52 protein-coding genes, 2 pseudogenes and 1 riboswitch (1 of these 55 only partly in view) are annotated in these 55743 nt (G+C 75.3%); of the genes and pseudogenes, 28 read left to right on the top strand and 26 right to left on the bottom strand.

Annotated features, from left to right (window positions below):
- The 4 genes from ACFV3R_RS16725 to ACFV3R_RS16710 form a co-directional block, all read left to right on the top strand.
- A protein-coding gene (locus tag ACFV3R_RS16725) for a cytochrome c oxidase assembly protein (protein WP_385582424.1) crosses the window boundary here: on the top strand, positions 1–565 show its 3' portion. It extends 404 nt beyond the left edge of the window; only the last 565 of its 969 coding nucleotides appear in the window; its start codon lies beyond the left edge, outside the window; its stop codon occupies positions 563–565.
- A gap of 155 nt (positions 566–720) precedes the next feature.
- Positions 721–882, top strand: coding sequence for a hypothetical protein (locus ACFV3R_RS16720; protein ID WP_385582422.1), 162 nt, complete (start codon positions 721–723; stop codon positions 880–882).
- A gap of 143 nt (positions 883–1025) precedes the next feature.
- Entirely contained in the window at positions 1026–1739 is a 714-nt protein-coding gene (locus ACFV3R_RS16715; RefSeq protein WP_385582419.1) for a lysophospholipid acyltransferase family protein, read from the top strand.
- Positions 1740–1836: 97 nt separating this feature from the next.
- Positions 1837–2886, top strand: coding sequence for an NAD-dependent epimerase/dehydratase family protein (locus ACFV3R_RS16710; RefSeq protein WP_385582417.1), 1050 nt, complete (start codon positions 1837–1839; stop codon positions 2884–2886).
- A gap of 327 nt (positions 2887–3213) precedes the next feature.
- On the opposite strand, the gene ACFV3R_RS16705 is transcribed toward ACFV3R_RS16710, so the two are convergent.
- Positions 3214–3522: a type II toxin-antitoxin system Phd/YefM family antitoxin gene (locus ACFV3R_RS16705; RefSeq protein WP_385582414.1), complete on the bottom strand. Its 309-nt coding sequence runs from the start codon at positions 3520–3522 to the stop codon at positions 3214–3216.
- Positions 3523–3580: 58 nt separating this feature from the next.
- On the opposite strand from ACFV3R_RS16705, the gene ACFV3R_RS16700 reads away from it, so the two are divergent.
- The 3 genes from ACFV3R_RS16700 to ACFV3R_RS16690 all read left to right on the top strand — a co-directional run bounded on the left by ACFV3R_RS16700 (position 3581) and on the right by ACFV3R_RS16690 (position 5682).
- Positions 3581–4225, top strand: a complete 645-nt coding sequence (locus tag ACFV3R_RS16700; protein WP_385582412.1) for an ATP-dependent Clp protease proteolytic subunit — start codon at positions 3581–3583, stop codon at positions 4223–4225.
- The gene (locus ACFV3R_RS16695) at positions 4222–4545 is read left to right on the top strand and encodes a hypothetical protein (RefSeq protein WP_385582408.1); all 324 of its coding nucleotides are present in this window, start codon (positions 4222–4224) and stop codon (positions 4543–4545) included. Before ACFV3R_RS16700 ends, ACFV3R_RS16695 begins: the two co-directional genes overlap by 4 nt.
- 438 nt (positions 4546–4983) lie before the next feature.
- Positions 4984–5166: riboswitch (cyclic di-AMP (ydaO/yuaA leader) on the top strand.
- A gap of 3 nt (positions 5167–5169) precedes the next feature.
- Positions 5170–5682, top strand: a complete 513-nt coding sequence (locus ACFV3R_RS16690) for a C40 family peptidase (RefSeq protein ID WP_385582404.1) — start codon at positions 5170–5172, stop codon at positions 5680–5682.
- 333 nt (positions 5683–6015) lie between these two features.
- On the opposite strand, the gene ACFV3R_RS16685 is transcribed toward ACFV3R_RS16690, so the two are convergent.
- Both ACFV3R_RS16685 and ACFV3R_RS16680 read right to left on the bottom strand, forming a co-directional pair.
- Positions 6016–7347 (bottom strand): MFS transporter, encoded by a 1332-nt coding sequence (locus tag ACFV3R_RS16685; RefSeq protein ID WP_385582401.1) that lies wholly within the window; start codon positions 7345–7347, stop codon positions 6016–6018.
- A 490-nt stretch (positions 7348–7837) separates the two neighbouring features.
- Positions 7838–8254 (bottom strand): annotated as a pseudogene (locus tag ACFV3R_RS16680) (GNAT family N-acetyltransferase); the annotation flags it as partial.
- Positions 8255–8448: 194 nt separating this feature from the next.
- Here ACFV3R_RS16680 and ACFV3R_RS16675 point away from each other — a divergent pair.
- The 5 genes from ACFV3R_RS16675 (at position 8449) to mug (ending at position 13812) form a co-directional block, all read left to right on the top strand.
- The gene (locus tag ACFV3R_RS16675) at positions 8449–9858 is read left to right on the top strand and encodes a hemolysin family protein (protein WP_385582398.1); all 1410 of its coding nucleotides are present in this window, start codon (positions 8449–8451) and stop codon (positions 9856–9858) included.
- Positions 9855–10877: a hemolysin family protein gene (locus tag ACFV3R_RS16670; RefSeq protein ID WP_385582395.1), complete on the top strand. Its 1023-nt coding sequence runs from the start codon at positions 9855–9857 to the stop codon at positions 10875–10877. Before ACFV3R_RS16675 ends, ACFV3R_RS16670 begins: the two co-directional genes overlap by 4 nt.
- 51 nt (positions 10878–10928) lie before the next feature.
- Entirely contained in the window at positions 10929–11738 is an 810-nt protein-coding gene (locus ACFV3R_RS16665; protein ID WP_385582393.1) for an SGNH/GDSL hydrolase family protein, read from the top strand.
- A gap of 63 nt (positions 11739–11801) precedes the next feature.
- The gene (gene purB / locus ACFV3R_RS16660) at positions 11802–13235 is read left to right on the top strand and encodes an adenylosuccinate lyase (protein ID WP_385582390.1); all 1434 of its coding nucleotides are present in this window, start codon (positions 11802–11804) and stop codon (positions 13233–13235) included.
- A gap of 13 nt (positions 13236–13248) precedes the next feature.
- A complete protein-coding gene (gene mug, locus ACFV3R_RS16655) occupies positions 13249–13812 on the top strand; it encodes a G/U mismatch-specific DNA glycosylase (protein WP_385582387.1) in 564 nt (187 codons plus the stop codon).
- A 127-nt stretch (positions 13813–13939) separates the two neighbouring features.
- On the opposite strand, the gene ACFV3R_RS16650 is transcribed toward mug, so the two are convergent.
- Positions 13940–15301 (bottom strand): hypothetical protein, encoded by a 1362-nt coding sequence (locus ACFV3R_RS16650; RefSeq protein WP_385582856.1) that lies wholly within the window; start codon positions 15299–15301, stop codon positions 13940–13942.
- Between the two features lie 219 nt (positions 15302–15520).
- Positions 15521–16066 carry a hypothetical protein gene (locus tag ACFV3R_RS16645; RefSeq protein ID WP_385582384.1) on the bottom strand — a complete coding sequence of 182 codons (546 nt, stop codon included), beginning with the start codon at positions 16064–16066 and terminating at the stop codon, positions 15521–15523.
- 393 nt (positions 16067–16459) lie between these two features.
- On the opposite strand from ACFV3R_RS16645, the gene ACFV3R_RS16640 reads away from it, so the two are divergent.
- On the top strand, positions 16460–17617 hold the full coding sequence (locus tag ACFV3R_RS16640; RefSeq protein WP_385582381.1) for an ROK family protein: 1158 nt from the start codon (positions 16460–16462) through the stop codon (positions 17615–17617).
- Between the two features lie 76 nt (positions 17618–17693).
- On the opposite strand, the gene ACFV3R_RS16635 is transcribed toward ACFV3R_RS16640, so the two are convergent.
- The 3 genes from ACFV3R_RS16635 to ACFV3R_RS16625 all read right to left on the bottom strand — a co-directional run bounded on the left by ACFV3R_RS16635 (position 17694) and on the right by ACFV3R_RS16625 (position 20177).
- Complete coding sequence (locus tag ACFV3R_RS16635) at positions 17694–18611, bottom strand: aminoglycoside phosphotransferase family protein (RefSeq protein ID WP_385582378.1); 918 nt, start codon at positions 18609–18611, stop codon at positions 17694–17696.
- 169 nt (positions 18612–18780) lie between these two features.
- Complete coding sequence (locus ACFV3R_RS16630) at positions 18781–19245, bottom strand: hypothetical protein (protein ID WP_385582376.1); 465 nt, start codon at positions 19243–19245, stop codon at positions 18781–18783.
- A gap of 191 nt (positions 19246–19436) precedes the next feature.
- A complete protein-coding gene (locus tag ACFV3R_RS16625) occupies positions 19437–20177 on the bottom strand; it encodes a GntR family transcriptional regulator (protein WP_385582371.1) in 741 nt (246 codons plus the stop codon).
- A gap of 242 nt (positions 20178–20419) precedes the next feature.
- On the opposite strand from ACFV3R_RS16625, the gene ACFV3R_RS16620 reads away from it, so the two are divergent.
- The 4 genes from ACFV3R_RS16620 to ACFV3R_RS16605 all read left to right on the top strand — a co-directional run bounded on the left by ACFV3R_RS16620 (position 20420) and on the right by ACFV3R_RS16605 (position 26192).
- Complete coding sequence (locus ACFV3R_RS16620; RefSeq protein WP_385582368.1) at positions 20420–21082, top strand: aspartate/glutamate racemase family protein; 663 nt, start codon at positions 20420–20422, stop codon at positions 21080–21082.
- Between the two features lie 144 nt (positions 21083–21226).
- The gene (locus tag ACFV3R_RS16615) at positions 21227–22807 is read left to right on the top strand and encodes an alkaline phosphatase D family protein (RefSeq protein WP_385582365.1); all 1581 of its coding nucleotides are present in this window, start codon (positions 21227–21229) and stop codon (positions 22805–22807) included.
- A 168-nt stretch (positions 22808–22975) separates the two neighbouring features.
- Positions 22976–24373 carry a GNAT family N-acetyltransferase gene (locus tag ACFV3R_RS16610; RefSeq protein ID WP_385582362.1) on the top strand — a complete coding sequence of 466 codons (1398 nt, stop codon included), beginning with the start codon at positions 22976–22978 and terminating at the stop codon, positions 24371–24373.
- A gap of 85 nt (positions 24374–24458) precedes the next feature.
- Positions 24459–26192 carry a DUF885 domain-containing protein gene (locus ACFV3R_RS16605; RefSeq protein WP_385582360.1) on the top strand — a complete coding sequence of 578 codons (1734 nt, stop codon included), beginning with the start codon at positions 24459–24461 and terminating at the stop codon, positions 26190–26192.
- A 201-nt stretch (positions 26193–26393) separates the two neighbouring features.
- On the opposite strand, the gene ACFV3R_RS16600 is transcribed toward ACFV3R_RS16605, so the two are convergent.
- The 3 genes from ACFV3R_RS16600 to ACFV3R_RS16590 form a co-directional block, all read right to left on the bottom strand.
- Positions 26394–26870 (bottom strand): DUF5709 domain-containing protein, encoded by a 477-nt coding sequence (locus ACFV3R_RS16600; RefSeq protein WP_385582853.1) that lies wholly within the window; start codon positions 26868–26870, stop codon positions 26394–26396.
- Between the two features lie 148 nt (positions 26871–27018).
- Entirely contained in the window at positions 27019–30165 is a 3147-nt protein-coding gene (locus ACFV3R_RS16595) for an AAA family ATPase (protein ID WP_385582357.1), read from the bottom strand.
- Positions 30162–31325 (bottom strand): exonuclease SbcCD subunit D, encoded by a 1164-nt coding sequence (locus ACFV3R_RS16590; RefSeq protein ID WP_385582355.1) that lies wholly within the window; start codon positions 31323–31325, stop codon positions 30162–30164. Before ACFV3R_RS16590 ends, ACFV3R_RS16595 begins: the two co-directional genes overlap by 4 nt.
- Positions 31326–31679: 354 nt before the next feature.
- On the opposite strand from ACFV3R_RS16590, the gene ACFV3R_RS16585 reads away from it, so the two are divergent.
- Positions 31680–32540, top strand: a complete 861-nt coding sequence (locus tag ACFV3R_RS16585; RefSeq protein WP_385582352.1) for a universal stress protein — start codon at positions 31680–31682, stop codon at positions 32538–32540.
- A 25-nt stretch (positions 32541–32565) separates the two neighbouring features.
- Here ACFV3R_RS16585 and ACFV3R_RS16580 read toward each other — a convergent pair whose 3' ends face one another.
- From ACFV3R_RS16580 to ACFV3R_RS16540, 9 genes are all read right to left on the bottom strand, one after another.
- Positions 32566–33156, bottom strand: coding sequence for a TetR/AcrR family transcriptional regulator (locus ACFV3R_RS16580; RefSeq protein WP_385582349.1), 591 nt, complete (start codon positions 33154–33156; stop codon positions 32566–32568).
- Positions 33157–33281: 125 nt separating this feature from the next.
- Positions 33282–34463 carry an acyl-CoA dehydrogenase family protein gene (locus ACFV3R_RS16575; protein WP_385582347.1) on the bottom strand — a complete coding sequence of 394 codons (1182 nt, stop codon included), beginning with the start codon at positions 34461–34463 and terminating at the stop codon, positions 33282–33284.
- A 3-nt stretch (positions 34464–34466) separates the two neighbouring features.
- Positions 34467–35729 (bottom strand): CaiB/BaiF CoA transferase family protein, encoded by a 1263-nt coding sequence (locus tag ACFV3R_RS16570; RefSeq protein WP_385582344.1) that lies wholly within the window; start codon positions 35727–35729, stop codon positions 34467–34469.
- Entirely contained in the window at positions 35722–37380 is a 1659-nt protein-coding gene (locus ACFV3R_RS16565; RefSeq protein ID WP_385582341.1) for an acyl-CoA dehydrogenase family protein, read from the bottom strand. The genes ACFV3R_RS16570 and ACFV3R_RS16565 overlap by 8 nt, the downstream gene beginning before the upstream one ends.
- A gap of 87 nt (positions 37381–37467) precedes the next feature.
- Complete coding sequence (locus ACFV3R_RS16560) at positions 37468–38814, bottom strand: MFS transporter (RefSeq protein WP_385582338.1); 1347 nt, start codon at positions 38812–38814, stop codon at positions 37468–37470.
- Between the two features lie 268 nt (positions 38815–39082).
- Entirely contained in the window at positions 39083–39997 is a 915-nt protein-coding gene (locus ACFV3R_RS16555) for a LysR family transcriptional regulator (RefSeq protein ID WP_385582335.1), read from the bottom strand.
- Positions 39998–40115: 118 nt separating this feature from the next.
- Positions 40116–41033, bottom strand: coding sequence for an alpha/beta hydrolase (locus ACFV3R_RS16550; protein ID WP_385582333.1), 918 nt, complete (start codon positions 41031–41033; stop codon positions 40116–40118).
- 313 nt (positions 41034–41346) lie between these two features.
- A complete protein-coding gene (locus tag ACFV3R_RS16545) occupies positions 41347–42828 on the bottom strand; it encodes a PH domain-containing protein (protein WP_385582330.1) in 1482 nt (493 codons plus the stop codon).
- On the bottom strand, positions 42825–43346 hold the full coding sequence (locus tag ACFV3R_RS16540; protein WP_385582327.1) for a PH domain-containing protein: 522 nt from the start codon (positions 43344–43346) through the stop codon (positions 42825–42827). The genes ACFV3R_RS16545 and ACFV3R_RS16540 overlap by 4 nt, the downstream gene beginning before the upstream one ends.
- A 115-nt stretch (positions 43347–43461) precedes the next feature.
- Between ACFV3R_RS16540 and ACFV3R_RS16535 the strand changes: the two genes are divergently transcribed.
- On the top strand, positions 43462–44118 hold the full coding sequence (locus ACFV3R_RS16535; RefSeq protein WP_385582324.1) for a TetR/AcrR family transcriptional regulator: 657 nt from the start codon (positions 43462–43464) through the stop codon (positions 44116–44118).
- Positions 44119–44168: 50 nt separating this feature from the next.
- Here ACFV3R_RS16535 and ACFV3R_RS16530 read toward each other — a convergent pair whose 3' ends face one another.
- A complete protein-coding gene (locus ACFV3R_RS16530) occupies positions 44169–44795 on the bottom strand; it encodes a YigZ family protein (protein ID WP_385582321.1) in 627 nt (208 codons plus the stop codon).
- Between the two features lie 148 nt (positions 44796–44943).
- Here ACFV3R_RS16530 and ACFV3R_RS16525 point away from each other — a divergent pair, with 148 nt between their 5' ends.
- Both ACFV3R_RS16525 and ACFV3R_RS16520 read left to right on the top strand, forming a co-directional pair.
- Entirely contained in the window at positions 44944–45408 is a 465-nt protein-coding gene (locus ACFV3R_RS16525) for a CoA-binding protein (protein WP_385582318.1), read from the top strand.
- Positions 45409–45418: 10 nt separating this feature from the next.
- Positions 45419–45922, top strand: a complete 504-nt coding sequence (locus ACFV3R_RS16520) for a GNAT family N-acetyltransferase (RefSeq protein WP_385582315.1) — start codon at positions 45419–45421, stop codon at positions 45920–45922.
- Between the two features lie 39 nt (positions 45923–45961).
- Here the strand turns inward: ACFV3R_RS16520 and ACFV3R_RS16515 are convergent, their stop codons facing one another.
- Positions 45962–46525, bottom strand: a complete 564-nt coding sequence (locus ACFV3R_RS16515) for a YbaK/EbsC family protein (protein WP_385582312.1) — start codon at positions 46523–46525, stop codon at positions 45962–45964.
- Positions 46526–46573: 48 nt separating this feature from the next.
- On the opposite strand from ACFV3R_RS16515, the pseudogene ACFV3R_RS16510 reads away from it, so the two are divergent.
- A pseudogene (locus ACFV3R_RS16510) lies at positions 46574–46903 on the top strand (EamA family transporter); the annotation flags it as partial.
- On the opposite strand, the gene ACFV3R_RS16505 reads toward ACFV3R_RS16510, so the two are convergent.
- From ACFV3R_RS16505 to ACFV3R_RS16495, 3 genes are all read right to left on the bottom strand, one after another.
- The gene (locus ACFV3R_RS16505) at positions 46862–47680 is read right to left on the bottom strand and encodes an acyltransferase (RefSeq protein WP_385582309.1); all 819 of its coding nucleotides are present in this window, start codon (positions 47678–47680) and stop codon (positions 46862–46864) included. The pseudogene ACFV3R_RS16510 and the gene ACFV3R_RS16505 overlap by 42 nt on opposite strands.
- 120 nt (positions 47681–47800) lie before the next feature.
- On the bottom strand, positions 47801–48472 hold the full coding sequence (locus ACFV3R_RS16500) for a DedA family protein (protein WP_385582305.1): 672 nt from the start codon (positions 48470–48472) through the stop codon (positions 47801–47803).
- 195 nt (positions 48473–48667) lie between these two features.
- Positions 48668–49126, bottom strand: a complete 459-nt coding sequence (locus ACFV3R_RS16495; RefSeq protein WP_385582302.1) for a DUF4442 domain-containing protein — start codon at positions 49124–49126, stop codon at positions 48668–48670.
- 142 nt (positions 49127–49268) lie between these two features.
- On the opposite strand from ACFV3R_RS16495, the gene ACFV3R_RS16490 reads away from it, so the two are divergent.
- Entirely contained in the window at positions 49269–50630 is a 1362-nt protein-coding gene (locus tag ACFV3R_RS16490) for an MFS transporter (protein ID WP_385582299.1), read from the top strand.
- A 69-nt stretch (positions 50631–50699) separates the two neighbouring features.
- On the opposite strand, the gene ACFV3R_RS16485 is transcribed toward ACFV3R_RS16490, so the two are convergent.
- Positions 50700–51641: a spermidine synthase gene (locus ACFV3R_RS16485; RefSeq protein ID WP_385582296.1), complete on the bottom strand. Its 942-nt coding sequence runs from the start codon at positions 51639–51641 to the stop codon at positions 50700–50702.
- A gap of 128 nt (positions 51642–51769) precedes the next feature.
- Here ACFV3R_RS16485 and ACFV3R_RS16480 point away from each other — a divergent pair, with 128 nt between their 5' ends.
- The 5 genes from ACFV3R_RS16480 (at position 51770) to ACFV3R_RS16460 (ending at position 55652) form a co-directional block, all read left to right on the top strand.
- Complete coding sequence (locus ACFV3R_RS16480; RefSeq protein WP_385582293.1) at positions 51770–52573, top strand: TVP38/TMEM64 family protein; 804 nt, start codon at positions 51770–51772, stop codon at positions 52571–52573.
- A gap of 329 nt (positions 52574–52902) precedes the next feature.
- Complete coding sequence (locus ACFV3R_RS16475) at positions 52903–53091, top strand: hypothetical protein (protein ID WP_385582290.1); 189 nt, start codon at positions 52903–52905, stop codon at positions 53089–53091.
- A gap of 106 nt (positions 53092–53197) precedes the next feature.
- Positions 53198–53431, top strand: coding sequence for a DUF2277 domain-containing protein (locus ACFV3R_RS16470; RefSeq protein ID WP_385582287.1), 234 nt, complete (start codon positions 53198–53200; stop codon positions 53429–53431).
- A gap of 124 nt (positions 53432–53555) precedes the next feature.
- Complete coding sequence (locus tag ACFV3R_RS16465; RefSeq protein ID WP_385582284.1) at positions 53556–54512, top strand: LLM class F420-dependent oxidoreductase; 957 nt, start codon at positions 53556–53558, stop codon at positions 54510–54512.
- Positions 54513–54638: 126 nt separating this feature from the next.
- Complete coding sequence (locus ACFV3R_RS16460; protein ID WP_385582281.1) at positions 54639–55652, top strand: SDR family NAD(P)-dependent oxidoreductase; 1014 nt, start codon at positions 54639–54641, stop codon at positions 55650–55652.
- Positions 55653–55743 lie beyond the last annotated feature (91 nt).

Raw genomic sequence — 55743 nt, 5'->3', positions numbered from 1 at the left:
CCTGGTGGCGCTGCTCAACAGCCGCTACCTGCGGATCGTGACCCACCCGGCGTTCACCATCCCGCTGTTCATCGCCAGCCTCTACGGCCTGTACTTCACGCCGCTGTTCGACTTCCTGATGCGCTCGCACGTCGGGCACATCGCGATGATGGTGCACTTCCTGATCGTCGGCCTGGCGTTCTTCTACCCGATCATGGGCGTGGACCCGGGGCCGCACCGCCCCGGCTTCGTGATGCGGATGCTGGAGCTCTTCGCCGGCATGCCCTTCCACGCCTTCTTCGGCGTGGCGCTGATGATGGCGACGCACCCGATGGTCACGACCTTCCTGCACCCGCCGGCCTCCCTGGGCATCGACGCGGTGACCGACCAGTCCGTCTCCGGCGGCATCGCCTGGGCGTTCAGCGAGGTCCCCTCGGTGCTGGTGCTGCTGGCGCTGGTCTTCCAGTGGTACAAGTCCGAGGAGCGCCAGTCCCAGCGCCGGGACCGCGCCGCGGACCGCAACGGCGACCGGGAGCTGGCCGACTACAACGCCTACCTGGCGTCGTTGCAGGCCCGCAGTCGCTGAGGACCGCCGGCCGGCAGCACGCTGCGCGGGCGGGCCGCAGTGAGAACCGCAGACCGGTGGCGACGAGAGCCGCGGCCGGGGACCATGTCCCTGGGGCCGCGGCTCTCGTCGCAAGCGGCGGCGGGTAACGCGACTCCTGGGCAGGAGGTGGCGGGATGTCGGGCTCCACCAGGGCGATGGCGGTACTCACCACGGGCGGGCTGGTCGCCGCGTCGGCCTACTCGGTGGCCTTGGGCGGCGACGGCTGGCTGTGGTTCGCCTGGGTCGTGACGGCACTGACCACGCTGGGCGTGGCGGTCTCCTCCCGGGGCACCTGAGGCGGGCCACTCGCGGGGGCGGCCGGCCGGGGGGGGCGACGGCGTCGCCGGTCACACCCGCTGCGCACCTGCCCTGCCCCCGCCTCTGCCAGGCGGCAACGACGACGCGCAGGCGGGCGCCGCGCGGAAACGAGGGGAACCCGGTGCTCTACCAGGTGTTGAAGTACGTCTTCATGGGGCCGCTGCTGCGGCTGATCTTCCGGCCCCGGGTGGAGGGGCTGGAGCACGTTCCCGAGGAGGGGGCCGCGATCATCGCGAGCAACCACCTCTCGTTCGCGGACCACTTCGTGATGCCCGCGATGGTGCCGCGCCGCGTGACGTTCCTGGCGAAGGCCGAGTACTTCACGGGACGCGGGATCAAGGGGCTGCTGACTGCGGCGTTCTTCCGGGGCGTCGGGCAGATCCCGGTGGACCGTTCCGGGGGCGCGGCAGCGCAGGCGGCGTTGCGGGCCGGGCTCGGGGTGCTGAGATCGGGCCGGCTGCTGGGCATCTACCCGGAGGGCACCCGCTCCCACGACGGCCGCCTGTACAAGGGGCGTACCGGGGTTGCGGCGATGGCCCTCGAGGCCGGTGTGCCGGTGGTGCCGTGCGCGATGATCGGCACCTTCGAGGCACAGCCGACGGGGCGGCGGCTGCCGCGGGCCATGCGGATCACCATCCGGTTCGGGGAGCCGATGGACTTCTCCCGGTTCGCCTCCCTCGCCGACGACCGCACCGCCCTGCGTGCGGTGACGGACTCGGTGATGGACGCGGTGCGCCGGCTCTCCGGCCAGGAGTACGTGGACGTGTACGCCTCCGAGGCGAAGGCGGCCCGCGCCGGTTCCCCGCGTGGGCGCGGCCCCGCTCGCCGGGGGTAGCGCCGGCCCGGGGGCCTCCCGCCGCCGTCGCCGTCCGTGTTGTGCCGACGGCGAACGGGACTGGGCCGGCCGGAACTTGGCGGCCTAGCGTGCGCACATGAGTTCACGCATCGCAGTGGTGGTAGGAGCGACAGGGCAGATAGGCCGGGCGACGGTGAGGACGCTGGTCGCGGACGGCTGGCGGGTACGGGCCGTCTCCCGGCGGGGGGCGGATCTCAGCGAGTGGCCGGAGGCCGTCGAGCCGCTGTCGGCGGACCGGGAGGACGACGCGGGACTGGCGGCCGCGGTCGGTGACGGCTGCGAGGTCCTGGTGGACTGCGTGGCCTACGGGGAGTCGCACGCACGCCAGTTGGCGGCTCTCGCCGACCGGATCGGTTCGGCCGTGGTGATCTCCAGCGCCGCGGTGTACGAGGACGAGCAGGGCCGCGGCTTCATGACCCAGGACCAGCCGGACGGCGCCCCGCAGTACCCCGTCCCGTTGCCCGAGAGCCACCGCACGGTCGCCCCGGGAGACGGCGACTACGCCAGGAAGAAGGTCGCGCTGGAGCAACTGCTGCTGGCCGAGGGGGAACGGCTGCCGGTGACGCTGTTGCGGGCCGGGGCGGTGCACGGCCCGCACAGCCCGTACCCGCGCGAACTCTACTTCGTCAAGCGGGTGTTGGACGGGCGCCGGGTGCGCCTGCTGGCGTGGGGCGGGGACAGCCGCTTCCACCCCGTGCACGTGGACAACCTCGCGGAGCTGGTGCGGCTGGCCGCAGCCCGTCCGGGGTCGCGGGTGCTCAACGCGGGGGACCCGCAGGTGCCCACGGTCGCGGAGATCAGCGCGGCGGTGGACGCGGCGATGGGTGCGCCCGCCTCGGAGATCGTGGCGGTGCCCGAGCCGGGGGCGGCGGGCGGCGTCGGGCTGACGCCCTGGTCCCTCCCCACCCCTCTCGTGCTCGACATGGGGGCGGCCGAGCGGGAACTCGGCTACCGCCCGGTGACGGGGTACGCCGAGTCGCTGCCGGCCACCGTGGAGTACGTGCGTGAGCGGCTGGCCCACGGCACCTGGCAGGACGTCTTCCCGCTCGCCGCGCGGGCGCACGCCGGCGAGCCGGTGTTCGACTACGAGGCGGAGGACCGCTGGCTCGCCGCACACCGCGGCTGAGACAGGCAGGCCGGCCGCCGGTCCGGCGTCCGCGCGGACGCGGGGTGGTACCGGATGCCGGTATCCGGCCGGGCGCCGGTGCCGGCATCCGTGCCCGTGTCGGGCGCGGGCGGTCGGCACCGGCCGGCCATGGGGGCGCGGTCCGAGGGACGGGCCGGCCCGGGGGAAGAGGACATCAGGCGACCGAGGAGGCCCGGCCCCGGTCGCCCGGGGCAGTAGGTGGGGGTGGGGGTGGGGAGGCGACGGGTCCGCCGGGGCCGTGTCCCTCGGCCGACGGCGCCTCGGCCCGGCGCGCCGTCCCTGCCCCTCGGTCCACGGCGTCCCGGGTCAGCGGGGACCGCGTTCCTCGGCGGACGCCCCCTCTCCGTGCTGGGCGACGATGCCGAAGGACCGGCGTTCGCCGGTAGCGGAGTCCAGCGGTCGCAGCACGGAGACGGTACTGACCACCTCGGCCGGCTCCGGTACCGCCTCCTGTGCTGACGCGGCCTCAAGTCGCTCCAGGTCAGCGGCGGTCACCAGTGCGACGAGCGGCTTGCCGTGGCGGGTGACGACGACCCGCTCGCCGCCGTACACGACGCGGTTGATCAGATCCGCCAACTCCGCCCGGGCTTGCGTCACCGGAATCTCGTAGGTCATGCTCCCCATTCTAAGGAGATGTACGTCCTGTACATTTCTTGCAGAACGAGGAGCTGTCATGCGTGCCACGTACCAGCCCACCGCCCGACACGTGTTGCCGGAGTTCACCGAACGCACCCGCCACGGGCTGCGCACCCTCGACCCCTACGCCCGGCTCCTGGAGGACCGGATCGTCTTTCTGGGGACTCCCCTGGACGCCACGGCGGCCACCGATGTCGTGGCCCAGCTCCTCCACCTCGAGTACGCCGACCCCGACCGCGAGATCGCGCTGTACGTCAACTCCCCCGGCGGCCCCTTCACCGCGCTGACCGCCGTCTACGACACACTGCGCCACCTCTCCTGCGACGTGGCGACCGTCTGCCTGGGGCAGGCCGCGTCGACCGCCGCCGTACTGCTGGCAGCGGGCACGCCGGGCAGGCGCATGACCCTGCCGGGCGCCCGGGTGCTCCTGCGTCAGCCGTCGTCGGCCGAGCCGGCGCAGGGCCAGATCACCGACCTGGTGCTGCACGCCGAAGAAGTGCTGCGCGAGCGCGCGGCACTGGAGGAGATGCTGGCCCGTCACACCGGCCGTCCGCAGGAGGAGATCAGCCGCGACATCGACCGTGACCGCGTCCTCGACGCGCCGTCAGCCCTCACCTACGGCCTGGTCGACCACCTGACCAAGAGCCGGAAGGGGAAGACGCCTTCGGAGGGGCGCGGATGATGCCGCACCTCCCGCCACTGCCGGCCCTGACCCGCTCCGAGGGCGCGCTGGTGGACGGCTACCTGGCGGCCCTCGATCTCCTCGGCCGCATCAACCCCGCCCGCGGGCACCACACCTACAGCGCGCTGTGCGCGGCCCAGGCACTGGTCTCCCGGGCCCGCGAGCTGCGCGAGGCCCTGACGGTGATGCACGAACGCGGCGAGAGCGAGCTGCACGCGAGGACACTCGGGCGGGCCCTGCGTGTCCTGGACGGCGAGCGGCGAGCGGCCCTGGTCGGCCTGCCCGTTCCTGACCACCCGTCCGACCCGTTCGGGGGCTGACGGCTGACGCCCCGTCCGCACCGGAGCCCCTCCGCCGTGCGCGGCTCCGGTGCCGGTGTGCGCCGGGGAGGTTGACGCCACGTCACGGGCGGCGGTGTCGCCCGGGCCCGCGAGGGGCCTGCCGCCTGCCCGGACCTTCACCCGTGCGGTGGGCGCGCGACCGCGCCCGTGCGGGCGCCCCTCCCCCCGACGGCCCACCGCCGCCGACGAATCTGAGCCGCACCGGGCTTGCGGCCGGCACCCGCGTGTCTCCCGGCCGACACTTCGTCACCGCAGGTCACGCGGGGGCCTGCCGGAGGGGCCCAGCAGGACACGCCCCCGTCCAGCCCAAACGTGATCAATGTCACAAACTGCTGAGAATTTGGTGAAAGCGGGCAAATTGGTCGCTGACACCAAGCCCTCGCCACAGCGGCGGGGCGGTCCGGACGGACGCCGAGTCCTGCCGCCGCACCGGATCCAGGTCGAGCAGTTCGTACGGCAGGAGCGGAGGACCCAGGCAAGACGGGGCCGACAGCCGGAAGGCCGAGGGCCCCTTGGGGTGAAGCCGTTCTCGGACGGCCGGGCAACTTCGCCAGCCCGAACCCGACAGGTCCACCTTCGCAGGCGGCTGACGAAGGGTCCCCCATGTCCGCGAACCAGACCTCCTCCCTCCTCGCCCGCGCCGGCACCGTCTCGGCGATGGCGCTGGCCACGGTCGGCGCCACCGTGCTCGCCCCGGGCCAGGCCCAGGCCGCACAACCGGCCCGGGCCGCACAGACCTCGCAGACCTCGCAGGCCGCGGTCACCGCCGTGTCGGCCAAGGCGCTGCAGGTCGCCGCGGCCAAGAAGGGCTCCCCCTACCGCTGGGGCGGCACCGGCCCCCGGGCCTTCGACTGTTCGGGGCTGACGCTCTACGCCTTCCGGCACGCCGGCCGCTCCCTGCCCCGCACCGCGGAGCAGCAGTACCGCCACACCGCCCACGTCGCGCGCGCCGCGCGCAGGACGGGCGACCTGGTCTTCTTCCACTCCGGCGGCTCCGTCTACCACGTGGGCATCTACGCCGGGCACGGCCGGATCTGGCACGCCCCCAAGACCGGCGCCGTGGTGCGCCTGGAACGGATCTGGACGCACCAGGTCAGCTACGGCCGGGTGAAGTGACCTCCCGAGGGAGCCGAGGCCTCCCGCCCCCTTGGCGGGGAACGGCCCCCAGCAGCAGTGCGGCCCCCCGCACGCCCGGCACCACCGCGGCCTGTCCCGGGACCGCACGGTGCGCCCGGGGCCTCGCGCGCAGCAGCTCACGAAGGCGGCACGGAGGGCCGGCACCGGGCTGCCGGTCCGGTACCGGCGCGGCTCTCCCCGGCCGCGGCCGGGGAGTTGCCGGTGGTGCGGGCGGAGCCCCTGCGCGGCTCGTCCGCCCGGCAGGTCACCACGGGGACGGGGCAGCAGTGACGGGCCGCAAGGCCGGGCCGGGGAGCCGTCCGGCGGTTCCGGTCAGCCGCGTCCGGTAGCCGCTGCCGCCGTTCCGAGGTCCTCGTCGCCGAGCGCGGCCCCCTTGCGCTCGGGGATGAGCAGCATGGCCGCCATGTCCAGGACGTAGATGACGGCGAGCAGGGCGATGGCCCGCTGGAAGCCCCAGCTGCCGGCCACCAGGGCGACGACCAGCGGCGCCAGGCCGCCCACCCCGCGCCCGAGGTTGAACAGCACGTTCTGCGCGGTCGCCCGGGCGTGGGTGGGGTAGAGCTCGGCGATGAGCGCGCCGTAGCCGCCCGTCATGCCGTTGACGAAGGCACCCATCACCGCGCCGCCGACGAGCAGTGCGGCCGGGCTGGTGAGGGAGGCGTAGGCGAGGACGGCCACGACCGAGCCGGCCTGGAAGATCCAGAAGGTGGGGCGCCGGCCGATGCGGTCGGCGAGGTGCCCGAAGGCGAGGATGCCTGCGGCCATGCCGAGGACCGTCACGGCGGTCCAGGCACCGGACCGGGTGAGGCTGTAGCCGAACTGCTGGGAGAGGTAGCTGGGGAGCCACGTCATCAGGCCGTAGTAGCCGAAGTTCTGCACCGAGGTGAGCACGAGCACGCCGATGCTGGCGCGGCGGGCGGCAGGCGTGGCCACGAGGGTGCGCAACGGGGCCGTCGCGGGGCGCGGGGCGCGGCGGGCCTCGGTGAACGCGGCGGGCTCCGCCATGGTGCGGCGGAAGAGGAAGGCGGCGAGCGCCGGCACGACCCCCAGGGCGAACAGTGCGCGCCAGCCCCAGGCACCGATGACGGGGCCGGAGACGAGCGCGGCGGCCAGCACCCCCGCCTGCCAGCCCAGTCCGACGTAGGAGGTGCCGCGGGCCCGCTTGCGTGCGGGGAAGGCCTCGGCGGCCAGCGCCATGCCGATGCCGAACTCGCCGCCGATGCCCATACCGGCGACGAAGCGGCTGGCCGCGATTTCGGGCAGGTTCTGCGAGAGCGCGGTGAGGCCGGTGAAGACCGCGAACACCACGATCGACCAGCTGAGGACCCGCACGCGCCCCAGCCGGTCGGCGAGCATGCCGAAGACCAGCCCGCCGACGACGCAGCCGACGAGGGTGACGGTGGTCAGCGAGCCCGCCTGTGCGGTGCTCAGGTGGAGTCCGGTGGCCACCGCCGACAGCGCGAAGCTGAGGATGAGGAGGTCGAAGCCCTCCAGGCCGTAGCCGGCAGCCGAGGCCAGCACCGCCTTGCGGGCGTAGCGCCGGGCCTCGCGGGACTCCGGTACGTCGTCACCGCCGGTCCGGGGGCCGACCGGCTCTGCGGGGGCGAGGGGGACGGCCGTGGCGGCGGGGTCATGGGGAGGCATGCGCGGGGCTTTCCGTCGGTACGGTCTCGGATGCTGGGCCGTCCGACGGCGCTGGCCAGGCTCGCGCCGGGGTCTCGACCGCCCGGGCGGGCCCGCGTCGACGCGGCCGAGAGGCCAGTCTAGGGCGCGGGGCGCCGCTCCCCCACGCCACAGCGGGCCTCGTCGCCCACCCCCACCGGAACGATTGCCTCGAACGCGGACACATCACCTCCAGTGGCAGCTGGCCACCTGCCGGTGGACAGGCGGTCTGCACCCCTACGGTTTCGGGGAGTCGGGTCCCGGTCGCGTGCATTGCGGCGTCCGGGCGGCCCGGCGGCATGACGTGGGTCACACCTCGTCCGGCAGGCAGCGGGGGACCATGGAGGCGGCTGGGCCGTCACCGCCCCGGCCGGTCGGCCGTGTCCCCGCCCGCCCGGCCGGAGTGCGCCGCCACCGCCGCGGTGTCCAGCGGCGAGTGCGTCGCCCCCTCCTCGCCCGCCACCTGCGGGGTCAGGCCCTTCACCCAGCGGCGCCAGTGGTCCTGCCGCTGGTAGCCGGACGCCGACCAGGCCTGCCGGCCGGCGTGGTTCTCCTCCAGGACCATGGCGTCCACCCGCCGGCCGCCCAGGGCGGCGAAGCGGCGCTCGGCGGCGTGCAGCAGCGCCGTGGCCACGCCCCGGCGCCGGTGGGCCGGGAGCACGGCGAGGCGGTAGAGCGAGCAGCGCCAGCCGTCGAACCCGGCGATGACGGTGCCGACCAGGCGGCCCTCGCTCTCCGCCAGCAGCAGCGCCCCGGGATCGCGGGCGAGGAGGCCGAGCACGCCGTCGAGGTCGTCGCTGATGCTCGTCCCCTCGGCGGCGGTCCGCCAGAAGTCGAGGACGGCCTGGGCCTCGTCGGTGCGCGCGGGGCGTATGTGCGGTGCGGTCATGTGCGCATTCCAGCAGACCTGAGGGGGTGTCGGCACCGGGGTTACGGGCGGGCCCGGAGCGCCCCGCGCGGCCGCAGCCGTCCCCGCAGCCCGGCGCCGCCCGTCACCCTGCTGCCGGATCCGCCGTGGAGCGGGAGGGCCGAAGCGGGCGCGAAGCCGGCGGAACTGTTCGATCATGGGACGGAGGTGAGGCGATGACCGAGCTGCTGCTCCTGCTGCTGGCCGTGCTCCTGACACTGGCGTGCGGTGTCTTCGTCGCGGCGGAGTTCTCCCTGACGACCGTGGAACGCAGCGAGCTGGAGCGCGCGGTCGAGCGGGACGAGCGGGGCGCGGCGAGCGCGCTGCGCGCCGTGCGCGGTCTGACCTTCCAGCTCTCCGGGGCGCAGCTGGGCATCACCGTGACCGGGCTGGTGATCGGCATGATCTCCAAGCCCTCGCTCGCCAAGCTGCTCACCGGGCCGATCAGGGCGGCCGGGGCCTCCCGGTCGGTGGCCGAGTCGGTGGCGCTGGTACTGGGCACGGCCGTCTCGACCGTGGTGCTGATGGTGGTCGGCGAGCTGGTGCCGAAGAACTGGGCCATCTCCAGCCCGCTGACGGTCGCCCGGCGCGTGGCCGCCGTGCAGCGCGGCTTCAGCACCGCCTTCCGCCCGCTGATCAGCCACCTCAACGACGCCGCCAACCGGGTGGTGCGGAGGATGGGCCTGGAACCCACCGAGGAGCTGGCCTCTGCCCGCAACCCCCAGGAGCTGGTGGCGCTCGCCCGGCACTCCGCGCGCGAGGGCACGCTGGAGGCGGACACCGCCGAGCTCTTCGTCCGCACTCTCAACCTCCAGGACCTCACCGCGGAGAACGTCATGACCCCCCGGGTGCAGGTCACCGCGTTGGAGGCGCAGTGCAGCGCGGAGGACGTCGCCAACGCCACCCGGGCCACCGGCCTGTCCCGCTTCCCCGTCTACCGGGGGAGCCTGGACAGCGTCGTGGGCGTCGCGCACATCAAGGACGTCCTCGCGCTGCCCGCCGCCGAGCGGCCCCGGCGCCGGGTGACCGACCTCGTCCGGCCGCCCCTGCTCGTCCCCGAGACGCTCACCGTCGACCGGCTCCTGGACCGGCTCTCGGCCCGCCGCACGATGGCCGTGGTCGTCGACGAGTACGGGGGCACGGCCGGTGTCGTCACGCTGGAGGACATCGTCGAGGAGGTGGTCGGCGAGGTGCGCGACGAGCACGACCCACTCCAGGCCCCCGGACTGGTGCCGGCCGGGACCGACGCGGAGGGGCGGCGGCTCTACGAGGTGGACGGCGCCACCCGCACCGACCAGCTCGCCGCCATCGGGCTGCGCGCGCCGGAGGGCCCCTACGAGACGCTGGCCGGGCTGGTCGCGGCCGAGCTGGGCCGCATCCCCACCGCCGGTGACCGGCTGGAGGTCGCGGGCTGGCGGCTCGCGGTGAAGGACGCCTCGGGCCACCGGGCCGCCCGGGTGGTGCTGACCACGCCGGCTGCCGGCGCCCATCCCGAGCCGGGATCCGGGCGGCACGGGGTGCGGGCCCGCCGCCACGGGACGCCCGGGGCCCCGGCGGACGAACCGCGCGGGGAGGCGGGCCGGTGATCCTCCTCCAGCTCTTCACGGGCCTGCTGACACTGGTGGCCAACGCCTTCTTCGTGGGCGCGGAGTTCTCGATGGTGTCGGTCCGGCGCAGCCAGGTCGAGCCGCACGCGGAGGGCGGCGACCGCCGGGCGCACCGGGTGCTGTGGGGGCTGGAGAACCTCTCGGCGCTCATGGCGGGCGCCCAGCTCGGCATCACCCTGTGCACCCTGGTGCTGGGGGCGGTGGCCGAGCCCGCCATCGCACACCTGGTGGAGCCGGTCTTCCACGCCGCGGGGGTGCCCGGCTCGCTGGTGCACCCGGTCGCCTTCGTCCTCGCGCTCTCGCTCGCGACCTACCTGCACATGCTGGTGGGCGAGATGGTGCCGAAGAACGTGGCGTTGGCCGAACCGGTGCGCACCGCGCTGCTCCTCGGCCCCCCGCTGGTGGCGCTCAGCCGCGTCCTCAGACCGGTGATCTTCGCCGTGAACGCCTTCGCCAACGGGCTGCTGCACCTGCTGCGGGTGGAGACCCGCGACGAGGTCTCGGCCAGCTTCTCCGACGACCAGCTGGCGCAGATGGTGGCCGACTCCAGCGATGCGGGCCTGCTCGACGCCCGGGCCACCGAGCGGCTGCGGGACGCGCTGGAGCTGGGCAACCGCCCGGTGCGCGACGTGGTGCTGCCGCTGGAGCGGGTGGTCGCCGCGCGGGTCGGGGTCACGCCGGAGGGCCTGGAGCGGCTGTCGGCCCGGACCGGCTTCTCCCGTTTCCCGGTCGTCGACGCCCACGAGCGCATCGTCGGCTACCTCCACGTCAAGGACGCCCTCGACGCGATGCCGCGCGACCGGCCGTTCCCGGTGGGGTCGATGCGCCGGATCGCGCGGGTCCGCGCCGTCACGCCGCTGGACGACGTCCTCACCGCGATGCGCGCCTCCCGCACCCACCTGGCGGCCGTCACCGGGGAGGACGGCCGGCTGACCGGCCTGGTGACGATGGAGGACGTGCTGCGGGAGCTGGTCCTCCAGCAGCCCGCCGCCGGGTAGGGCGGCCCGCGCACGGGCGGGTCGGTCGCGGTGGATAGGATCCGAGGCGCCATGGAGAAAGATGCCACGTACACCGGGTTCCGCAGCCTCGTCGCCGTGGGCGACTCGTTCACGGAGGGCATGTCGGACGAGCTGTCCGACGGCACCTACCGGGGCTGGGCCGACCTGCTCGCCGCCCGCCTGGCGGCCCGCACGCCCGGCTTCCGCTACGCCAACCTGGCGGTCCGCGGCAAGCTGATCGGCCAGATCGTCGCGGAGCAGACCGGCCCGGCGGCGGCGATGGGCGCCGACCTGGTGACGCTCGTCGGCGGCCTCAACGACGTCCTGCGCCCCCGCTGCGACCTGGGGCGCGTGTGCGGGCTCCTGGACGAGGCGGCGGAGCGGCTGAGCGCCGGCGGCGGACAGCTGGTGCTGATGCGCAGCCCCGGCCGGCAGGGCCCGGTCCTGGAGCGGGTGCGGCCGCGGATGGAGGCGCTCTTCGCGCACCTGGCGGAGGTGGCGCAGCGGCACGACGCGGTCCTGGTCGACCTCTTCGGCGCCCCGGTGCTCTCCGACCCGCGGCTGTGGGGCGTCGACCGGCTGCACCTCAACGCGGAGGGGCACCGGCGGGTGGCCGAGGCGGTGTGGCAGGCCCTGGGCCTGCCGGCCGAGGAGGACTGGCGGGCTCCGCTCGGCACTTCCGTCCCGGTGGGGTGGGTGGCGCGGCGCACCGCCGACCTGCGGTTCGCCGGGGAGCACCTGCTGCCGTGGATCGGGCGGCGGCTGACCGGCCGCTCCTCGGGTGACGGCCGGGCCCCCAAGCGCCCCGAGCTGCTGCCGCTGGAACCCGCCCGGGCGGCCGGTGAGCCGTACCGGCTCTAGTAGCTTCCTACGAGCCCGGGGACGGCGGGGAGCTGCGTTTATCGCCAAGTAGACTCTGGCCACGTGACTGCCAAGCCCCGCATCCCGAACGTCCTGGCCGGCCGCTACGCCTCCCCCGAGCTCGCCGTGCTGTGGTCCCCCGAACACAAGGTGAAGCTGGAGCGCCGGCTCTGGCTCGCCGTGCTCCGCGCCCAGCAGGACCTCGGCGTCGAGGTGCCCGAGCAGGCACTGGCCGACTACGAGCGCGTCCTGGACCAGGTCGACCTCGCCTCCATCGCCGAGCGGGAGAAGGTCACCCGGCACGACGTCAAGGCGCGCATCGAGGAGTTCAACGCCCTCGCCGGCCACGAGCACGTCCACAAGGGCATGACCTCGCGCGACCTCACCGAGAACGTCGAGCAGCTCCAGGTCCGCCTGTCGCTGGAGCTGGTCCGCGACCGTGCGGTGGCGGTACTCGCGCGCCTGGGCCGTCTCGCCGGCGAGCACGCCGAGCTGGTCATGGCGGGCCGCTCCCACAACGTGGCGGCGCAGGCCACGACGCTGGGCAAGCGGTTCGCTACCGCCGCCGACGAGCTGCTGGTGGCCTACGGCCGGCTGGAGGACCTGCTGGGCCGCTACCCGCTGCGCGGTGTGAAGGGCCCGGTGGGCACCTCGCAGGACATGCTGGACCTGCTCGGCGGCGACACCGGCCGCCTCGCGGAGCTGGAGGAGCGGGTCGCCGCCCACCTCGGCTTCGAGGGCGCCTTCACCTCGGTCGGCCAGGTCTACCCGCGCTCCCTGGACTACGACGTGGTCACCGCGCTGGTGCAGCTGGCCGCCGCGCCCTCGTCGCTGGCCAAGACCATCCGCCTGATGGCCGGCCACGAGCTGGTCACCGAGGGCTTCAAGCCGGGCCAGGTCGGCTCCTCGGCGATGCCGCACAAGATGAACACCCGCTCCTGCGAGCGCGTCAACGGCCTGATGGTGATCCTGCGCGGCTACGCCTCGATGACGGGTGAGCTCTCGGGCGACCAGTGGAACGAGGGCGACGTCTCCTGCTCGGTGGTGCGCCGGGTGGCCCTGCCCGACGCGTTCTTCGCCCTCGACGGCCTGCTGGAGACCTTCCTGACCGTCCTGGACGAGTTCGGTGCCTTCCCCGCCGTCGTCGCCCGCGAACTCGACCGCTACCTGCCCTTCCTGGCGACCACCAAGGTCCTCATGGGTGCGGTGCGGGCCGGCGTGGGGCGCGAGGTGGCGCACGAGGCCATCAAGGAGCACGCGGTCGCCTCGGCGCTGGCCATGCGCGAGCAGGGTGCGGAGCGCAACGAACTGCTCGGCAAGCTGGCGGCCGACTCCCGCATCCCGCTGGACCGGGCCGGGCTGGACGCCCTGATGGCGGACCGGCTCTCCTTCACCGGCGCCGCCGCGGACCAGGTCGCCGCCGTCGTCGCGCGGGTCGAGGAGGTCGTGGGCAAGCACCCGGCCGCCGCGGCGTACACGCCGGGCTCCATCCTCTGAGGCCGGGCCGGTCATGGCGTTCACCGCGCAGGAACTGGAGGCCGCCCGCGACAGGCTGGTCCCCGACGTGCTCGCGCCGGGGCTGCGGGTGCTGTTCTGCGGCATCAACCCCGGCCTGACGTCGGCCGCCGCCGGGCACCACTTCGCCCGGCCCGGCAACCGGTTCTGGCCGGCCCTGCACGCTGCCGGGTTCACCCCGCGCCGGTTGCGTCCCGAGGAGCAGGACGAGCTGCCGCGCTTCGGCCTGGGCATCACCAACGTCGTGGCGCGGGCCACCGCTCGGGCGGACGAGCTCAGTGACGAGGAGTACCGCGAGGGCGGCCGGCTGCTGGCCGAACGGGTCGAGCGGTGGCGGCCGGCCTGGCTGGCGGTCTGCGGCATAGGGGCCTACCACACGGCGTTCGGTGAGCGCCGTGCGGCGATCGGCCCCCAGGAGCGGACGGTGGGCGGCGCGCACGTCTGGGTGCTGCCCAACCCCAGTGGCCTCAACGCCCACTGGACGCCGAAGACGCTGGCGCAGGAGTACGGGCGGCTGCGTGCGGCGGCGTTCGAGGGGGGCGGCGCGGCCGGCCGGTGACGGCGGGCCGGCGGCGCTCGTCGGGCTCGACGCGTCGGCTGCCGTACGCCGACCGCCCCGACCGGGTGGCGAGGCCCGGGCGCGGGCCCGGCGGCCCTGCCCGGGCGGGGGCTCCTCGGGCTGATCCTCAGCCGCCGAGGCCGAACCAGGTGGCCCGGGACTTCTGCCACTGTTCGTGTTCGAGGTCCTTGGCCGCCGTGCCGTCCCCGTACAGGTCGGCTTCGCCGTCGTCGGTGACCAGCTGCACGCGGGCACCCGGGGCGCCGGCGTCGTCCGGGGTCCTGGCAATCGCCTCCCAGGCACCGTAGTCCGAGGTGGGCAGGGTCAGCCGCCGCACCGGGGCGTGGCCCGGGTCGCCGTCCCAGGAGTACAGGGCGTAGGGCGCACTGTTGTCGTCGGCCGACCAGGAGCCGGCGAGCACGAGGTAGTGGCCGGCGGCGTCGCGCCGGATGTCGCGCACGCTGAGGCCGCCCAGGTCGAGTTCGACGGGCGTCCCGAAGTGCGCGTGCCCGTCGCCCGGTTCGCCGTCGACGAGAGCGGACATGTTGGTCACGGGCACCAGCAGCGCCTTGCCGCCGTCGCGCGGCGGGACGAGCGGGGCGCGGAAGCCCACGTAGGCGGTGGTGGTGGAGCCGGGGAGGAACTCCAGGCCCTCGACGTTGAACCCGTCGACCTCCTTCGGGATCCGGCCGTCGGCCGTGCCGTCGGCGAAGCCGTAGCGGTCCCCCTCGTCCTCGTCCCACTGCACCAGGTCGGCGCGGAGGTCCCTGAACCAGCCCGCGACGGTCAGCCGCGTGCCGGCCCCGGAGCCGGTGAGGGTGGTGGCCAGGAGGGTGGACCGGTCGGGCTTGTACTCGCCGTCCTTGTTGTTGCCCATGGACCCCGTCCAGTAGACGGTGTCGCCGACCCGGGCACCGGCCTCCAGGTCCATCTCCTTCTCGGCGCCGACGGCGTCACCGACGTCGAAGGTGCGCACCGGGGCGCCGCCGTCCGGGCCGTACAGCCGCAGCACGTTGCTCTCGTCGTCGGCGACCAGGGTGTGGCCGTCGCCCACGTCCACGGCGGCGGAGGCGTCGGAGGAACCGGTGAGGTACCGGGTGTCGGCGGCGCCCACGACCGCCGCGGAGGCCGCGTAGTGCAGCCTGGTGGTGGCGCTCTTGCCGCCGAGGCCGGTCACCCGGACCGTCAGGTCGCTGTAGCCGCGGGCCCGCGGGGTGACGGCGAGGGTGCGGGTCGTGGCGGTGCCGGCCACCGCGACGTCCTCGGGGCCCGCCACGGCCGGCCGGCTGGCGGCGGAGACGTCCACGCTCAGGTCGGCGGCGGCTGCGCCGCTCTGCGAGACGGTGACGGTGACGACCGGGTCCCGCGTCCCGCCGACGGCCCCCGACAGGTAGGGGGTGGAGAGGCTGATGCGGGGCGTTCCGTAGTCGGCGGCGCGGGCCGGGGCGGACGAGGACGTCCAGGTGGTGGCGGCGAGCGCGGCGGCCATGAGGGCGGTGGACGCGGTGAGGCCCGAACCGGCCCGCCGGAGACGGGCGGTGGGGTCGGTGGTACGGGGGGTGGGCGGCATCGGCCACAACCTTCCGGGTCGCTGCGGTGTCGGCGCCGGGAGCCTGCACCCGACCGGCGAAGGTGCGGGGCGACTTCGGTGACCCGCGGGTGAACGGAGGGCGTCGGCTGCGTGCCCGCCGGGCCGGCGGACCCCGGCTCAGCGGCCGGCCGCCCCGGTGGGCCGGTCCCCCGCCCCGGCGCAGGCGAGCAGACGCGGCGGGACACCGGGGCGGGCTTCCGCGGTGCCCACCCCGACCCACCGCGCGGGCCGGGTGCGCCAGACGTGGAGCAGGGCCACCTCGCCGCTCAGGACGTCCAGCGGGGCGGGCACGGGTTCGCCGCGCGCCACGCGCTCCAGGTGGCCGCGGAGGTCGACGGGGAGGGCCCGGCCCCACTCCCGGGAGAGGGCGGCCACCAGGGCGTCGCACTCGGCCGCGAGGTCCTCCGCCGCCGCAGCCACCTCGGCCTCGTCGGCGTCCAGGAGTTCCGCCCCGTCGCGCAGCACGATCACCTGCGCCGGGCCGCCCGCCGGTGGGCCTCCCGGGGCGGGAGCGGGCGCGGCGGCCAACTCGCGGACCCGCGAGGCGTGGTCCGGTGCGGCGCGGGCCCCGGGACGGCTCCATCGCGTCCTGGGGTGCGGGAGGGAGAGGGGCGGGGGTTGCGTCGGGGCGAGGTGCGGCGGGCGGTGGTCGGAACGTCCCATGGCTTCAGTCAACACCCGCCTACTGACAGGACGTCACCCGGCGATGTCGTCCCGCCCGCAGACGGCGGTGCCGGGACCGGTCGACGGGCCCGGGCAGGGGGTTCCGGGCCGTGGCGGGCAGGGAGAGGGCGAGGACGGGCACGGGTGAAGGCCGCCACAGCGCTTCCGCGAGGGGTCGCCGCCCACCGTCCCAGCCGCTACCATCCGCCCAAGGAGACCGTTCACCGCGCGCGTTCGCGCAGGTCGCGGGGTATGCCGCCGCGCGCTGCGAGCCGCCGGGGAGCCCTGGCCGCGCCGTCGGCGGGCTGTACGGCAGCGCCGCACCGTGTGGCGGCCACGCCCCGGGCGGGACGGCGAGCGGCTCCCGGAAGCACCAAGTGAGGGAGTACGACGTTGGGGCGGCTAACCGGCGGGGACCCCTCCCTGCTGCGACGTATCAACTCCGCTGTGGTGCTGCACGCCCTGCGCGCCGCGGAGACCTCCACCCTCACCGGCCTGGTGCAGGTCACCGGCCTCTCCCGGCCCACGGTCGAGGGGGTGGTGGAGGGCCTGATGCACACCGGCATGGTCGCGGAGGTGCCGGCCGACGAGGGTGAGGCACGGCGCCAGGGGCGGCCCGCCCGCCGGTTCCGCTTCCGGGCTGAGGCCGGGCACCTGTTGGGCGTGGAGATCGGCCCGCACCGGGTCACCGCGCTGTTGGCGGACCTGAGCGGGCGCGTGGTGGCGTCCGGGCACCGGTCGGTCTCCGAGCTGGACTCCGCCGACAGGCGACTGGAACGGGTGCGCACCACGGTGGCCGAACTGCTGCGCCGGGCGGGCGTGTCCCGCTCCTCGCTGCGGGCGGTCGGGGTGGGGAGCCCCGGGATCGTCGAGGAGGACGGCACGGTCCGGCTGGGCACGGCACTGCCGGGCTGGACGGGGCTGCCGCTCGGGGACCGGCTGCGGCGCTCCTTCCGCTGCCCGGTGCTGGTGGAGAACGACGCCAACGCGGCGGTGGTGGCCGAGCACTGGAAGGGGGCGGCCACCGACTCCGACGACGTGGTGATGGTCCTCGCCGGCCTGAGCCCGGGGGCGGGGTCGTTGATCGGCGGCCGGCTGCACCGGGGATTCGGCGGGGCGGCGGGCGAGATCGGCGCCCTGCACCTGCTGGGTCAGGAGGACAAGCCGGAGGACCTGCTGTCGACCACCGGCCGTCCGCTGGCGCCCCTGGACGAGGCGCAGGTGGCCCGGGTCTTCGCCCGCGCCCGCCGCGGCGATTCCCAGGCCCGTCATGCCGTGGACCGGTTCGTGTCGCGGCTGGTGCACGACGTGGCGGCGCTGGTCCTCGCCCTCGACCCGGAGGTTGTGGTGGTCGGCGGCTGGGCGACCGGGCTCGACGGTGTACTGGAGCCGCTGCGCAGTGAGTTGGACCGGTTCTGCCTCCGCCCGCCGAAGGTCGCCCTGTCGCTGCTCGGCGAGGAGGCGGTGGCGACGGGGGCGCTGCGGCTCGCACTGGACCACGTGGAGGCGGAGCTGTTCGCGGTGGAGCAGACGGTGACGGCCCGTCGGTGAGAGCGGGGGCCGCTCGGAGCTGGGTACGGCGCGGCGGAGGGGGCTTCGAGCCGGGCCCGGGGGGTGAGCCTCTCCGTCACCGGTGGAGCGTCGCAGTGAGGCGTCGCAGCGCGGCATGGGCGGGCGGTCCCCAGGTCGGCTTGCCCCCGGGCCGGCCGTGGACCCCGGCGTCCCCGACGTGGATGCCGCCGAGGGCGCCCAGCACCGCCCAGCCGCGGGCGCGGCGCAGGGTCGCGGCGTCCGGGGCGGGCCGGTAGGCCTTGTGGAAGCGGTCCAGGGCGCCGTCCGGCAGCAGGATCCAGGCGGCGGCGAGGTCGCAGGCCGGGTCGCCGGCGAAGAGGTCGCCGAAGTCGATCACACCGGAGAAGGTGCCGTTCGTGGTCAGGACGTTGGCCGGATGCAGGTCACCGTGCAGCCAGACCTTCGGGCCTGCCCACTGCGGGGCGGCGGCGGCATCCTCCCAGACCGCGCGGACGGCCTCCGGGCTGCGGATCAGCCCCCGTTCGATGGCCGAGGCGAGCCCTGCGGTGAACCCTTCCGCGGTGTCGGCCAGCAGACCGCCGCGCTGCCCGCCGTCGGGTGCCCCTTCGGGGGCGGGGCGGTGGAGGGCGGTCAGGAACGCGGCCAGGGTGGCGGCGGCCTCCGCGGGGCGGGTGGCGGGGGCGCGGTCGGCGGGCTCGCCCGGTACCCAGGTGGTGACCAGCCAGGGCCGCGGGAAGCGCTCGGAGGGCTCACCGAGGCGTTGCGGGGCGGGGACCGGCAGTGGGAGGCCTTCGGAGAGCAGGGGCAGCCAGGTGTGCTCCTTGCGCAGCAGCACGTCCGCGGACTCCGTGGCCCAGGGCATCCGGATCGCGAGGTCGTCACCCAGCCGCCACACCTGGTTGTCCCAGCCGAGTGCCCCGAGTTTGAGGGGGCGGTCCGCCAGGTCGAGGTGCTGCTCGCGCAGGAGGTCCCGGATCAGGCCCTCGGTGATCTCCGTCTCGGTGGCCGCCATGAGGGCAACGGTAGGGGAATCGGCCCACCCGGTTCTCGGATCGCGCCTGCCGCACCCGACGGCTGGCCACCCGTCCACGTCCGCGCGGGTCGTTCGGGGGCCGGCGTGCGGGGGCGGCAGCACCGGCCGGTGCACCCGCACGGACCGGGTCAGCCGCCGGCACGGGCGATCAGGACTCCTCGCCCTCGTAGGCCCCCAGCGCGGCCTGCCGCATCTCGAACAGGCGGCGGAGCGACTCCTGGTCGACCTGTTCCCGCGTCACCGCGAGAGTGGCCTCGCCCTCCAGTGCGGCCCACGCTCTTCGCGCGCGTTTGTGCCCTGTCCGTCTGGTGCCGCTGCGGAGGAACCCGGCGCCTGCCGACAGTCCCGCGGAGGCCAGTGCCAGCAGCGCAGCCGGGGTGCGGGCATCCGCCGTGGCCAGGCCCGCCGCGCCGGACACCGCGGCGAGGAGTGCGGCGGGGAAGCCCAGGGCGATGTCGGCGATCGCCCAGAAGGCAGCGCGCCGGTCGGCGAGCGTCGTCATCCGCCGCGCTTCCTTGCGCAGCCGCTCGGCCTCGGCGAGCAGACGGCCCGCGGGGCCGCGCGGCAGCTCGCCGGGGGAGGCCGTCGCGGTCCCCTCACACGCATCGGTCATGGTGCAGATCTCAGCACAAGTGGAGCCTGCCGGGCAGGAGTCGGGCCGCGGGAGTCCTCGTGCAACGGCCGCCCGGCCCATGACCGGCACTGCCTGCGGGAGGCAGCTGCGACCGGTGGGCGCCGAATGTCACCGGCTGCCCGGGCGGCCCGTGGCCAGCCCGGTGGCCCGGCGGTGCCTGCGCGAAACGGTCAGCCGGCGAGCGCGGCCTGGGGGTCGGTGTCGCCGAACCCCAGGCGGCAGGTGTCGGCCCGGTAGGTGGAGACGGCCACCGCGGCGACGGCGTTCGCGCTCAGGTAGCGGGTGGTGACCACGAGGACGGGTGCGCCCGGCAGACGGTCCAGCTCGCGTGCGTCCTCGGCCCGTGCGGAGCCCAGTTCCACGGCGCGGTCCTGCCCCTCGCACTCCAGGTGCTGGAGTTCCCGCAGGACGGCTCGGGCACGCGTGGCGTCGCTGCCGCCGGCGATGCGGGACAGGCCCGGCAGCCGGTCGACGGGGACGTAGAGCAGCTCGGCGGCCACGGGCTGGCCGTAGGAGACCAGCAGCCGCCGCACGACGTGCACGGTGCCCGGCTCGTCGAGGAGGCGGGCGACGGCAGCGGGGACCTCGTCGGTCTCGGTGGCGTCCACCGGCTGCCAGGCGTCCTCGGGGCCGCCGGGCCAGACCCGCTCGGTCCGGTCGAGGGAGACGGTGACGCGGGGCGGCGCGACGGTGGTGCCCACACCCCGGCGGCGCTGGAGGCGGCCCTCCAGCTCCAGTTGCTCCAGGGCCTGGCGCAGCGTCGCGCGGGCGACGCCGAACCGGGCTGCCAGGTCACGCTCGTTGGGCAGGACCTGCCCCACCGCGAACTCCGAGTCGAGCGCCTCACTGAGCACTGTCTTCAGGTGCCAGTACTTGGGCTCGGGCACCGTCTCGAGCTGCGTCGTCCCCACCCTGATCCTCCGCGATGACCTTCGCCCGGCCGGGCCGGCGTGCCCGCACCGGGGATACGAGCACTTCTTTATTAAAGGTTCTTGCACTATCACGACGACGATAGGACCGCCGCCGCCACTTGGTCAAGACCAATGCGTAGCGCTCGGGGTGCCGGCACGGCCGGGCGCCCGGGGCGGGGCGGGCCGTCCGAGGGGTGGACCGGTCCTTCCGCCCCGCCGAAAACCCTCGCTAACCTGCGAAGATGCTGCTCGCGATCCACACCTCCGACGCTCATGTGCCCGTTTTTGACTCCCTGTTGGCGCAGGAGGCGCCCGGCGTGGAACTGCGGCACCTGGTCCGCCCCGGCCTCCTCGACCGCGCCCGGGATCAGGGGCCGGAGGCGGTGGCCGCGGATCTCGCCGAGCTGCTCGCCCTCGCCCGCGACCAGGGGGCCGGGGCGGTGCTGTGCACCTGCTCGACCATCGGTTCGGTGGCGGAGGAGGCGGCGGCGCACGGCGGGACGCCGGTGACGCTGCGGGTGGACCGCCCCATGGCGGCGGCGGCCGTGGCAGCGGGCCCCCGCGTCGCCGTGGTGGCCACGCAGTCGAGCACGGTCGGGCCGACGAGTGCGCTGATCCGCCAGGAGGCGGCGCGGGCAGGCCGGGAGGTGCGGGTGCGCACCCACGTCCACGAGGAGGCGTGGCCGCTGTTCGCGCGCGGGGAGCAGGAGGGCTATCTCGACGCCGTCGCCGCCGTGGTGCGCGAGGTCGACGCGAGCGGCGAGGCGGACGCCATCGTCCTGGCACAGGCGTCCACCGCCCCGGTCGCCGACCGCGTGCAGGCCGCGGTCCCGGTGCTCGCCAGCCCCCGGACCGGGCTGCGGGCGGCGGTCGCCGCACTCGGCGGGGCGGCGCACCGGGCCTGACGGTCCGCCACGACGTGGGTCGCAGGACGCGGCCGGGTACCCGTCGTTCACCGCGCGTTCTCCCGCCGGGCACCGCCGTTCGGTACGAACATCGTCTGCGGGCCGTTCCGGCTCGTGGACCGGCGGACGGGCGGAGGTTTCGACATGGGGCAGCGGTTGGGTGCGGGGGTCGGTCGGCGGTCGGTGCTGCGGGGGACGGCTGCGGCCGCCCTGACGGTTCCGGTGCTCGGCACGGCCGCGCCGGCACAGGCCCGTTCCGGGCGGCCCCGCGCCGCGTGGGGCGTGCAGAGCGGGGACGTGAGCACCACCTCCGGCCTGGTCTGGGTGCGTGCGGACCGGCCGGCCCGGATGACGGTGCAGACCGCCGCCACCGAGTCCTTCCGCAACCCGCGTACCTGGCACGGGCCGCTGCTGGGGCCGGAGTCGGACCTGACCGGCGTCACCTCGCTGACGGGCCTGCCGCCGGGCGAGCAGATCCACTACCGCGTGGTGCTGAGCGACCCCGACGACCCGCGTCGCACCGGGGAGCCGGTGACCGGCACCTTCCGCACCGCACCCGACCGCCGCCGCGGCCGTGACGTGCTGCGGATGCACTGGTCCGGCGACCTCGCGGGGCAGGGCTTCGGCATCAACCCCGACATCGGCGGCTACCGCGTCTTCGAGGCGATGCGCCGCCGCGACCCCGACTTCTTCCTGATGAACGGCGACCACATCTACGCCGACAACCCCGTCCCCGAGACGGTGGCGCTGCCCGACGGGCGGGTGTGGCGCAACGTCACCACCCCCGAGAAGGCGCATGTCGCGCAGACGCTCGCCGACTACCGCGGCGCCTTCCGCTACAACCTGCTGGATGCGAACCTGCTCCGCTTCAACGCCCAACTGCCCACCGTCACGCAGTGGGACGACCACGAGGTGCACAACAACTGGTACCCGGGCGAGATCCTCGACGAGGCCGCCTACACCGAGAAGCGGGTGGACGTGCTGGCGGCCCGCGCCCGGCGGGCGTTCGCCGAGTACTTCCCGATCCGCACGCTGCGCCGGGACGGCAGCGGACGCGTCTACCGGGTGGTGCGCTACGGGCCGCTGCTGGACGTCTTCGTCCTCGACATGCGCACCTACCGGGACGCCAACTCCCCCGACCGGCAGACCTCCGACCCCCGCGGCATCCTGGGCGAGGAGCAACTGCGCTGGCTCAAGAAGGAGTTGGCGCGCTCCCGGGCCACGTGGAAGGTGATCGCCTCGGACATGCCGCTGGGGCTGGTGGTCGCCGACGGGGACAGCGACTTCGAGGCGGTCTCGCAGGGTGACCCGGGGCAGCCGCTGGGGCGGGAGCTGCAGATCGCCGACCTGCTGCGCTTCGTCAAGCACCGGCGGGTGACGGGCACCGTGTGGCTCACCACCGACGTGCACTACACGGCGGCGCAGCACTTCGACCCGTCACGCGCGGCGTTCGCGGACTTCGAGCCGTTCTGGCAGTTCGTCTCGGGTCCGTTGAACGCCGGCGGCTTCCCGGCGACGGCCCTGGACGCGACGTTCGGCTGCGAGCAGCGGTTCCTTGCGGCCCCGAGCCGGTCGAACGTCTCACCGATGGAGGCGCCGCAGTACTTCGGGGAGATCGACGTGGCGGCGGCGAGCGGGGAGATGACGGTGCGGCTGCGGGCGGACGACGGCCGGGTGCTGTTCACCAAGGTGCTGCAGCCCGGGCTGGTGGGGCAGCCGGCCTGAGGCTGCGGCGGCGCGGCCGGTCCACCGCCGGGGGCCCTCCGGGTCGCCCCTTCCACGGGTCTGCGGGCCCGGTCACCGCGGGCCCCCGCGGGCCGGCGGTCCGCCCCTTTTACCCGAAGGACACAGGGCGTTCGCGGCCGGGCAACACCCGTCGGCGAAGCTGTCGGTATGACTGGGACTGACACGACTTCCGCGCCGGCTGCCCGCCGGCACCACTGGCGCCGCGACCTCGTCGAGCTGGCCGCCCTGTTCACCGCCGTCGCCGTCGCGGAGTGCGTCGCGGCGACCGTCGCGCACGACCCGTGGGGGCCGGTGCTGCTCTGCGCGGCGGCCGCGGCGCTGCTGGCGACGGCGGCGGGCCACGTGTGGTGGACGCACCGGTCCCGACGGCGCGAGAAGGCCCCCCCGGGTACGGATACGGGCGCCGCGGCGCCGGCCCCCGCCGCCCCCGCGGACGGTGAGCGGTCGACGGCGCTGTGGCGGATGCGCACCACCGTGCGGGACGAACCGGGGACGCTGGCCGTGCTGTGCGCGGCCCTCGCCGCACGACGGGTCGACATCCTCAGCCTCCAGACGCACCCGCTCTCCGACGCCACCGTCGACGAGTTCGCGCTGCGGGTGCCCGCCGACCTCTCCCCCGCCCACCTGACCGCTGCCGTGGCGGCGGCCGGCGGCCGTGACACCTGGCTGGAGCGGGCCGACGCCCACGACCTGGTGGACGCGCCCACCCGGGTGCTGGGCATGGCCACCCGCACCGCCCTGGACACCGCCGAGCTGCCGCGGGCCCTTCGTGAGCTGCTGGGCCGGTGCACCATCCGCTCCGTCCCGGCGCACGGGCTGGACGGGCGGTCCCAGGGCCCGGCCGCGTCCCCCGACGGCGTCCTGGCGGAGCACACCATGACGCTGCCGGACCCCTCGGGCGGCACGCTCACCGTCACCCGCCCCTACCTGCCCTTCACCCCCACGGAGTTCGCGCGGGTGCGGGCACTGCTGGACCTGGACGCCCGTCTGGGCCGGCGGGTCCCGCCGCGTCGGGACGTGCTGACGCTGCCGGAGGGCAGTCCGATCGTGGTGCGCCGGGCCGGCCCGTCCGACCTGGCCGCCGCCCGGGAGATGCACGAGCGGTGCTCCGAGGCGACGCTGACGATGCGCTACCACGGACCGGTGGGTGACGCCGACCGCTACCTCGACCACCTGCTGAGCCCCCGCTTCGGCCGCACCCTGGTGGCCCAGACGGCCTCGGGCCGGGTGGTGGCGCTCGGGCACCTGCTGTGGGACGGCGAGGAGAGCGAGGTGGCGCTGCTCGTCGAGGACGCCTGGCAGCGGCGCGGCGTCGGGGCCCAGTTGCTGCGCCGGCTGATGGCCATGGCCGCGGAGACCGGCAGCACCAGCGTGTACGCGGTGACCCAGGCGTCCAACACCGGGATGGTGGCGGCGATGCGGAGCCTGGGGCTGCCGCTGGACTACCAGATCGAGGAGGGCACCCTCGTGGTCACCGCGCGCCCCGCCGCCGTGCCCACCGCCCCGGGCGCCGCGGGGGCCGACCGCACCGCGACCGGAGGCTGACGGCCGCAGGGGCCCGGCCGGGCCGCGTGGCCCGCGGGTGCGGGGCGGGGTGACGCGGCCGGGCCCGGCGTACCAGGATGGGGGCATGTCCGACACCACAACTCCCGCACCTGCGGCCGGGGCCCTGCCCCGCGCCGTCGCCGACGCCTACGTGGACGCCCTCGTCGCGCTCGACCCGGTCTCCGGCACCTACCTCGGTGACCCGGGTTCGGCCGGCCGGCTTCCCGACTTCTCGCCCGAGGGCCAGGAGGAGCTGGCCGACCTCGCCCGCTCCACCCTGGCCCGCCTGGCAGCAGCCGAGGAGCAGCTCGCGGCCCCGGCCGACGGCGTGGACGTGGTGGCCGAGCGCCGGTGCGCCAAGCTGCTGCGCGAGCGGCTGACGGCGGAGCTGGCCGTGCACGAGGCCGGGGAGGGGCTGCGTGCGGTGAGCAACCTGTCCTCGCCGCTGCACTCCGTGCGCGGGGTCTTCAACCTGACGCCGACCGAGACGGAGGAGGACTGGGGCGCGGTCGCCGCCCGGCTGCGTGCCGTCCCCGCCTCGCTGGAGGGTTACCGCACCTCCCTCGCGCTGGGCCTGGAGCGGGGCCTGCCCGCCGGGCCGCTGCAGGTGCGGACGGTCATCGGTCAGCTGACGGAGTGGATCGGCGCTCCCGGGGAGGGCGGCCGGGGAGCCGGCTGGTTCGGCGAGTTCGCGGCCGGCGGTCCGGCCCCGCTCCGGGAGGAGCTGGACGCCGCCGCGACACTGGCGACGGGCGCGCTCTGCGACCTGCGCACCTGGCTGGTGGAGGTCTACGCGCCCGCGGTGGCGGACGCCCCGGACACCGTGGGCCGGGAGCGCTACGCGCGGTTCGCCCGCTTCTACAACGGCACCGACCTGGACCTGGACGAGGCGTACGCCTACGGCTGGTCGGAGTTCCACCGGCTGCTCGCCGAGATGCGCGAGGAGGCGGAGAAGGTCCTGCCGGGCGCCGCCACCCCGTGGGAGGCGCTGGCCTGGCTGGACGAGCACGGCGAGGCGGTGGAGGGCGTCGAGGAGACCCGGCTGTGGCTGCAACGCCTCATGGACGAGGCCGTGGCGGAACTCGACGGCACGCACTTCGACCTGGCCGAGCGGGTCCGCCGGGTGGAGGCCCGCATCGCCCCGCCGGGCAGCGCCGCGGCCCCCTACTACACCCAGCCCTCGCTGGACTTCTCCCGGCCGGGCCGCACCTGGCTGCCGACGATGGGCGAGACCCGCTTCCCCGTCTACGACCTGGTCTCCACCTGGTACCACGAGGGGGTGCCGGGCCACCACCTGCAGCTCGCGCAGTGGGCGCACGTGGCCGACCGGCTCTCGCGCTACCAGACGACGGCGGGCATGGTCAGCGCCAACGTCGAGGGCTGGGCGCTGTACGCCGAACGGCTCATGGACGAGCTGGGCTACCTGACCGACCCGGGTCGCCGGCTGGGCTACCTGGACGCGCAGATGATGCGTGCCGTGCGGGTGGTCATCGACATCGGCATGCACCTGGAGGCGGAGATCCCGGCCGACTCCCCGTTCCACCCCGGTGAGCGGTGGACTCCGGAGCTGGCGCACGCCTTCATGTCGGCGCACTGCAGCCGGCCCGCGGAGTTCATCGAGTCGGAGATCGTGCGCTACCAGGGGATGCCGGGGCAGGCGATCGGCTACAAGCTGGGCGAGCGGGCCTGGCTGCGGGGGCGCGAGGCGGCGCGGTCGCGGCACGGCGCGGACTTCGACCTGAAGGCCTGGCACATGGCGGCCCTCTCGCAGGGTTCGCTGGGCCTGGACGACCTCCTGGCCGAGCTCTCGGCACTGTGAGGGCGCACCGCCGTCGTCACGGGCCGGGCCCGCGGCGACGGCGGTGGCCTCTGGCCGGCCACTCCCCCGTCCGGGCCACGGGCGCCGCCGCGGGGCCGTGACCCTCGCGCCTCGCCTCGCCGTCCGGCCGCGGGTGCGGCTCCGCTCACTCCCGGGCGCCGTCGGCCTGCTCTCTCCAGCCGCGCCGGGCCGGCGGGGCGCTCACTCCTCGGTGTCGGGGACGGTGTGGACGGCGGCCTCCTCCGCGGAGGCCGCGGCCCCGTCCACGCCCACGTCGCGGGCGAAGACGTCCCCGTCCACGGCGGTGTGCGCACCCTCGTCCAGGGCCACCAGCCGGCCCGAGCGCACCCGGCCCACCTCGCCGTCCCACGGCTCGCCGTCGGTGTCGGTGGCGTCGCCGATGCCGTCGCCGTCCTGCGAGAGGTCGCCGTCCAGAAGGGGGTCGGGGACCTCCTCGGCCAGCCGCTCGGCCAGCGGCGCCCGCTCTCGCTGCTCGTTCGCCGTGGTGCCCCGGTGGCCGACTCCGAGCGGCTTCTCCGGCGGCGACCAGCCCTCCTCGTAGGGGTCGGCCTCCCGGTCGCTGAGGGTGTCGGAATGCTCCAGGACTCCTTCGTCGGCCGGCACCTCGGTGTCCTCGGGCTGGTACACGTCGTCGCCCGCCGGCTCGTCGGTTCCCATCGCCACCGTGTGCTCCTTCGTCGGGACTGTGCCTGTCGCCTGCTCTCGTGTCCAGCCTGGGAGAGGTCACACGTTCCGGCACCCCGAGGGCCGCGGGGCCGCGGTGGCCGGCAGCCGGCCCGGGGCGTGGGAGGCGGTGGGCGGGGTCTCAGAGGAGCACACGGTGGCGGACCCGGGAGCCCTGCCGGTCCTTGACGACCTCAAGCTGGGCGGGGATGCGTCTGCGCAGGTCGGCGACGTGGCTGACGATGCCGACGGTGCGGTCGCGTTCCCGCAGCGAGTCCAGGACGTCCAGGACGTCGTCCAGGGTCTGCTCGTCGAGGCTGCCGAAGCCCTCGTCGATGAAGAGGGTGTCCAGGCGGGTGCCGCCGGCCTCGTCGGTGACGACGTCGGCGAGTCCCAGGGCGAGGGCCAGGGAGGCGAAGAAGGTCTCGCCGCCGGAGAGGCCGGAGGTGTCGCGTTCGCGTCCGGTCCAGGCGTCGACCACGTGCAGGCCGAGGCCCGAGCGGCGTGCGCCGACCCGCTCGTCGGAGTGGACCAGGGTGTAGCGGCCCGCGGACATGCGGTGCAGCCGGGCGCTGGCGGCGTGGGCGACCTGCTCCAGGCGGGCGGCCAGTACGTAGGACTCCAGACGCATCCGGCGCTCGTTCTCGGCCGAGGTGCCCGCGGCGAGGCCGGCCAGGCGCGCGACGCGTTCGTACTCCTCGCGCAGCGGCGTCAGGCGCCGCGCGTCCTCAAGCGCCGTGCGGGCGTGGCGGTCCAGTTCCGCGCAGCGTTCCCGCGCCGCGGCGGCCCGCTCCGAGGCCTGGCGCAGCCGGGCTGCGGCCCGGGAGCGTGCCGCACCGGCCGCCGCCTCGTCCACCGCCGGCAGCTCGGCCGCGGCGGCCACCGCCGGGTCGGCCAGCTCGGCGCGCACCGCGGCACGTTCGGTGCGCCAGCGGTCGACCCGCTGCTGGAGCTCCTGCCAGGCGCGGTCGTCGAGGAGGGCCCGGGAGACCTCCTCGGCGGCGGTGAAGCCCGCTGCGCGGACGGCCTCGGCGAGCGCCGTCCGGGTGGTGGTGCACCGATGGTCGGCCTCGGCCAGGCGGCGGGCCGCCTCGGCGGCGGCGGCGAGCCGTTCCGCCCGGGCCTCCAGGCTGCGGGCGTGGGCCGCCACGCTGCCGTGGCCGCCGGTCGCGTCGGCCAGGTCCGCCGCCAGTGCCGCCTGCTCCCGGTCGAGCGCCTCGTGCTGCGAGAGGCGCGCGGCGATGCGGCGTTCGGCGTGCTCCCGGGCGGCGCGGCGCCGCTCGTGTTCGCGCTCCTGCGCCGCCAGGGCCTCGCGCGCCGGGTGGAGGCCGGCGGCGCGGGAGCGTTCCGCCTCGTGCTCCCGGCGCAGCTCTTCGACGGCGTCCGCCAGCCGTCCGGTGGGGGTGTCGCCGGCGGTGGCCGTCGCGGCGGCGAGCGCCTCGTGCAGGCCGCGCAGCTCCACCTCGGCCTCGTGACGGGCCGCCTCCGCCCCGCGGTGGGCGGCGAGCGCGGCGTCCTCGGCGGCCTGGTCGACGTGGCCGGGGGCGGGCCGGGCGGGTGCGGGGTGGGCGGTGCTGCCGCAGACGGGGCAGTCCTGGCCCTCCCGCAGGGCGCCGGCGAGTTCCGCGGCGATGCCCTGCAGGCGGCGCTCCTTGAGCCGCAGCCAGTGCTCGTGTGCGGTCAGGGCCTGCTCACGGGCGTCGGCGGCGCTCTTCTCGGCCGCCGCCACGCGCTCCTCCAGGGTGTCGCGCCGCCGGCCCGCCGCCAGGCGGTCGCGCGCCGGTGCGAGGCGGGCCGCCAGGTGTTCGGCGCGCGCCGCCGCCTCCTGCGCCGTCTCGACCGCGGCCTGGTGGGCAGCGCGCCGCTCCTCCCAGCCGGCGAGCCACTCCTGCGCTTCGTCCAGCGCCTGGTCGTCGGCCCGGGCCTCGCGTTCGAGGGTGGTGCGCTGCTGGTCGATCTCGGCGGTGCGGCGCTCGGCCCGGCGGGCCGCCGCGAGCGAGCCGAGCGTCTGCCGGGTGGCCTCGTGGGCGGCGGCGAGGTCGTCGGCGTCCGCGTCCGCCTGGTCCGCGGGCAGGGCGGCCCGGGCCCGGCGCTCTGCGTCACCGGCCTGTTCGCGCTCGCGCCGGGCGGCGTCGTGCAGGGCGAGTGCGGGGGCGGCCTGTGCTGCGGCGCGGGCCCGGGTCAGGCGCTGCTCGGCCTCTTCGACGGCCTCGGTGTGGGCGGCCAGTTCCGCCTCGCGCCGCAGGGCGGTGGCGTGCCGGGCCTGCAGCCCGGCGTGTTCGGCGGCGCGCTGCCAGTCGGCGGTGGCGCCCGCCTCGGCCTGTTCGGCTGCGCGCAGCGCCGTCTCGGCGACGGTCAGCCGTTCGCGTGCGGCGGTCCGGGCCACGGCGGCCCAGGTCAGGACGGCCTCGGCGAAGCCCGGGACGCCCGGCGCGGGGCGCTCGCCGGTGCCGTCGGCCGGAGCGGAGCCGGTGGTCCCCCCGGCTGGGGTGGCGCCGCCGGTGCGGGCGCGGGGTACGGCGGGGGCCCTGCCCGCGGCCCTGGGGGTGCGGGGGGCCTCGTGGTCGGGGGGCAGTCCGGCGGGGCCGGGGGTGTCGGGGTCGGCCAGGTCGGGGCAGTCCCCGGCGGCCTGGGCCATGCGGTGGGCGAGGGCGAGCAGCCGGTTGTCGCCGGCGACGACCTCCTCGGCGGCGGTCCTGCGGCGGGCGGCGAGGTGGTCCTCCAGGGCCGCGAAGCGTCCGGTGTCGAAGAGGCGCCCGAGCAGCCGGGCCCGGGCCTCGGCGTCCGCCCGCAGGAACCGTGCGAACTCGCCCTGCGGCAACAGCACGACCTGGCAGAACTGCTCCCGGCTCATGCCCAGCAGCTGGCCGATCTCCTCACCGATCTCCTGGTGCGAGGTGCTGAGGGCGTGCCACTGCCCGTCCGTGCGGTACTCGCGCAGCCGGCTGCGGGCCTTCTCCAGGGTGGTGCCGGTGCCCCGCTTCTTGGGGCGTGGCTGTTCCGGGAGGCGGGTGACCTCCAGGCGCCGCCCGCCGACGGTGAGTTCGAGAACGACCTCGGTGGGCGTGCCGGGGTCGGCGAGCTCGCTGCGCAGGGCGGAGCCGCCGCGCCGGGCGCCCGGGACCGAGCCGTACAGCGCGAAGCAGACGGCGTCCAGGACGGAGGTCTTGCCCGCGCCGGTCGGCCCGTGCAGCAGGAAGAGTCCGGCGGACCCCAGGGAGTCGAAGTCGACGCTCTGGGCGGTGGCGAACGGTCCGAAGGCGGTGAGGTCGAGGCGGTGGAGTCTCACCGGGCGCCCTCCTCGGCCAGGTCGCCGGCGCGCACGGCCTCGAACGCCTCCTGCAGCAGCTTGCGCTCGTGTGCGTCCGCCCGCCGGCCGGAGCGGACGTGGGCCACGAAGTCCTCGGCGACCTCCCTGTCGCTGCGGCCCCGCAGGCGACCGGCGTAGGACAGGTCGTCGTCGGCGCCGGCGGCGGGTTCGAAGACGAGGGAGAGCAGGTGGGGGAAGCGGCGGGCGAGTTGCGCCATGGGCTCGTGGGGGCGGGCGGCGTCGGTGAGGGTGGCCTCGACCCAGGCCTCGCGGTGGCACTCCAGGCTCTCGTCGGCCAGCAGTTCCGCCAGGGTGCCGCGGAGCCGGGCGAGCGGCCGGGGCACGGGGGTGTCGACCCGCTCGGCCGTCACGCGCCCTTCGGCGTCCAGGTCGACGAGCCACATCGACTTGCGGTGACGGGCTTCGGAGAAGGAGTACGGCAGGGGTGAGCCGGAGTAGCGGACGCGGTCGGTGAGAGTCTGGGCGCCGTGCAGGTGGCCAAGCGCGGCGTAGTCGACCCCGTCGAAGACGCCGGCGGGTACCGAGGCGACGCCGCCCACGGTGATGTCGCGTTCGCTGTCGCTGGGCTCGCCACCGGTGACGAAGGCGTGGGCGAGGACGAGGGAGCGGGTGCCGGCGGGCCGGGTGGCGAGGTCGGCCCGTACCCGGTCCATGGCGGCCCCCAGTACCGCGGCGTGCGAGGACTCGGGGGCGCCGAGGGTGTCGCGGCACATGGCGGGCTCCAGGTAGGGCAGCCCGTAGCAGGCGACCTCGCCGTGTCCGTCGGACAGCAGGACGGGGGTGGCGCAGGACGCCGGGTCGGTGTGCAGGTGGATGCCGGCCCGGCGCATGAGGCCGGAGCCGACCCCGAGGCGGCGGGCCGAGTCGTGGTTGCCGGAGATCATGACGGTGTCCACGCCCAGCTCGGCGAGCCGGTGCAGGGCTTGGTCGAAGAGTTCGACGGCGGCCAGCGGAGGAACGGCCCGGTCGTAGACGTCCCCTGCGACGAGTACGGCGTCGACCCGCTCGGTCCGCGCCGTCTCCAGCAGGTGGTCCAGGAAGTCGCGCTGCGCGTCGAGCATGCTGACGCGGTGGAAGGACCGGCCCAGATGCCAGTCGGAGGTGTGCAGGAATCTCACGCGCCGCCTCCGACCTGCATGTTCTTCTCACTCCACCCCTGGGACCGGCACCGTTCCAGCCCGGTGCGGGAGCTGTCGGCGTCCACCACGCTAGCGCCTGCCGGCGGCGGCTTCGGCACGGGCCTCGGTCCGCCACCCGGACCGGGTACCGCAGCGTCGTCCCGTGCGGGTGCGTGACCGTTCCGAGCAGGACTACTGTCTGTTCTGTCCGGTGATGTTCAGAATGGTTCCGCGCTCCGGGACGGGAGCGGAGTGGGAGCGGCGCCCGTCGGCGCGCAGCGGCCGACCCGCCCGGCCGGCGAGTCCGCCCCGGCACCACCGGGCCCGGACGCGAGACCCCGAGGAGGCGCCGTCATGCCACGGCCCATCGTCGTCGGCGTCGACGGCACCCCCGACAGCCTGACCGCAGCCGACTGGGCGGCCCGCGAGGCGCGACTGCGCGGCCTCCCGCTCGCCCTCGTCCACGCACACACCGCCCAGGCCCTTGCCGGCGGCGCGGAACAGCAGCAGCGGGCGGCGCAGGACCTGGTGGAGGACGCCCTGGCACGGGTCCGCGCGCGCCACGCGGACGTGGAGGTGAGCGCCGAGTCCGTTGCCGGATCCACGGTCGGGCTGCTGACGGCGCGGGCGGAGGGTGCGCAGTCGCTGGTCCTGGGGTCGCGGCGGCCCGGGCCGGTGGCGGGGTTCCTGCTCGGCTCGGTCGGACTGCGGGTACTGGGGCGTGCGCCCTGCCCGGTGGTCATGGTCCGCGGAGCCGCCGAGGACGACGGGCGGGCTGCCGCGGACACCGGTGAGGTGGTGGTCGGCGTACAGGAGACCGGGGCGGCGGCGGACGACGTGCTCGCCTACGCCTTCGAGGCCGCCGCCGCCCGCGGCGCCCCGCTGCGGGCGGTGCGCAGCTGGAGCCTGCCCACGCTGTTCACCTACCGGCCCGGGGCCCTGCACCTCACGGACGAGTACGGCGGACCGCAGGAGGCGCAGCGGGCCCAGCTCGCCGCCACCCTCGCCCCCTGGCGCGAACGCCACCCCCGGGTGCCGGTGGTGGAGCAGGTGGAGCTGGGCGCCGCCTCGGAGGTCCTGGTGACCTCGTCCGCCGGCGCGCGCCTGCTGGTGGTGGGGCGGCGGGTGGAGTCGGGGCGCCGCTACGTCGGGCACGTGGCGCACGCCGCCCTCCACTTCGCCGCGGCGACCGTCGCCCTCGTCCCCGTGGGCTGAGGCCGCCGTCCACCGCGGCCGGCGGTCACTGTGGTCGCCGCAGGCCCGCGACGAGGAGAGCGACGAGCCGTCGTGCGTCGTAACGGGAGTCGCCGTCCGCGCCGATGCAGAGGTTGCCGACACCGCGCAGCAGCTCGTAGGGCTCCAGACCGGAGCGGAGCTCGCCGGAGGCGGCCGCGGCCTCCAGCAGCCGGGCGCACTCGGGCACCAGGCGGTCCAGGAAGCAGGCGTGCAGCGCCCTCAGGCCGGCGTTGTCGGACTGCATGACGGCGGCGAGGCCGTGCTTGGTGACGAGGAAGTCGACGAAGAGGTCGATCCACCGCTCCAGCGCGGCGCAGGGGGTGTCACTGCCGGCCAGCAGGGCGGGTCCGGCTTCGGCGCAGGCGTCCACCTGGTGCCGGTAGACGGCGATGACGAGGTCGGCCCGCGTCGGGAAGTGGCGGTAGATGGTACCCACCCGGACGCCGGCCCCGGCCGCGATGTCGCGCACCGGCGCCTCCACGCCCGAGGCGGCGAAGACCGCGGCGGCGGCCCGGAGCAGCGCCTCCTCGTTGCGCCGGGCGTCCGCCCGCTGGGGCCGGCCTGCGCGTTTGCCGCCCTCGTCCCGCCTGCTCACCGTGGACTCCTCCCGCCTCACCCGGCCCGAGCGGAGCGGCGTTCCGCACCGTTTCGGAGCGATGTTCCGCTTGGTCATGGTGTCAGAGCGGGGACGTGCCGGCCAACCGCGCGGCCGGCACGGCGTCAGCGGAAGGCCGGCAGGCCGGTGAGCGCCTGGCCCAGGGCGAGGGTGTGCATCTCGGAGGTGCCTTCGTAGGTGAGCACCGACTCCAGGTTGACCATGTGCCGGATCACGGGGTACTCCAGCGAGATGCCGTTGGCGCCGAGGACGGTGCGGGCGGTGCGGCAGATCTCCAGCGCCTCGCGCACGTTGTTCAGCTTGCCGAAGCTGATCTGGGCGGGGTGCACGCCCTCCGGCGAGTCCTTGAGGTCCGCCAGACGCAGCGCCGTCATCGTCGCCTTGTGCAGTTCGAGGGCCATGTCGACCAGTTTCTGCTGGGTGAGCTGGAAACCCGCGACGGGCCTGCCGAACTGCTCCCGCTGCGCCGCGTACCCCGCCGCGGTGCGCCAGGCGGAGCGGGCCGCGCCGGTGACGCCCCACACGATGCCGTAGCGGGCCTCGTTGAGGCAGGTGAGCGGGGCGCCGACGCCGTCGGCGTGCGGGAGGCGGGCGGAGTCGGGCAGCCGGACGCCGTCCAGAACGAGTTCGCTGGTGACGCTGGCCCGCAGCGAGAGCTTGTGCCGGATCTCGGGCGCCGAGAAGCCGGGCGTGCCGGTGGGGACGACGAAGCCCCGCACCCCCTCCTCGGTGCGGGCCCACACCACCGCGACGGCGGCCACCGAACCGTTGGTGATCCACATCTTGCGCCCGTCCAGCACCCAGTCGCTGCCCTCGCGCCGGGCCCGGGTGGCCATCGCCGCCGGGTCCGAGCCGTGGTCCGGCTCGGTCAGCCCGAAGCAGCCGATGGCCTCACCCGCGGCCATCGCCGGAAGCCACTGCTGCTTCTGCTCCTCCGAGCCGAACCGGTGGATCGCGTACATGGCCAGGGAGCCCTGCACCGAGACGAAGGAGCGCAACCCGGAGTCGGTGGCCTCCAGTTCGCGGCAGGCGACGCCGTAGGCGAGGGCGGACATGCCGGCGCAGCCGTAGCCGTCGAGGTGCATGCCGAGCAGGCCGATACGGCCCAGTTCGCGGGCGAGTTCCGGCAGCGTGGGGAGTTCACCGGCCTCGAACCAGTCGGCGATGTGCGGCTCGACATGGTCGTCGAGGTACCGGCGGACGGTGTCGCGGACGGCGCGGACCTCGTCCGCGAGCAGGCTCTCCAGGCCCAGCGGGTCGGCGGGGTCCAGGGTGGGAAGGGGCATCTCTCAGGCTCCGTGGGTGTCGTCGCGGGGGGCTTCGGGGTGCAGCAGACGGTCGATCCCGGCCTTGTCGTAGCCGAGTTCGGCCAGGACCTCGCGGCTGTGCTGGCCGAGCTTCGGCGGGGCGGAGCGCACGGAGGGCCGCACGCCGCGGAAGTTGACCGGGAAGGCGACCTGCCGCAGGGGCCCGACGTCGGGGTGGTCGACCTGCTGCACCATGCCCAGGGCCTCGGTCTGCGGGCAGGCGTAGACCTCGTCGAGGGACCTGATGGGCGCGACGGGCACGCCCAGCGGGCCCAGCAGGGCGCACCAGTGGTCCACCCCGCGGTCGACGAGGACGGCCTCCAGCTTGGCGTTGAGCGCGGTGCGGTGCGCGACCCGGTCGCGGTTGGTGGCGAACCGCGGGTCCCCGGCCCACTCCGGGTGGCCCAGGGCCTCGCAGAGGCGGCGGAAGAGGACGTCGTTGCCGACCGCGATCACGAAGTGGCCGTCGGCGGCGGCGTAGGCCTGGTAGGGGACGAGGCTGGGGTGGCCGGAGCCGAGGCGTGCGGGGCGCTCACCGGTGGCGAAGTAGCCGGTGGCCCAGTTGATGTGGAGGGCGAGCTGGGACTCGTAGAGGGAGGTGGTGACGTACTGGCCGCGGCCGGTGCGCTCCCGTTCCACCAGGGCGGCGTTCACCCCGACGAGTCCGAAGAGGGCGGCGCCCAGGTCCCCCATGGCGTAACCGGCCTTGAGCGGTGGGCCGTCGGGTTCGCCGGTGAGGGACATCAGGCCGGCGGAGGCCTGGGCGACCATGTCGTAGCCCGGCTCGTCGCGCAGCGGTCCGCTCTCGCCGAAGGCGGAGATGTGCAGCAGCACCAGGCGGGGGTAACGCTCGCACAGCTCCCGGTAGTCGAAGGCGCGGGCCAGGGAGCTGCCGGGCCGGAAGTTCTCCACCAGCACGTCGGCGTCGGCCAGCATGCGGTGGACGGCCCGCTGTCCGGCCGGGGACTTCAGGTCAAGGGTGACCGAGCGCTTGTTGCGGTTGGCCGCCAGGTAGTACGTGGCGTCGGGGCCGTTGAAGGGCGGGCCCCAGCCCCGGGTGGGGTCGCCGCCCGCGGGGTGCTCCACCTTGACCACCTCGGCACCGAGGTCGGCCAGCGACATGGTGACGTAGGGGCCGGCCAGGATCTTGGAGAGGTCGACCACCTTCATCCCGGCCAGCGGGGCGGCGTGCGCACCGGCCGGCGGGGCGGCGTCGGGGGTCGGCTCGGAGATCGGCTCAGACATGTTCGGGCTCCTTCACGAGGTCGAGCGCCAGGTGGCCGCCGTCGGCGAGGACGGCCAGGTGGTCCAGGGCGGTCTGCGGCACGGCGTCGGGGTCCGCAAGGAGGTCCAGGTGGGCGCGGGCCACCAGCAGCGCGCGGCCGTTGCCGCCGTGCTCGGCCTCGAAGTCGCCCTGGTCGAAGAGGAGGGTGGCCATGACCGCGCGGGTGAGCCGGTCGGCGTACCGCCCGCACCGGACCTCCTGCTGCTCCTGCTCCAGGCCGAGCAGCGCGTCGCCCTCGGCCCGCAGCTGCTCCCAGCGTGCGGTCAGCCGTCCGCCGGCGGCGGGCCCGTAGGTGTCGGCGAGGGTGTGGTGGGAGCGCTGGCGGCGCAGGCACCGCAGCACGTCCAGGGCGATGACGTTGGAGGAGCCCTCCCAGATCGAGCCCAGGTGGGCGTCGCGTACCAGGCGGGGTTCGACCCAGTCCTCGATGTAGCCGTTGCCGCCGCGTATCTCCATGGCCTCACCGGTCACCGAACGGGCCCGCTTGCACAGCGTGTGCTTGGCGAGCGGGGTGAGGACGCGGACCAGGGCGAGGGCCTGCTCGTCCCCGTCGTCCGCCGCTGTCAGCCGCGCCGCGGTCTCCAGCACCAGGCCCAGCGCGGCCTCGGTGTCGACCATCAGGGGCAGCAGCGTGGCGCGCATCAGGGGCTGCTCGAACAGCGGGCGGCCGAAGACCTCGCGGGTCCGGGTGTGGGCGACGGCCTCCCGCACCGCGCGCCGCATCAGGGCGGTGGCCCGCATGGCGTTGGAGAGCCGGGAGACGTTCAGCATCTCCGCCATCTGCCGAAAGCCCCGCTCCAGCCGGCCGACGGGGGTGGCGTAGGCGCCGTCCAGGGTGACCTCGCCGCTGGGGATGGAGCGTGAACCGAGCTTGTCCTTGAGCCGGTTGATGCGGACCGCGTTGCGGGTGCCGTCGGGGCGCAGGCGCGGCACCAGGAACATGCCCAGGCCCCGGGTGCCCTCGCCCTGGCCGGGGACGCGGGCGAGGGTGAGGACGACGTCGGCGGCCGGGTTGGAGGCGAACCACTTCTCGCCGGTGAGGGTCCAGTGGGTGCCGTGGTCGGTGGCGACGGTCCCGGTGCGCCCGACGTCCGTGCCGCCCTGCTTCTCGGTCATGAACATCGCACCGGTGGCACGGGTCGCGGGGTCGGTGGCGGAGAGGGCGGCGATCTCGGCGGCGTAGCGCTCGGGGTCGAACATGCGCAGGATGCGGGCGGCGGAGTCCGTCATCGACAGCGGGCACGCCATCCCGAACTCCGACTGCACGTAGAGGTAGGAGAGCGCGTACTTGACCGTGTGCGGGACCCGGGTGGGCCAGCCGAGGACGCCGGGGCGGTGGGACATCGCGGCGAGCCCGAACCGCTCGTAGGCGACCGCGGCGACGGCGTCGTGGGCGGGGTGGTACTCGATCTCGTCGATGCGGGTGCCGTCGGGGGCGTACTGGCGCAGGCGGGGCGGGTGCGCGTCGGCGAGCGCGGCCTGCCGGTCGAGTTCGCCGGCGGCGAGTTCCCCGAGTTCGGCGAGGAGGGGCTCGACCCGGGCCCGGTCCTCGGGTGCGAGGACGCGGTCGAGTACGGGTCGCAGGGCGGGGTCCTGGTCGGCGTGGTTCACGGGAGTGCTCCGGAGTGCTCGGTGCGGACGGGGGCGGACGCCGGACGGGGGCGCGGGCCTCGCAGGGGGCTGGGCGCCGGGTGGGGCTCAGGCGGCGTGCGGGGCGGTCAGGGGGGCGGCGGGGGCCGGTTGGTGCCGGCGGTCCAGCCGGGTCAGCAGCGGCAGGACGCCGCCGAGCGTCACCGCCGTGTAGCCGAGGCCGAGGGCGACGACCGGCCAGATGGAGCCGGTGGCCGTCAGCAGGGACTGCGAGACGATGGGCGCGGTCCCGGCGAACAGCGCGGTGCACGCCTGGTACGCCAGGGACATGCCGGTGTAGCGGATCTGGACGGGGAAGACGCGGGCGAGGATGCCGGCGAGCGCGGCGTAGTACATGGCGTGCGGGAAGGTGGCCAGCGCCATGCCGAGGGCGGCGAGCCCCAGGTTGCCCGTCCCGACCAGGACGAACATCAGCGGCAGCAGCGCGAACTCCGGCAGCAGCATCCACAGCACGGCCCGGCGCACCGTCCACCGGTCGGCGAGCACGGCGCCGAAGGGCTGGACGAGGACCTGCACCACCAGCGCGACGGAGATGACGGTCAGGAAGGCCGTGCGGTCGTAGCCGAGGTCGGTGGTCGCCCAGGAGAGGGCGAAGGTCGTCTTGACGTAGGTCAGGGCGACGCCCGCCACTCCGGCGAGCACCGCGAGGACCACCAGGACCGGGTAGCCGGTGAGCACGTCCCTGATCGGCAGCCGGCTGGTCCGGCCGCGTTCGAGAGCGCGCACCATCTCCGGGGTCTCGGCGAGCCGGAGCCGGACGAAGAGGCCGACGGCGACGAGGACGGCGGAGGCGACGAAGGGGAGGCGCCAGCCCCAGCTCTCGAAGGCGGCGTCGGGGAGTTGGGCGATGCCGAGGAAGGCGAGGGTGGCCAGGAGGTTGCCGACCGGCGAGCCCTGCTGGGCGAAGGCGCCGTAGAGCACCTTGCGTCCCGGCGGGGCGTGTTCGGTGGCGATGAGGACCGCGCCGCCCCACTCGCCGCCCACCGCCACGCCCTGGATCATCCGCAGCACGACGAGGAGGACGGGGGCCGCCGCGCCGATCTGCGCGTACCCGGGCAGCAGTCCGACGGCCAGGGTCGAGCAGCCCATCAGGCTCAGGGTGGTGACCAGTGCCTTCTTGCGGCCGTAGCGGTCGCCGAAGTGGCCGAAGACCAGGCCGCCGAGCGGTCGGGCCAGGAAGCCGACCCAGAAGGTGGCGAAGGCCGCGAGGGTGCCGACGGCCGGTGAGGCGCCGGCGAAGAAGACCTTGCCCAGCACGAGTGCGGATGCCGAGCCGTAGATGTAGAAGTCGAACCACTCGATGGTCGTGCCGACGAAGGCGGTCACGCCGGCTCTGCGGGCCCGGGTGGCGGCGAGCGGGTCGGCGGGGGCGGGCGGCGGGGCGTGGTGCTGCATGACGAGCGTCCTCTCGTAGCGGCATGTCCGGCCACGGCGAAGGACCCGTACCCCTGGTCCGGTCTGCGCTCCGTCGCGGGACACGGGTCACTCTGCCGCCCCGATTAGGACCTGTCCAAGACCGATTTCGCCGGCGAACAAGACGGGTTCGCACACAGTGCGGTACCCGGACCGTCCGACGGGCCGTCTGCGCCCGGCGGTTCGCTGCGGCCCGGCGCCCCGCGGCCGTCGCGCGGACGGTGGAGCACCGCGTTCCGCCCAACCGCCCTCAGCTCTCCGCGCCCGCCGCGTCCTGCGGTGTGGGCAGCGCCTTCTCCGCCACCCGCAGCACCGCGCGGAGTGCGGCGGACCGGTTACCGGTGCGCCAGCCGAGCGCGATGGGAAGCACCGGTACGTCCCGGCCGGCGAGCGGGCGGAAGACCACGTGCGCCAGGTGGATGTTGCGCGCCGACTCCACCACGACGGCGATGCCGATGCCCGCGCCCACCAGGGCCAGCATGGTGTAGGAGTCCGGTGCCTCCTGGCTGATGCGCGGGGCGAAACCCGCCTCGTGGCAGGCCTGCACCGTCGCCTCGCGCACTGCCGAGCCGCGGGAGAGCGGGAAGGTGACGAAGGGCTCGTCGGCGAGGTCGGTGAAGGTCACCTCCTCGCGCCCGGCGAGCGGGTGGCTGTCCGGCAGCGCCAGCACCAGGCGCTCCATCCGCACGACCCGGGTGGCGATGCCGCGCCGGACGGGCAGGGCGACGAACCCCAGGTCCAGGGTGCCGTCGGCGATCCGGCTCATCGCCTCGCCTGCGTAGGTCTGCCCCTCCAGCACCAGCTCGATGCCGGGGAGTTCGGAGGTCACCGCCCGGGTGAGGTGGGGCAGCGCGGCGTAGCTGCTGGCACCGGCGAACCCCACCGTGACCCGCCCGGCCTCGCCCTGGTGCGCCGCCCGCACCGCCCGCCGGACCGCGGACGCCTCGGCGAGCAGGTGCCGGGCCGGCTCCAGCAGCGCCTGCCCGGCCTGGGTGAGCCGCACCGTCCTGGTGGTGCGGTCGAAGAGCTTCACCCCCAGGTCCCGCTCCAGGCGGCGGATCTGCTGGCTGAGCGGCGACTGCGCGACGTGCAGACGCTCGGCGGCCCGGCCGAAGTGCAGCTCTTCGGCGACCGCCACGAAGCCTGTGAGGTGACGTATCTCCACAGGCGCACGGTAGTACGGCCCCGGAGTCCTGGCCCGGGCCTCAGGGACCAGGTAGCCGCCGGTAGGTTCCGGGGGGCGCTTCTCCGCATGCCCGACGCCGCGCTACCGCGGTCAGTCCCTACGAGTGCGTGATCCGGTCGCGCAGCCAGGAGTCGACGCGGCTGAGCGCCGTCCTGGCCATTGCCGTGGGGTGGCCCGTGAAGCCGTGGGGCGCCTCGGGGTAGACCCGGAGCTCGACGTCGTTGCCCGCCGCTGACAACCGGCCTGCCAGCGCCAGGTTGTCCTCCAGCAACACGTCTGCGCTTCCGACGACCAGCAGCGTCGGGGGGAGCCCGCGAAGAACGCCAAAGACGGGAGAGATGTCGGGAACAGTGCGGTCTTCCACATGACCTGCGTACGCCTGGATGAAGTATTCGTCCGCGATGCGGCGTCCGGCCGGGGTGCGTGCGCTCAGGTCGTAGGTCCCGAACTGGAGCGCGGCGCCGGTGAATCGGCCGACGCAGCCTCTGTCCCTCAGCCGGAGCAGGGTGGCCAGAGCGAGTGTGGCTCCCGCGGAGCTCCCGCCGATCGCAAGTCGGGACGTCCCGAAGCGGGCACCGGCTTCTTCGACGAGCCAGAGCGCCGCCGCTTCGCAGTCGTCGGGCGCCGCCGGCCAGGGGTTCTCCGGGGCCAGCCGGTAGTCGACGCTGACAACGGCGAGGTGCAGGGCGTCTGCGAGCTCGCGGTTGCGTCCGTCTCCTCGCGCTGCGGAGTCCATGTAGAAGCCGCCGCCGTGTATGTCCAGGTAGACGCCCTGCGGCGGACCGTCGACAGGAGTGAAGATCCGGACGGGGACACGCGCTTCCGCGACTTCGATCGTCTCTTCGACGGCAGGCGGATCGGCGGCGTGAGGAGCAGACCTCTTCGCTCGGGCCTCCTTGAGCTCCTCCAGTGTGCCGGGGCCACGGCCTGCCGCCCTCGACCTGTAGAAGTCACGAGCTTCATCGACCTGCTCGGCGGGCACGTCGGCGAACAGTGTGTCCAGCGCGAGTCGCACGCGCCCTCCTCGTCACTCGGGTCTCCACTCCACGCTATCGAGGAAGTGTGCGGACTGACGCCGCCGGGGTGGCGTCAGTCCGTCGTCGAAGCGTGGTGATCTCGTCGTGCTGGGCCGCGAGGCGGGAGAAAGCCGTGGCCTGGAACTCCTGCAGGGCGTCCAGTCCGGTGTTCTTCCTGCTCAGGCGCTCGCGCAGAGTGGCATCCCCGGTTTTGAGACGTTCGATCCGAACCAGGCGTGGGTCGGGCTGCTGTCCGGCTTCCCGGGCGGCTCGGCGCTGACGGCCGGACCCGGACTTGAGGTCCGGAGCGGACTACCGCGCCAGGAACTCCTCCAGGACGCCCGGGGTCGCCCCGGCGGCGAAGGCGGGGGCGTCGGCCGCGGGCAGGTCACGGAGCCGGTAGCCCTCCTCCCCCGCCGCGACGGCCGCGGTGAGCGTCACCATCCCCGCCCTGCGCCCGAACGGCGAGTCGGTGAACGTCCACCCCACCACCGCGTCCCGCCGCAGGACCACCGTGTCCCGGCTGAACGTGCCCGAGCGGACCACCAGGTGGTCGCCGTCCAGACCGTGGCGGAGGCTGCGGTAGGCGTCGCGGGCCAGCCACCGCGCCACGAGGCCGGCAAGCACCAGGTGGACACCGGCCCAGGGCAGGAGCACGGGGGCGCACCAGACCCCGGGGACCGCCAGCGCCAGTGTGCCCGGCACCACGACGAGGAGGAGCCCGCGGATCCGGCGGCGGCGCAGGGCGTCCGGGTGCGGCCGCGACCGCGGCTCGGGCAGCGGACGTCGCAGGACGCCGGCGGCCGTGCGCAGCGCCTCGTCGCGCGGGGCGGGCGGCAGCAACGCCCTGCGCCGGCGGTTGTCCTCGCGGTCGCCGAGGCCGCCCGCCACGGCGTCGAGCAGCGCGCCGCCACCGGCCCGCAGCAGCAGGGGTTCGCGTAGCACCACACCTCGCAGCCGGGCCCTCTCGACCGTCACCGCGCGGGTGGCGACCAGGCCGCGCCGCACCCGCAGGTCGCGCGTCCCGGTCCACTCCAGGCGGTAGCCCCACCAGTTCTCCCCGTACAGGACGAGGGCGCCCAGGACGCCCAGGGCCAGGACGCCGAGGAGGGCCGCCGGTACCGTCAGCCACAGCGCGCTCGCGCCGAACTCCGCGAAGGCGTGCCGGATCCAGGGCAGTCGCCACGGCTCCATGCCGACGCCGTCGAGCGTGCGGTAGACCGTTCCGGCGACGGCCAGGACCCCGCCGACCACCCAGAAGGTCAGCGGCGCGTACCGCAGCCAGCGCCAGTTGAGGCGGGAGACCACCGGGTCGCCGTCCGTGGCCTGTGCCCCGGCGCGGGCCAACAGCCGGGTGCGCAGCCGCTCCGCCTCGGGTACGGACAGGGCGTCCAGGGCGAGTTCCCCCTCCCCCATCCCGGCCGTCCCGGCGCGCAGCACGGTCACGCCCAGCAGACGGTGGAGCGGTGAGGCGGTCAGGTCCACGGTGCGGACGCGGTGCAGCGGGATGCTGCGCCGGCGCCGGGTCAGCAGCCCCGAGCGCACCTCCAGCGCCTCGTCCGTGACCCGGTAGGCGGTGCGGGACCGCCGGACGAGGCCGGCCGCGAGGACGGCGACGAAGGCCAGGGTGAGCCCGGCGAGGGTGAGCCAGGTACCGCGTTCGATCCGGCCGCCGGTGGCGAGTGCGGTGAGGCCGAGGGAACCGAGCGGGGCGCCCAGCCAGCCGCAGTGGACGAGGAGCGTCCGCCGGTCCAGGCCGCGCCAGTCGGTCTCCTGCACGGCGGCGGCGCTCACGCGGCGTCCCCCGCAACCGCCTGCGCGGCACGGCCCACCCGGCGCGCCAGTTCCTCGGCGGCCGCGTCCGAGAGTCCCGCGATCCGGACGTCGCCGGCGGTGGAGGCGGTGGTGACGACGACCGTCGCGAGGCCGAAGCGGCGTTGCAGCGGACCTTGCACCGTGTCCACCGTCTGCACCCGGGACAGCGGCGCGATGCGGCGCCTGCGCCACCACCAGCCGCTCGCCGCGTACACCGCCTCGCTCCCCACCTCCCAGCCGTGCACGGCGTACCGCATGCGCGGCACGGCGAGGAGGTGGACGAGCGCGGGCGCCACCAGCACCACGGCGAGCAGCGGGAGGAGCCACGGGAGCGTGCCGGCGAAGAACAGCCGGGCGAGCACCGCCGTGGCGAGGGCGGTCAGGAGCAGCGGGCCGCTGAGGCAGAGCAGCGCCTGGGCGGTCCACCACCTCCTGGCCCGCGGGTCGACGCGGTGGCGCGGCGGTCGCAGCCGCGTGGGCGGTGTGCTGACGGTCATGGTGAACCCCCGTTCCCGGTGCGCGCCCGGAACAGGCGGACGGCACCGTGACAAGTCAACTGTATTGCAACCGGCAGCATACAATACAGGTGACTTGTGAAAGGACGGAGTGACGGTGCCCAAGCAGGTGGACCACGAGGCCCGGCGCACGGAGATCGCGGAGGCGCTGTTCCGCATCGCCGGGACCCGGGGGCTGGAGGGCGCGAGCCTGCGGGACGTGGCCGCCGAGGCCGGCATCTCCCTGGGCCGCCTCCAGCACTACTTCCGCACCAGGGACGAGATGCTGCTCTTCGCCCTGGAGCGCATGAACCACCTGGCGGAGGCGGGCATCCGGAAGCGGATCGAGTCGCTGGGCCGGGAGCCCACCCCCCACGAGGTCCTGCGCGAGAGCCTGCTGGGCATGCTGCCGCTGGACGAGCGGAGCCGCACCGGCTACCTGGTGGGGGTGGCCTACTTCGTACGCGCCGTGCACGACGAGAGCCTCGGCGCGCACGCCCGGGCCGGTATCCCGAACCTGCGCGCCTTCTTCGCCGACCAGCTCCGCCGGGCGCAGGACCGGGGCGAGGTGGCCGCGGGGCGCGACCCGGAGTCCGAGGCCATGCGGCTCATCTGTCTCGTCGAGGGGCTCAGCAGCTACGTCGTGCTGGACGTGCAGGGCGCGCAGGACGCGGTCCGCCTGCTGGACGGGCAGTTGGCGGAGCTCTTCACGGCACCGCCGCCCTCCTGCCGGGACGGACGGAGCCCGCGCGCGGGCGCACCCGTGCCCTCCTGACACCCGCCCGCGGACGCGGCCCGGCCCGGCCGGGCCCGGCCCCCAGAGTCTCAGTCCTCGCCGTAGACCTCGCCGCCGGGTTCGACCCGGGCGGTGCCCGCGGTGGCGTCGGCGAGCCGCCGGCGGAACCCGTCGAGTGCGGACTCCGGGAGCGCCACCTCGATCCGGACCTCGGCCCCGTAGACGACCTCCCGCACGGCGTGGCCGGTGGCGCGCAGCTCGTTCTCGACCTTCCCGGCCCGTTCGTGGTCGACGACGACGCTCACCAGCCTCCGCCGTCGCCGCACCGTCGTGCCGACCACGTCCAGTGTCTCCCCCACCACCCCGCCGTAGGCCCGGATCAGCCCGCCGGCGCCCAGCTTCACCCCGCCGAACCAGCGGCTGACCACGGCGACGGTGCAGCGCACCTCGCGCCGGGTCAGCATCTGCAGCATGGGGACGCCGGCGGTACCGCCGGGCTCACCGTCGTCACCGGCCTTCTGGACGCCGGCGTCCGCACCGAGGACGTAGGCGAAGCAGTGGTGCCGGGCGGTCGGGTGGGTGCGCCGGACGCGCGCCAGCACCTCCTGCGCCTCCTGCTCGGAGGCGACCGGCTCCAGCCGGCACAGGAAGCGCGACTTGTTGATCTCGATCTCGTGCTCGCCGGCCCGGGCCACGGTGCGGTACTCGTCCTGCATCACGCCACCCTATGCCGGACTCCCGGACGGTTCCCGGGCCCCGACCGGTCCCGGTGGACGGGCGGGAATCCGGGGCTGGTACCACGGCGTTGTGCCCAGCGGACGCGGCAGCAGGCCGCGTCGGCGGAGGACTGCGGCGGAGGACGACATGGACGGCGGCACGGAAGGCACGGGGCGGCGAGCGGTGAGCGCGGCGGACGTGGACGCGGCGGTGCGGGAGATCCTCACCGCCACCGGTGACACCTGGGCCGTGGTCGGCCTCTCGCACAACACCGCGCGTGCCGCCTACGGGGTCGCGCGGGTCCTGCAGCGCGCCGGGAAGCGGATCGTTCCGGTCCACCCGAAGGCCGAGACGGTGCACGGCGAACGCGGCTACCCGAGCCTGGCCCAGGTGCCCTTCCCCGTCGACGTGGTGGACGTCTTCGTCAACAGCGACCTGGCCGGGGAGGTGGCCGACCAGGCCCTGGAGGTGGGGGCGAAGGCCGTCTGGTTCCAGCTCGGGGTGGTCGACGAGGCCGCCTACCGGCGGGTGCGGGAGGCCGGGCTGGAGATGGTGATGGACCGCTGTCCGGCCATCGAGATCCCCCGCCTCGGGATCGGCGGCCGGGGCTAGCCTCGGGCGCATGAGCGCCGTTCGCCCCGCCCGCCCCGAGGACGCCCCGGAACTCGTCCGGCTCCGCCGCCTGATGTTCGCGGCCATGCAGGGCAGGGACGAGCCCGGGCCCTGGGAGGAGAGCGCGGTCCGCATGACCGCCGAGCAACTGGCCGCCCCCACGCCCGTCCTCGGCGCCTTCGTCGTGGACGCGGACTCCCCCGGCCCGGACGGCCGCCCTCGCCTGGCCGCCTGCGCCGTGGGGCGGCTGGAGGAGCGGCTGCCCGCTCCGGGCCACCCGTCGGGCCGCTTCGGCTTCGTCTTCAACGTCTGCACCGACACCGGCCACCGGGGCCGCGGGTACGCGCGGGCGACGACCCGGGCACTGCTGGAGTGGCTGGCCGAGCGCGGCGCGAGCCGGGTGGACCTGCACGCCACCGGCGAGGCCGAGAGCATGTACCGGTCCATGGGCTTCGCGGAGCACTCCACGGCCCTCTCGCTCGACGTCCGGGAGCTGCTGCGCGAGCGGCCGTGACCCGCCGCCGGCCGAGGCGGCGAGCCGGGCTCGCGGCCCTCAGACCGCCAGGCCGAGTCCGTCCAGCAGAGCCGCGCCGGGCAGTGCCGCGAGCGCCTTGCCGGGCAGGACCAGCTTCCCGCGCCGCGAGCCGCTGCCGACCAGGACGTACTCCAGGTCGGCCAGGCGCGCGTCGACCAGCAGGGCCCAGTCGGCGGGCAGCCCGACCGGGGTGATGCCGCCGCACTCCATGCCGGTGGCCGACACCGCCGTGTCCATCGGCGCGAACGACGCCTTGCGGGCGCCGAGTCGGCGGCGGACGGCGCCGTTGACGTCCACCTTGGTGTGGCTGGGGACCAGGCAGGCGGCGTAGGTGACCTCGCCCTGCCGCTTCCCCGCCACCACGACGCAGTTGGCCGAGGTCTCCAGCGGCCAGCGCGGGTGGCGTTCGGCGAAGACGGCGGTGTCGGCCACCGCCGGGTCACTGTCCACGAACAGCAGCTCTTCCACCGGCCCGGGGCCTTCCCAGGCCCGCAGTGCGTCGGCCACGGGGGTGGGCAGCAGGTCCAGTCGGTCGACGGCGGGGGTGACGTCCTCGAAGGCGTCCTCGGGATGCACGAACACGGCACGGACGATACAGGTCCGCGCGCCCGGGACGGGCCGCGAGGACAGGTGCTCCACGGCGGCCCCGCAGCGGCCGGCGCCCGGCGGCGCGGCTCACCCTGCGCCGCGGCGGTTCCCCCGCCGCGCACCGGCCTGCCCGCGGTGCACCGCGCCCTGCCCGCGCCGGCCTTCGTGGGACAGGCGGACGTCGCGGCCAACGGCGCCTGCGCGCCGGCCGCGCAGAGCGGCCCGGTGACCCTGGCCGCCGTACTCGCCTCGCTGTACCCGGTGGTCACCGCCCTCACCGCGAGGGGTGTCCTCGGCGACCGCCTGTGCAGGGTGCAGGCGGTCGGCGCCTCACTGGCCGGGACGGGAACCGTGCTGCTCGCCTCCGGTTGACGGCGCCGGAACGGCCGCCGGTTCCGCGGGCAGCTCGTCCGCCGCCGCGATGTCCAGCAGCTCCTGCGGCGTCACCCCCTCGGGGACCGGGGTGGGTGCCGGCGTCCGCAGCGGTGGCTGCCAGCCCCGCCCGTCCTCCCAGCGCCGCACCACCCGCGCCGGTGCGCCGGCGACGACGGCGTGGTCGGGCACCTCGCCGCGGACCACCGAGCCCGCCGCGACGACGCTGTTGCGGCCCAGCCGGGCGCCCGGCAGGATCACCGCCCCGGTGCCGATCCAGCTCCCGGCGCCGATCTCGACGGGGGCGGAGCGCGGCCACTGCCGTCCCACCGGCACCTGCGGGTCGTCGTAGCTGTGGTTGGTGGTGGTGAGGTAGACGTGCGGCCCGACGAAGGTGTCGTCGCCGATGGTGAGGCGGGTGTCGGCGATCACATGGGTGCCCCGCCCCAGGACGACGCCGTCACCGAGGCTGAGCAGCGGGTCGGGACCGAGGTCGAGGTCGGGCATCATCCCCGCGGTCAGGGTCACGCCCTGGCCGATCACGCAGTGCGCGCCCACCGTGATCCACGGCTCCCCGAAGACGGTGCCCTGCGGGTAGGCGAGCCGGCTGCCCTCGCCGAAGGCCCGGAAGCGGTAGGGGCCCGGCCGTTCCCGCGTGACGGAACCGGCCTCCCGCACCCAGCGCGCGCCGCGGTGTACCAGGCGCGAGACCACCCGCCGGCGCCAGGCCGCGACGGCACGGAACGGGGCTGCCCAGGGCTTCGAGGTGTTCGGCACCCGCTCACCGTACTCAGCGGTCACCTCACGGTGCGCGGCGGGCTCCGGCCGGCCCCGGGCCCGGCGCGAGGAGGCCGCCCCGGGCGACCGCGGCGGGGCCCGTCCTCGCCGCGGGACGGGTCAGTCGGCTGTGCCCGCCCCGACCGTCTCCTCCTGCGCGCCCGCCGTCCCGCGCGCCTCGCGCTCGGCCGCGAACCTGGCGGCCCGGCGCTTCATGACGAGGAAGGAGCCCAGGCCGAAGAGCACCGCGGCCACCAGCCCCAGCCACGAGAACCGCTTGAGCCAGGCCTCGGCGACCACGCCGATGCTGTAGACGAGGGCCGTGGTGCCGCCGGCCCAGGCCACGCCGCCGAGGGCGTTGGCCGTGAGGAACTTCCAGTACGGCATCTTCAGAACGCCGGCCAGCGGGCCCGCGAAGATGCGCAGCAGGGCGATGAAGCGGCCGAAGAAGACCGCCCACATGCCCCAGCGGTCGAACTTCTCCTCGGCCATGGCCACGTGGTCGGGCCCGAAGTGCTTGGGGAACCTGCGCCCCGCCCATTCCAGCAGGGGCTTCCCGCCCCTGCGTCCGATCAGGTAGCCGAGCGAGTCGCCGACGATCGCGCCCGCCGAGGCGCAGACCCCGAGGACCAGCGGATTGACCTGCTCCCCGGTCGCCGCCAGGATCGAGGCGCTGACCAGGACGATCTCGCCCGGCAGCGGGATGCCCAGACTCTCCACCCCGATGACCAGGGCGACGAGCGCGTAGACGCCCACAGCCGGTACGGAGTCGAGCCACGCCTGAACGTCCACGCCGTTCCCCTTCGTTTCGACGGGGTGAGGCCGGTTCGTCGTACCGGCGTAACACCGACGCCCCCTGGCGTCGTCGGCGTGACGCACCCCCGAGGAAGGGTAACGGATCGGGCCTGCCCGGGCCGGGCTCCACCGGGCCCGGGCGGCCGCCACCGGGTTCCGGCCGCGGCGCCCGGCGGAGGCGGCCGCCGGCCCTCAGGCGTCCTTGGGCCGCAGCGTCCAGACGACCGTCATCTCCGCGGTCACCGCCCCGTCCTCCCTGGTGATCGACACCCGCACCGGGAACTCGGGGCGCGTGCCCGCGTCGAGCTCGGCGACGACCTCCGCGACCGGGCGCCCGAGCTTCGCCGTGGCGGTCACCGTGCCCATGGCGAGCTTGACGTAGCCGATCTCGGCGCTCACGGCGAGCGGCACGGCGCGGGAGAGCTGGTCGCCGAAGGCCGCGAGCACGATGGCGCCGCTGGCGGACTCGGCGAGGGTGAACATCGCGCCGGCGTGCGGGCCGCCGAGGTGGTTGTGGAAGGCGGGCTGGTCCGGCAGGACGGCCACCGCCCGCTCCGGGGTGGTCTCGGTGAGCTCCAGGTTCAGGGTGCGGACCATCGGCACGGTGGAACTGAGTATCTCGCCGATCGCCGGCGTGGGCTGAGGTGACATGGCCACATGTTACCTGCGAGTAGCAACGAGCGCACCCCTGCGCGCCCCCCGGCCTCCCCCAGGGCGGGAGGCCGGGGGACAGCAGGGACGGCCCGCCCGTATCGTGGTCCCCTCCGACTTCCTCCCCTTCTGACTGGACGCCGTGGTGGACGCTTCCCGACTTCCCGCGTGGGCCGGGCGTAACTTCTCGCTGCTCACCGGGGCGAGCGTGCTGTCCGCCCTGGGCAACTCCGGGGCTCTGGTGGCCTCGGCCTTCGCGGTGCTGGCGGCAGGCGGCTCGGGTACCGACGTCGGTCTGGTGGCCGCGGCGCGGACCGTGCCGCTGGTGGTCTTCCTGCTGGTGGGCGGCGCCGTCGCCGACCGGCTGCCCCGGCAGTGGGTGATGGTCGCCGCGAACGCCCTCAACTGCCTCTCGCAGGCCCTCTTCGCGCTGCTGGTCCTCACCGGCCGGCCGGCGCTGTGGGAGATGGCGTCGCTGGCCGCCCTGGGCGGCACCGGCCAGGCGTTCTTCGCCCCCGCTGCGAGCGGCATGCTCCTCTCCGCCGTCCCCGAGGGCTCTTCCGGCCCCGCCTTCGCCGTCTTCCGGATGGGCACCAACGGCGCCGGCATCCTCGGTGCCGCGTTCGGCGGTGCGCTGGTCGGCGCCGTGGGGCCGGGGTGGGTGCTGGCGGCCGACGCCGCGACCTTCGCCGCCTCGGGCGCACTCCGCGCCTTCCTGGACGTCTCCCACATCCCCGCCCGGGTCCCGGGCGAGGGGGTCTGGGCGGACCTGCGGGAGGGCTGGCACGAGGTGGTCGGGCGTCCCTGGCTGTGGTCGGTGGTGCTCCAGTTCGCGGTGGTCAACGCGGTGGTGGCGGCCGGCGAGTCGGTCTACGGCCCCCTGGTGGCCGAGGACCGGCTGGGCGGGGCGGGCGCGTGGGGGCTGGCGCTGGCCGCGTTCGGCGTGGGCACCCTGGCGGGCGGCGCGCTCATGACACGGCTGAGGCCCCGGCGCGTCCTGTTCGCCGGCCTGCTCTGCGTCCTGCCGCTGGCCGCACCGTCCGCGGCGCTGGCGCTGGCCCTGCCGACGGCCGCCCTCTCGGCCGTGATGTTCGCCACCGGCATCAGCCTGGAGGTGTTCGGGGTGTCCTGGATGACCGCCCTGCACCAGGAGATCCCGGAGGAGAAGTTCTCCCGCGTCTCCTCCTATGACTGGCTGGGGTCGCTGGCGCTGGTTCCCGTGGCCACGGCCGTGGCCGGACCGGTGCAGGACGCGGTCGGGCGGACGGCGGCGCTGTGGGGCGCCTCGGCCCTGGTGGTCCTCCTCACCGTGGCGGTGCTCTGCGTACCCGACGTGCGGCGACTGCACCGGCGCCCGGCCGCCACCACGGGGACGAGCACCACGCCTGCGGAGGCAGCCCTCGCACCGGCGGTACCCGGCCCCGCCACGGTGGAGCCCGGGTTCACGACGAAGGGCCTGGGAGTGCCGGCGGGCGGCGAGGAGACCACCTCGCCGGCGGGCTGACCCGGACCGCAGGCCGGGACCGCGGGCGCCGGCGAGCCCCGCGCCCGTCCGGCCCGTGCCCCCGCCCGGTCAGCCCACTCCGAACGTGCCCCGGGGCGGCTGCGGGGAGGGTTGGGCCTGCGCGTCGCGCACCGGGACCGCGCCGGCGGTCAGCCGCCGCACCTCGGCGCCGTGGGCCACCCGCGCCGGGAAGGCGTCCCGGCGGACCCGGCGGCCCAGCTCCGCGACGTCCGGCCCGGCCTGCGAGGCGGCGACCACGAGGTTGCCGAACCTGCGGCCCTTGAGCACCGGCGGCTCCGCCACGACGAGGACGTGGGCGAAGGTCTCGGCCAGCGCCGCGAGCTGGCCCCGCAGGAAGTCGAAGGGGGCCGCGTCGGCCAGGTTGGCGACGTAGGTGCCGCTCGGCCGCAGGACGCGTGCCGCGGCGCGCACGTACTCCAGGGACGCCAGCCGGGCCGGCACCCGGGAACCGGTGAAGACGTCCGCGACGAGCACGTCCGCACTGGCCGGCGGCGCCGCCTCCACGGCCTCCCTGGCGTCCCCGGCAACGAGGTCCACGTCGGCGCCGGGCGGCAGCGGGAGGAACTCCGCCACGAGCGCCGACAGGGCCCGGTCGGACTCGACGACGCGCTGGCGCGAACCCGGTCGGACGGTGGCCAGGTGGCGGGGCAGGCTCAGGCCGCCGCCACCGAGGTGGAGGACGTCCAGCGGGCTGCCCTCCGCGGCCGCGACGCCGACGACGTGGGCGATCCGGCGCAGGTACTCGAACTCCAGGTGGTCCGGACGGTCGAGGTCCACGTAGGACTGCGGCGCGTCGTCCACCGTCAGCAGCCACGCCCGCGGCCGGTCGACGTCGGGCAGCAGCCTGGCCGTACCGTGGTCGACGGCGCGGACCACCGGGAGGGCGGCAGGGTTTGCCGCGGTGTCCTCGGGCGGGTCGTCGGCAGCCGGCCGCGGCCCCTCCGGGCTGGTCGGGCGGTCGGGGAGCGGCGCGGGGTCGTCATGGGGCACGCCCGTATTGTGCCGGTGCGGGTGGCGGTCGCGGTGGGCGGGCCGGGCGTGGCCGGTGCCCTTCCCCCGTGTCCCGTACGGGTGCTGCCCGGAGGCGGCTCGGGGCCGTCCTCGGTTACGCTCCCCAGATGGTCCAACGTGCCGCACCGCCCGACGGTTTCGCCGCGCGCTGCACGCGCGTGCTGTTCTCCCCGTGGGCCCGCCTCACTCTTCTCGTCCTGTTCCTCGGCGCCGCCGCCGCCCTGATGCTCCTGTGGCAGCCCCAGCAACTCCTCACCCACCACTGGCCCGCCTACCTCTCCGGCCCGCCGGCCGCGGCGGTCTACGCCGTCGTCTACGGCGTGTTCACCGTGGCGTTCGTCCCGCGCCCGGTGCTGAACGTCGCGGCGGGCGCGGTGTTCGGGACGGGGTACGGCGTGGCCTCCGCACTCGCGGGCACCGTCATCGGCGCGGGACTGGCGTTCCTGCTGGGCCGGGCGCTGGGACAGCGGGCGCTGCGGCCGCTGCTGCGCGCCCGGTGGTTGCAGGCGGCGGACCGTCAACTCAGTGACCACGCCTTCCGTTCCGTGCTGGTCATCCGCTTCCTGCCGGGCGTCCCGTTCTGCGCGAGCAACTACTGCGCCTCGGTCTCGCGGATGCGCCTGACGCCCTTTCTGCTGGCCACCGCCCTGGGCAGCCTGCCCAACACCGCGGCGTACGTGATCGCCGGGTCCCGTGCCACCAGCCCGACCTCACCGCTGTTCCTGGTGTCGGTGGGGGTGATCGTGGTGCCCGGGCTGGTCGCCGCCGTGGTGGCGTGGCGCCGGCGACGGCAGTTGCCCTGGCGGCGCCGCGGGAGCGAGCCGGTCATGCTGGCCTCCTCCAGTCATTCCTCCGACACCGCCGACCGGCCCGGACCCGCACGTGCCGAGCGCCTCGGCGACGTCGCCTGAGGACCCGCGGGCCCGAGCGGCGGGAGGAGAGACCTCCGACCGGTGGGCAGGGGGCGTCGGCCGGGTGACGGGCGACGCGGGTCAACTGCCCCGGAGCAGCCCGACGCAGGCGACGCCACCGGGCAACGGCCCCTCCCCGGCGGCTGCGGGACGTCCCGGCAGCGGCACCTGCCGTGTGTGTCCGGACACACAGAGCACTCACAGCGAGACGCCCCGGCCGGCATCGTGGCAGGTCCGGGCGGTGCGGCCGGGGCAGCACCCGGTCGGGCGGCGCTCCGTGGCCCCAAAACGTGGGCGCAGTGTCAGTGACAGCCCCTAGCATCGACTGCATGTTCCCGTCCTCCACCCCTTCCACCGCCGAACTGCAGCCGACGGCCGCCGAGGTGAACGAGGCGATACGCGCCTTCGCCCGGGCCCGCCGCGGTCGGGCGTGGACCACCGAGGAGCGCGCCGCCTACGCACGGCTGCTCACCGCGTGGACCAGGGCCGCAGGCCGCCCCGAGACCGCCGGCGTCTGACCACGGCCCCGCCTGCCGGCCCTGCCTGCCTCACGCCTGCGCCCCGGCCCGCCCCGCTCCCCCGCCGGACCGGCACACACCGCCGGTCCGGGCGCACACTGGAGACATGTGCAGAAGCATCAAGACGCTGCGTCCGCCGGTCACGCCTGAGGTGCGCGACGAGGACATCGCGGCCGCAGCCCTCCAGTACGTCCGCAAGGTCTCCGGATTCCGCAGTCCGGCGGCGCACAACCGGGAGGTGTTCGACGCCGCGGTCGCCGCGGTGACGGACGCCACCCGCGACCTGATGGCCGGGCTGGAGGTCCGGGGCGCACCCGGCGGCCGCCGCACCGGGCACTGAGCCTCCAGGCCGTCCCGCCCCCCCGGTGTCCGTCGGGCGGGGCGGGAAGGTTTCCGTCCGGCCGGTCCGGACACCCGCGAAGGGTCCGCGATGCGTTCTCTTCACCGAGCGAGGTCGGCCTGCCATGACGGCGTACGGGTACTTTCTGTCCTGCGAGGAACACGGTCCGCGCGAACTGGTCGAGCAGGCGCGGATGGCGGAGGACGCCGGCTTCTCGGCGCTGTGGATCTCCGACCACTACCACCCGTGGAACGCCCGGCAGGGACAGAGCCCGTTCGTCTGGTCGGTGATCGGCGCGCTCGCCGACGCCACCTCCCTGCCCGTCCAGACCGCCGTCACCTGTCCCACGGTACGCATGCACCCGGCTGTCACCGCACAGGCCGTGGCGACCAGCGCGGTCCTCCTGGGCAACCGGTTCCGCCTGGGGGTGGGTTCGGGCGAGGCCCTCAACGAGCACGTGCTGGGGGACTCCTGGCCGCCGGCGCCGGTGCGCCTGGCGATGCTGGAGGAGGCCGTGTACGTGATGCGGATGCTCCTGTCCGGCAGGGAGGTGACGCACCACGGCCGGTACTACACCGTGGAGAACGCCCGGTTGTACACCGTGCCCGAGGAACCGGTGCCGATCGACGTCTCGGCGTTCGGGCCCGCCGCCCTGGAACTGGCCGGACGCATCGGTGACGGCTTCATCACCATGGCGCCCGACGCCGCGGCCGTCCGCGGATTCCGGGAGGCCGGCGGTGGTTCCAAGCCGGCCGCCGCCGGGCTGAGGGTGTGCTGGGGCCGGGACCGGGGCGAGGCCGTCTCGACGGCCCACCGGCTCTGGCCCAACGACCACCTGCCGGGCGAACTGGCCCAGGTATTGCCGACGCCGAGCCACTTCGAGCAGGCGTCCACGCTGGTGACCCGGGAGATGGTGGCCGACGCCGTCGCCTGCGGCCCAGACGTCGACGCCCACGTCGAGGCGGTCACCGCCTACGCGCACGCCGGGTTCGACACCGTCTACGTGAGCCAGATCGGCCCGGACCAGCGCGGTTTCTTCGACTTCTACCGCACCGAGGTCCTGCCCGCGCTGCCGCGCTGAACCGCCGCCGCGAGCACCGGCGAGGCGGTGCCGGTGACCGGTGGAGCCGGCCGCGCGGCTCGTCGGCGGACGGACGGGCAGTGCGGTCCCCGGCCCCCTTCCGTAGCTCCTGAGAAAGGTTCGACCATGGTGAGCAACTCCTCCTCCGCCGCCCTCGCACCCGACGCGGCAGGTCTGTCCGCCGTCGTGACCGGCGGCTCCCGCGGGCTCGGGCTGCTGCTCGGGCGCGAACTGGCCGCCCGCGGCGCCACGGTGACGCTGCTCGCACGGGACGGCGACGAACTCACCGCCGCCGCCGACACGCTCCGCGAGACCGGTGGCGGGTCCGTGCGCACCGCGGTGTGCGACCTGCGGGACCGGGCGGCGACCCGGAAGGCGGTCGACGAGGCCGCCGAGGCGGCGGGCGGACTGGACGTGGTGATAGCCAACGCGGGCATCATCCAGGTGGCGCCCGCCTCCGCGCTGGGCCCGGCGGGCTTCGACGAGGCGATGCGCTCGATCTTCGAGACCACCGTCAACACCGCGTTCGCCGCGCTGCCGCACCTGCGTGCCAGCCGTGCGGGCGGGCGCCTGGCGCTCATCGGTTCCGTCGGCGGTCTGATGGGAACCCCGCACCTGCTGCCGTACTCGTGCGCCAAGTCCGCCGTCGGCGCGCTGGCCGAGGGGCTGCGCGCGGAGGAGTCGGCGCACGGCGTCAGCGTCACCGCGGTCCACCCCGGTCTGATGCGCACCGGCTCCCACCTGCACGCCCGTTTCGGCGGCGACGCGCCGCGGGAGTTCGCCTGGTTCTCGGCGGTGGCCGGCGTACCGGTGGTGTCGATGGACGCGGAGCGGGCGGCCTCCCGCATCGTCTCGGGAGTCCTGCGGCGGCGCGCCCGGTTGCTGCTGACGCCTGCCACGCGGGTGGTGTCGGTGGCACACGGTCTCGCGCCGGCCACCACCAACCGGCTGGTCTCCCTGTTCGCCCGCGCCCTGCCCGCCGACGTGCCGGACGGTGACGGCAGCACACGGGAGGGAGCCGACCTCGCCGACGCCCAGCCTCCGGGTCTCGGCGCCGCGGCACGCCGGATGCTCGGTGCCCTCAACGAGCGGGCCGCCTCCCGGTTCAACGAGCGGGCCGCCCGCCACCCCGGTGCCTGAGGGGTCCTTGCCATATGAGCGTCCGATGAGGTCGCGTGGTCTGGTGCCGTGCATCGCAAGGCGCCGGAGAGTCCTCGTAGCGGAGCTACCA

Origin of the sequence: Streptomyces sp. NPDC059740 (assembly GCF_042733155.1) — a bacterium.
GTDB lineage: Bacteria > Actinomycetota > Actinomycetes > Streptomycetales > Streptomycetaceae > Streptomyces.
The sequence above is the reverse complement of the archived record's forward strand: the minus strand, read 5'-3'. Positions and strand labels throughout refer to the sequence as shown.

What these genes read in the sequence shown, in the direction of transcription:
- ACFV3R_RS16720 (WP_385582422.1), top strand. Translation starts at nt 721, where the DNA reads ATGTCGGGCTCCACCAGGGCGATGGCGGTACTCACCACGGGCGGGCTG.
- ACFV3R_RS16710 (WP_385582417.1), top strand. Translation starts at nt 1,837, where the DNA reads ATGAGTTCACGCATCGCAGTGGTGGTAGGAGCGACAGGGCAGATAGGC.
- ACFV3R_RS16705 (WP_385582414.1), bottom strand. Translation starts at nt 3,522, where the DNA reads ATGACCTACGAGATTCCGGTGACGCAAGCCCGGGCGGAGTTGGCGGAT.
- ACFV3R_RS16700 (WP_385582412.1), top strand. Translation starts at nt 3,581, where the DNA reads ATGCGTGCCACGTACCAGCCCACCGCCCGACACGTGTTGCCGGAGTTC.
- ACFV3R_RS16695 (WP_385582408.1), top strand. Translation starts at nt 4,222, where the DNA reads ATGATGCCGCACCTCCCGCCACTGCCGGCCCTGACCCGCTCCGAGGGC.
- ACFV3R_RS16690 (WP_385582404.1), top strand. Translation starts at nt 5,170, where the DNA reads ATGTCCGCGAACCAGACCTCCTCCCTCCTCGCCCGCGCCGGCACCGTC.
- ACFV3R_RS16685 (WP_385582401.1), bottom strand. Translation starts at nt 7,347, where the DNA reads ATGCCTCCCCATGACCCCGCCGCCACGGCCGTCCCCCTCGCCCCCGCA.
- ACFV3R_RS16675 (WP_385582398.1), top strand. Translation starts at nt 8,449, where the DNA reads ATGACCGAGCTGCTGCTCCTGCTGCTGGCCGTGCTCCTGACACTGGCG.
- ACFV3R_RS16665 (WP_385582393.1), top strand. Translation starts at nt 10,929, where the DNA reads ATGGAGAAAGATGCCACGTACACCGGGTTCCGCAGCCTCGTCGCCGTG.
- mug (WP_385582387.1), top strand. Translation starts at nt 13,249, where the DNA reads ATGGCGTTCACCGCGCAGGAACTGGAGGCCGCCCGCGACAGGCTGGTC.
- ACFV3R_RS16650 (WP_385582856.1), bottom strand. Translation starts at nt 15,301, where the DNA reads ATGGCCGCCGCGCTCGCCGCCACCACCTGGACGTCCTCGTCCGCCCCG.
- ACFV3R_RS16645 (WP_385582384.1), bottom strand. Translation starts at nt 16,066, where the DNA reads ATGGGACGTTCCGACCACCGCCCGCCGCACCTCGCCCCGACGCAACCC.
- ACFV3R_RS16635 (WP_385582378.1), bottom strand. Translation starts at nt 18,611, where the DNA reads ATGGCGGCCACCGAGACGGAGATCACCGAGGGCCTGATCCGGGACCTC.
- ACFV3R_RS16630 (WP_385582376.1), bottom strand. Translation starts at nt 19,245, where the DNA reads ATGACCGATGCGTGTGAGGGGACCGCGACGGCCTCCCCCGGCGAGCTG.
- ACFV3R_RS16620 (WP_385582368.1), top strand. Translation starts at nt 20,420, where the DNA reads ATGCTGCTCGCGATCCACACCTCCGACGCTCATGTGCCCGTTTTTGAC.
- ACFV3R_RS16615 (WP_385582365.1), top strand. Translation starts at nt 21,227, where the DNA reads ATGGGGCAGCGGTTGGGTGCGGGGGTCGGTCGGCGGTCGGTGCTGCGG.
- ACFV3R_RS16610 (WP_385582362.1), top strand. Translation starts at nt 22,976, where the DNA reads ATGACTGGGACTGACACGACTTCCGCGCCGGCTGCCCGCCGGCACCAC.
- ACFV3R_RS16605 (WP_385582360.1), top strand. Translation starts at nt 24,459, where the DNA reads ATGTCCGACACCACAACTCCCGCACCTGCGGCCGGGGCCCTGCCCCGC.
- ACFV3R_RS16600 (WP_385582853.1), bottom strand. Translation starts at nt 26,870, where the DNA reads ATGGGAACCGACGAGCCGGCGGGCGACGACGTGTACCAGCCCGAGGAC.
- ACFV3R_RS16585 (WP_385582352.1), top strand. Translation starts at nt 31,680, where the DNA reads ATGCCACGGCCCATCGTCGTCGGCGTCGACGGCACCCCCGACAGCCTG.
- ACFV3R_RS16575 (WP_385582347.1), bottom strand. Translation starts at nt 34,463, where the DNA reads ATGCCCCTTCCCACCCTGGACCCCGCCGACCCGCTGGGCCTGGAGAGC.
- ACFV3R_RS16570 (WP_385582344.1), bottom strand. Translation starts at nt 35,729, where the DNA reads ATGTCTGAGCCGATCTCCGAGCCGACCCCCGACGCCGCCCCGCCGGCC.
- ACFV3R_RS16560 (WP_385582338.1), bottom strand. Translation starts at nt 38,814, where the DNA reads ATGCAGCACCACGCCCCGCCGCCCGCCCCCGCCGACCCGCTCGCCGCC.
- ACFV3R_RS16540 (WP_385582327.1), bottom strand. Translation starts at nt 43,346, where the DNA reads ATGACCGTCAGCACACCGCCCACGCGGCTGCGACCGCCGCGCCACCGC.
- ACFV3R_RS16530 (WP_385582321.1), bottom strand. Translation starts at nt 44,795, where the DNA reads ATGCAGGACGAGTACCGCACCGTGGCCCGGGCCGGCGAGCACGAGATC.
- ACFV3R_RS16525 (WP_385582318.1), top strand. Translation starts at nt 44,944, where the DNA reads ATGGACGGCGGCACGGAAGGCACGGGGCGGCGAGCGGTGAGCGCGGCG.
- ACFV3R_RS16520 (WP_385582315.1), top strand. Translation starts at nt 45,419, where the DNA reads ATGAGCGCCGTTCGCCCCGCCCGCCCCGAGGACGCCCCGGAACTCGTC.
- ACFV3R_RS16495 (WP_385582302.1), bottom strand. Translation starts at nt 49,126, where the DNA reads ATGTCACCTCAGCCCACGCCGGCGATCGGCGAGATACTCAGTTCCACC.
- ACFV3R_RS16480 (WP_385582293.1), top strand. Translation starts at nt 51,770, where the DNA reads ATGGTCCAACGTGCCGCACCGCCCGACGGTTTCGCCGCGCGCTGCACG.
- ACFV3R_RS16475 (WP_385582290.1), top strand. Translation starts at nt 52,903, where the DNA reads ATGTTCCCGTCCTCCACCCCTTCCACCGCCGAACTGCAGCCGACGGCC.
- ACFV3R_RS16470 (WP_385582287.1), top strand. Translation starts at nt 53,198, where the DNA reads ATGTGCAGAAGCATCAAGACGCTGCGTCCGCCGGTCACGCCTGAGGTG.
- ACFV3R_RS16465 (WP_385582284.1), top strand. Translation starts at nt 53,556, where the DNA reads ATGACGGCGTACGGGTACTTTCTGTCCTGCGAGGAACACGGTCCGCGC.
- ACFV3R_RS16460 (WP_385582281.1), top strand. Translation starts at nt 54,639, where the DNA reads ATGGTGAGCAACTCCTCCTCCGCCGCCCTCGCACCCGACGCGGCAGGT.